Source organism: Xenorhabdus bharatensis (assembly GCF_037996705.1).
In the GTDB taxonomy this organism is placed as follows: domain Bacteria; phylum Pseudomonadota; class Gammaproteobacteria; order Enterobacterales; family Enterobacteriaceae; genus Xenorhabdus; species Xenorhabdus bharatensis.
On record NZ_JBBMXG010000002.1, the window covers coordinates 227,261 to 281,900 of the forward strand.

The 54,640-nt window shown below is 47.0% G+C and carries 65 protein-coding genes and 3 pseudogenes (2 of these 68 cut by a window edge); 38 read left to right on the plus strand and 30 right to left on the minus strand.

All coding sequences use genetic code 11. The features are described from left to right. The 4 genes from AAC855_RS02870 to AAC855_RS02885 all read left to right on the plus strand — a co-directional run. Positions 1-784, plus strand: the 3' portion of a protein-coding gene (locus tag AAC855_RS02870) for a DUF2829 domain-containing protein (protein WP_340608117.1). 41 nt of this gene lie to the left of the window's left edge; only the last 784 of its 825 coding nucleotides appear in the window; the start codon falls outside the window, past its left edge; it ends in the stop codon at positions 782-784. A 256-nt stretch (positions 785-1,040) separates the two neighbouring features. Then, on the plus strand, positions 1,041-1,373 hold the full coding sequence (locus AAC855_RS02875) for a phage holin, lambda family (protein ID WP_340608118.1): 333 nt from the start codon (positions 1,041-1,043) through the stop codon (positions 1,371-1,373). Beyond that, complete coding sequence (locus AAC855_RS02880) at positions 1,357-1,791, plus strand: lysozyme (protein ID WP_340608119.1); 435 nt, start codon at positions 1,357-1,359, stop codon at positions 1,789-1,791. Before AAC855_RS02875 ends, AAC855_RS02880 begins: the two co-directional genes overlap by 17 nt. Next, on the plus strand, positions 1,788-2,237 hold the full coding sequence (locus AAC855_RS02885; protein WP_340608120.1) for a lysis protein: 450 nt from the start codon (positions 1,788-1,790) through the stop codon (positions 2,235-2,237). The genes AAC855_RS02880 and AAC855_RS02885 overlap by 4 nt, the downstream gene beginning before the upstream one ends. Before the next feature lie 60 nt (positions 2,238-2,297). Here AAC855_RS02885 and AAC855_RS02890 read toward each other — a convergent pair whose 3' ends face one another. Further along, complete coding sequence (locus tag AAC855_RS02890; protein ID WP_340608121.1) at positions 2,298-2,864, minus strand: hypothetical protein; 567 nt, start codon at positions 2,862-2,864, stop codon at positions 2,298-2,300. Between the two features lie 309 nt (positions 2,865-3,173). After that, positions 3,174-3,467 carry a hypothetical protein gene (locus AAC855_RS02895; RefSeq protein WP_340608122.1) on the minus strand — a complete coding sequence of 98 codons (294 nt, stop codon included), beginning with the start codon at positions 3,465-3,467 and terminating at the stop codon, positions 3,174-3,176. Between the two features lie 98 nt (positions 3,468-3,565). Between AAC855_RS02895 and AAC855_RS02900 the strand changes: the two genes are divergently transcribed. The 22 genes and pseudogenes from AAC855_RS02900 to AAC855_RS03000 all read left to right on the plus strand — a co-directional run bounded on the left by AAC855_RS02900 (position 3,566) and on the right by AAC855_RS03000 (position 18,938). Further along, positions 3,566-3,922: an HNH endonuclease gene (locus tag AAC855_RS02900; RefSeq protein WP_340608123.1), complete on the plus strand. Its 357-nt coding sequence runs from the start codon at positions 3,566-3,568 to the stop codon at positions 3,920-3,922. A 168-nt stretch (positions 3,923-4,090) separates the two neighbouring features. Then, positions 4,091-4,585, plus strand: a complete 495-nt coding sequence (locus AAC855_RS02905; protein ID WP_340608266.1) for a phage terminase small subunit P27 family — start codon at positions 4,091-4,093, stop codon at positions 4,583-4,585. After that, positions 4,582-6,312, plus strand: coding sequence for a terminase large subunit (locus AAC855_RS02910; protein WP_340608124.1), 1,731 nt, complete (start codon positions 4,582-4,584; stop codon positions 6,310-6,312). The genes AAC855_RS02905 and AAC855_RS02910 overlap by 4 nt, the downstream gene beginning before the upstream one ends. A 9-nt stretch (positions 6,313-6,321) precedes the next feature. Next, entirely contained in the window at positions 6,322-6,498 is a 177-nt protein-coding gene (locus tag AAC855_RS02915; RefSeq protein WP_340608125.1) for a hypothetical protein, read from the plus strand. After that, positions 6,498-7,730 (plus strand): phage portal protein, encoded by a 1,233-nt coding sequence (locus AAC855_RS02920; RefSeq protein ID WP_340608126.1) that lies wholly within the window; start codon positions 6,498-6,500, stop codon positions 7,728-7,730. Before AAC855_RS02915 ends, AAC855_RS02920 begins: the two co-directional genes overlap by 1 nt. Then, the gene (locus tag AAC855_RS02925; RefSeq protein WP_340608267.1) at positions 7,708-8,358 is read left to right on the plus strand and encodes an HK97 family phage prohead protease; all 651 of its coding nucleotides are present in this window, start codon (positions 7,708-7,710) and stop codon (positions 8,356-8,358) included. The genes AAC855_RS02920 and AAC855_RS02925 overlap by 23 nt, the downstream gene beginning before the upstream one ends. Positions 8,359-8,370: 12 nt before the next feature. After that, positions 8,371-9,582, plus strand: coding sequence for a phage major capsid protein (locus AAC855_RS02930; protein ID WP_340608127.1), 1,212 nt, complete (start codon positions 8,371-8,373; stop codon positions 9,580-9,582). A 15-nt stretch (positions 9,583-9,597) separates the two neighbouring features. After that, a complete protein-coding gene (locus tag AAC855_RS02935) occupies positions 9,598-9,900 on the plus strand; it encodes a head-tail connector protein (protein ID WP_340608128.1) in 303 nt (100 codons plus the stop codon). A gap of 10 nt (positions 9,901-9,910) precedes the next feature. Continuing rightward, on the plus strand, positions 9,911-10,231 hold the full coding sequence (locus AAC855_RS02940; protein WP_422824346.1) for a phage head closure protein: 321 nt from the start codon (positions 9,911-9,913) through the stop codon (positions 10,229-10,231). Further along, positions 10,215-10,616, plus strand: a complete 402-nt coding sequence (locus tag AAC855_RS02945; RefSeq protein ID WP_422824342.1) for a hypothetical protein — start codon at positions 10,215-10,217, stop codon at positions 10,614-10,616. The genes AAC855_RS02940 and AAC855_RS02945 overlap by 17 nt, the downstream gene beginning before the upstream one ends. Continuing rightward, positions 10,609-11,013 (plus strand): HK97-gp10 family putative phage morphogenesis protein, encoded by a 405-nt coding sequence (locus tag AAC855_RS02950; protein WP_340608269.1) that lies wholly within the window; start codon positions 10,609-10,611, stop codon positions 11,011-11,013. The genes AAC855_RS02945 and AAC855_RS02950 overlap by 8 nt, the downstream gene beginning before the upstream one ends. A gap of 17 nt (positions 11,014-11,030) precedes the next feature. Next, entirely contained in the window at positions 11,031-11,492 is a 462-nt protein-coding gene (locus AAC855_RS02955) for a phage tail protein (RefSeq protein ID WP_340608130.1), read from the plus strand. Further along, positions 11,489-11,836 (plus strand): phage tail protein, encoded by a 348-nt coding sequence (locus AAC855_RS02960; protein ID WP_340608131.1) that lies wholly within the window; start codon positions 11,489-11,491, stop codon positions 11,834-11,836. The genes AAC855_RS02955 and AAC855_RS02960 overlap by 4 nt, the downstream gene beginning before the upstream one ends. Before the next feature lie 77 nt (positions 11,837-11,913). Then, entirely contained in the window at positions 11,914-12,060 is a 147-nt protein-coding gene (locus tag AAC855_RS02965) for a hypothetical protein (protein WP_340608132.1), read from the plus strand. Between the two features lie 3 nt (positions 12,061-12,063). Continuing rightward, positions 12,064-14,385 carry a phage tail tape measure protein gene (locus AAC855_RS02970; protein ID WP_340608133.1) on the plus strand — a complete coding sequence of 774 codons (2,322 nt, stop codon included), beginning with the start codon at positions 12,064-12,066 and terminating at the stop codon, positions 14,383-14,385. After that, a pseudogene (locus AAC855_RS02975) lies at positions 14,355-14,468 on the plus strand (phage minor tail protein L); the annotation flags it as partial. The gene AAC855_RS02970 and the pseudogene AAC855_RS02975, both read left to right, overlap by 31 nt. Before the next feature lie 2 nt (positions 14,469-14,470). Beyond that, the gene (locus AAC855_RS02980; RefSeq protein ID WP_340608134.1) at positions 14,471-15,193 is read left to right on the plus strand and encodes a C40 family peptidase; all 723 of its coding nucleotides are present in this window, start codon (positions 14,471-14,473) and stop codon (positions 15,191-15,193) included. Positions 15,194-15,241: 48 nt separating this feature from the next. After that, positions 15,242-15,655, plus strand: a complete 414-nt coding sequence (locus tag AAC855_RS02985) for a hypothetical protein (protein ID WP_340608135.1) — start codon at positions 15,242-15,244, stop codon at positions 15,653-15,655. A 56-nt stretch (positions 15,656-15,711) separates the two neighbouring features. Then, complete coding sequence (locus AAC855_RS02990) at positions 15,712-16,287, plus strand: tail assembly protein (RefSeq protein WP_340608136.1); 576 nt, start codon at positions 15,712-15,714, stop codon at positions 16,285-16,287. A 17-nt stretch (positions 16,288-16,304) separates the two neighbouring features. Next, positions 16,305-16,691, plus strand: coding sequence for a hypothetical protein (locus AAC855_RS02995; protein WP_340608137.1), 387 nt, complete (start codon positions 16,305-16,307; stop codon positions 16,689-16,691). 12 nt (positions 16,692-16,703) lie between these two features. Beyond that, a pseudogene (gene gpJ, locus AAC855_RS21550) lies at positions 16,704-16,937 on the plus strand (TipJ family phage tail tip protein); the annotation flags it as partial. A gap of 102 nt (positions 16,938-17,039) precedes the next feature. After that, entirely contained in the window at positions 17,040-18,938 is a 1,899-nt protein-coding gene (locus AAC855_RS03000; RefSeq protein WP_422824347.1) for a TipJ family phage tail tip protein, read from the plus strand. Positions 18,939-18,966: 28 nt separating this feature from the next. On the opposite strand, the gene AAC855_RS03005 is transcribed toward AAC855_RS03000, so the two are convergent. Together AAC855_RS03005 and AAC855_RS03010 are read right to left on the minus strand one after the other, a co-directional pair. After that, positions 18,967-19,392 carry a type II toxin-antitoxin system VapC family toxin gene (locus tag AAC855_RS03005; RefSeq protein ID WP_340608270.1) on the minus strand — a complete coding sequence of 142 codons (426 nt, stop codon included), beginning with the start codon at positions 19,390-19,392 and terminating at the stop codon, positions 18,967-18,969. Continuing rightward, a complete protein-coding gene (locus AAC855_RS03010; protein WP_099111885.1) occupies positions 19,392-19,646 on the minus strand; it encodes a type II toxin-antitoxin system Phd/YefM family antitoxin in 255 nt (84 codons plus the stop codon). Before AAC855_RS03010 ends, AAC855_RS03005 begins: the two co-directional genes overlap by 1 nt. Before the next feature lie 344 nt (positions 19,647-19,990). Between AAC855_RS03010 and AAC855_RS03015 the strand changes: the two genes are divergently transcribed. The 4 genes from AAC855_RS03015 to AAC855_RS03030 all read left to right on the plus strand — a co-directional run bounded on the left by AAC855_RS03015 (position 19,991) and on the right by AAC855_RS03030 (position 21,476). After that, positions 19,991-20,320 carry a SymE family type I addiction module toxin gene (locus AAC855_RS03015; protein ID WP_340608139.1) on the plus strand — a complete coding sequence of 110 codons (330 nt, stop codon included), beginning with the start codon at positions 19,991-19,993 and terminating at the stop codon, positions 20,318-20,320. Positions 20,321-20,460: 140 nt separating this feature from the next. Continuing rightward, positions 20,461-20,817, plus strand: coding sequence for a hypothetical protein (locus AAC855_RS03020; RefSeq protein WP_340608140.1), 357 nt, complete (start codon positions 20,461-20,463; stop codon positions 20,815-20,817). An 83-nt stretch (positions 20,818-20,900) separates the two neighbouring features. Continuing rightward, on the plus strand, positions 20,901-21,152 hold the full coding sequence (locus tag AAC855_RS03025; RefSeq protein ID WP_340608141.1) for a type II toxin-antitoxin system RelE/ParE family toxin: 252 nt from the start codon (positions 20,901-20,903) through the stop codon (positions 21,150-21,152). A gap of 39 nt (positions 21,153-21,191) precedes the next feature. Next, positions 21,192-21,476 carry an addiction module antidote protein gene (locus AAC855_RS03030; protein WP_340608142.1) on the plus strand — a complete coding sequence of 95 codons (285 nt, stop codon included), beginning with the start codon at positions 21,192-21,194 and terminating at the stop codon, positions 21,474-21,476. A 115-nt stretch (positions 21,477-21,591) separates the two neighbouring features. Here the strand turns inward: AAC855_RS03030 and AAC855_RS03035 are convergent, their stop codons facing one another. The 14 genes and pseudogenes from AAC855_RS03035 to AAC855_RS03100 all read right to left on the minus strand — a co-directional run bounded on the left by AAC855_RS03035 (position 21,592) and on the right by AAC855_RS03100 (position 35,740). Further along, entirely contained in the window at positions 21,592-21,975 is a 384-nt protein-coding gene (locus AAC855_RS03035) for a transposase (RefSeq protein WP_340608143.1), read from the minus strand. Between the two features lie 137 nt (positions 21,976-22,112). After that, complete coding sequence (locus AAC855_RS03040; RefSeq protein WP_099111878.1) at positions 22,113-22,340, minus strand: hypothetical protein; 228 nt, start codon at positions 22,338-22,340, stop codon at positions 22,113-22,115. A gap of 1 nt (position 22,341) precedes the next feature. Next, entirely contained in the window at positions 22,342-22,668 is a 327-nt protein-coding gene (locus AAC855_RS03045; RefSeq protein WP_340608144.1) for a hypothetical protein, read from the minus strand. 144 nt (positions 22,669-22,812) lie between these two features. Next, on the minus strand, positions 22,813-23,295 hold the full coding sequence (locus AAC855_RS03050; protein ID WP_340608145.1) for a hypothetical protein: 483 nt from the start codon (positions 23,293-23,295) through the stop codon (positions 22,813-22,815). A gap of 149 nt (positions 23,296-23,444) precedes the next feature. Next, a complete protein-coding gene (locus AAC855_RS03055; RefSeq protein WP_340608146.1) occupies positions 23,445-23,915 on the minus strand; it encodes an RHS repeat domain-containing protein in 471 nt (156 codons plus the stop codon). A 94-nt stretch (positions 23,916-24,009) separates the two neighbouring features. After that, positions 24,010-24,282, minus strand: a complete 273-nt coding sequence (locus AAC855_RS21555) for a DUF6966 domain-containing protein (RefSeq protein WP_422824348.1) — start codon at positions 24,280-24,282, stop codon at positions 24,010-24,012. A gap of 447 nt (positions 24,283-24,729) precedes the next feature. Beyond that, positions 24,730-24,890, minus strand: a pseudogene (locus AAC855_RS21560) (RHS repeat-associated core domain-containing protein); the annotation flags it as partial. Positions 24,891-24,924: 34 nt separating this feature from the next. Beyond that, a complete protein-coding gene (locus AAC855_RS03070; RefSeq protein ID WP_340608148.1) occupies positions 24,925-25,263 on the minus strand; it encodes a hypothetical protein in 339 nt (112 codons plus the stop codon). Positions 25,264-25,279: 16 nt separating this feature from the next. Beyond that, complete coding sequence (locus AAC855_RS03075; RefSeq protein WP_340608149.1) at positions 25,280-25,543, minus strand: hypothetical protein; 264 nt, start codon at positions 25,541-25,543, stop codon at positions 25,280-25,282. Between the two features lie 15 nt (positions 25,544-25,558). Further along, the gene (locus AAC855_RS03080) at positions 25,559-30,157 is read right to left on the minus strand and encodes an RHS repeat-associated core domain-containing protein (protein WP_340608150.1); all 4,599 of its coding nucleotides are present in this window, start codon (positions 30,155-30,157) and stop codon (positions 25,559-25,561) included. A 10-nt stretch (positions 30,158-30,167) separates the two neighbouring features. Beyond that, positions 30,168-30,524: a DUF4150 domain-containing protein gene (locus tag AAC855_RS03085; protein WP_340608151.1), complete on the minus strand. Its 357-nt coding sequence runs from the start codon at positions 30,522-30,524 to the stop codon at positions 30,168-30,170. Then, positions 30,517-31,734, minus strand: coding sequence for a DUF2169 family type VI secretion system accessory protein (locus tag AAC855_RS03090; protein ID WP_340608152.1), 1,218 nt, complete (start codon positions 31,732-31,734; stop codon positions 30,517-30,519). Before AAC855_RS03090 ends, AAC855_RS03085 begins: the two co-directional genes overlap by 8 nt. A gap of 15 nt (positions 31,735-31,749) precedes the next feature. Further along, positions 31,750-33,918 carry a type VI secretion system Vgr family protein gene (locus AAC855_RS03095; protein WP_340608153.1) on the minus strand — a complete coding sequence of 723 codons (2,169 nt, stop codon included), beginning with the start codon at positions 33,916-33,918 and terminating at the stop codon, positions 31,750-31,752. Between the two features lie 649 nt (positions 33,919-34,567). Next, positions 34,568-35,740 carry a benzoate/H(+) symporter BenE family transporter gene (locus AAC855_RS03100; RefSeq protein WP_340608154.1) on the minus strand — a complete coding sequence of 391 codons (1,173 nt, stop codon included), beginning with the start codon at positions 35,738-35,740 and terminating at the stop codon, positions 34,568-34,570. 95 nt (positions 35,741-35,835) lie between these two features. Between AAC855_RS03100 and AAC855_RS03105 the strand changes: the two genes are divergently transcribed. After that, the gene (locus AAC855_RS03105; protein ID WP_340608155.1) at positions 35,836-36,393 is read left to right on the plus strand and encodes a helix-turn-helix domain-containing protein; all 558 of its coding nucleotides are present in this window, start codon (positions 35,836-35,838) and stop codon (positions 36,391-36,393) included. Between the two features lie 41 nt (positions 36,394-36,434). Here AAC855_RS03105 and AAC855_RS03110 read toward each other — a convergent pair whose 3' ends face one another. Further along, positions 36,435-36,866 (minus strand): hypothetical protein, encoded by a 432-nt coding sequence (locus tag AAC855_RS03110; protein ID WP_340608156.1) that lies wholly within the window; start codon positions 36,864-36,866, stop codon positions 36,435-36,437. Positions 36,867-37,437: 571 nt separating this feature from the next. On the opposite strand from AAC855_RS03110, the gene budA reads away from it, so the two are divergent. After that, positions 37,438-38,145 (plus strand): acetolactate decarboxylase, encoded by a 708-nt coding sequence (gene budA / locus AAC855_RS03115; protein WP_340608157.1) that lies wholly within the window; start codon positions 37,438-37,440, stop codon positions 38,143-38,145. Between the two features lie 60 nt (positions 38,146-38,205). Here the strand turns inward: budA and AAC855_RS03120 are convergent, their stop codons facing one another. Together AAC855_RS03120 and soxR are read right to left on the minus strand one after the other, a co-directional pair. Continuing rightward, a complete protein-coding gene (locus tag AAC855_RS03120) occupies positions 38,206-39,201 on the minus strand; it encodes an MBL fold metallo-hydrolase (RefSeq protein WP_340608158.1) in 996 nt (331 codons plus the stop codon). A 210-nt stretch (positions 39,202-39,411) separates the two neighbouring features. Continuing rightward, on the minus strand, positions 39,412-39,879 hold the full coding sequence (gene soxR / locus AAC855_RS03125) for a redox-sensitive transcriptional activator SoxR (RefSeq protein ID WP_340608159.1): 468 nt from the start codon (positions 39,877-39,879) through the stop codon (positions 39,412-39,414). 213 nt (positions 39,880-40,092) lie between these two features. Here soxR and ygfZ point away from each other — a divergent pair, with 213 nt between their 5' ends. Next, entirely contained in the window at positions 40,093-41,061 is a 969-nt protein-coding gene (gene ygfZ, locus AAC855_RS03130; RefSeq protein WP_340608160.1) for a tRNA-modifying protein YgfZ, read from the plus strand. A gap of 26 nt (positions 41,062-41,087) precedes the next feature. Here the strand turns inward: ygfZ and cbl are convergent, their stop codons facing one another. Then, a complete protein-coding gene (cbl, locus tag AAC855_RS03135; RefSeq protein WP_340608271.1) occupies positions 41,088-42,047 on the minus strand; it encodes an HTH-type transcriptional regulator Cbl in 960 nt (319 codons plus the stop codon). Positions 42,048-42,322: 275 nt separating this feature from the next. Here cbl and ssuC point away from each other — a divergent pair, with 275 nt between their 5' ends. The 3 genes from ssuC (at position 42,323) to ssuD (ending at position 45,243) form a co-directional block, all read left to right on the plus strand. After that, positions 42,323-43,132, plus strand: coding sequence for an aliphatic sulfonate ABC transporter permease SsuC (ssuC, locus tag AAC855_RS03140; RefSeq protein WP_099109981.1), 810 nt, complete (start codon positions 42,323-42,325; stop codon positions 43,130-43,132). Further along, on the plus strand, positions 43,129-43,944 hold the full coding sequence (ssuB, locus tag AAC855_RS03145) for an aliphatic sulfonates ABC transporter ATP-binding protein (protein WP_340608161.1): 816 nt from the start codon (positions 43,129-43,131) through the stop codon (positions 43,942-43,944). The genes ssuC and ssuB overlap by 4 nt, the downstream gene beginning before the upstream one ends. A gap of 102 nt (positions 43,945-44,046) precedes the next feature. Beyond that, the gene (ssuD, locus tag AAC855_RS03150; protein WP_340608162.1) at positions 44,047-45,243 is read left to right on the plus strand and encodes an FMNH2-dependent alkanesulfonate monooxygenase; all 1,197 of its coding nucleotides are present in this window, start codon (positions 44,047-44,049) and stop codon (positions 45,241-45,243) included. A 260-nt stretch (positions 45,244-45,503) separates the two neighbouring features. Here ssuD and AAC855_RS03155 read toward each other — a convergent pair whose 3' ends face one another. From AAC855_RS03155 to pcnB, 5 genes are all read right to left on the minus strand, one after another. Continuing rightward, a complete protein-coding gene (locus AAC855_RS03155; RefSeq protein ID WP_340608163.1) occupies positions 45,504-46,460 on the minus strand; it encodes a sulfonate ABC transporter substrate-binding protein in 957 nt (318 codons plus the stop codon). Positions 46,461-46,668: 208 nt separating this feature from the next. Beyond that, positions 46,669-47,526, minus strand: coding sequence for a pantoate--beta-alanine ligase (gene panC / locus AAC855_RS03160; RefSeq protein ID WP_340608164.1), 858 nt, complete (start codon positions 47,524-47,526; stop codon positions 46,669-46,671). A 104-nt stretch (positions 47,527-47,630) separates the two neighbouring features. Then, complete coding sequence (gene panB, locus AAC855_RS03165) at positions 47,631-48,422, minus strand: 3-methyl-2-oxobutanoate hydroxymethyltransferase (RefSeq protein ID WP_340608165.1); 792 nt, start codon at positions 48,420-48,422, stop codon at positions 47,631-47,633. A gap of 280 nt (positions 48,423-48,702) precedes the next feature. Continuing rightward, the gene (gene folK, locus AAC855_RS03170; protein WP_340608166.1) at positions 48,703-49,185 is read right to left on the minus strand and encodes a 2-amino-4-hydroxy-6-hydroxymethyldihydropteridine diphosphokinase; all 483 of its coding nucleotides are present in this window, start codon (positions 49,183-49,185) and stop codon (positions 48,703-48,705) included. Between the two features lies 1 nt (position 49,186). Beyond that, positions 49,187-50,545: a polynucleotide adenylyltransferase PcnB gene (gene pcnB, locus AAC855_RS03175; protein WP_340608167.1), complete on the minus strand. Its 1,359-nt coding sequence runs from the start codon at positions 50,543-50,545 to the stop codon at positions 49,187-49,189. Between the two features lie 91 nt (positions 50,546-50,636). Between pcnB and AAC855_RS03180 the strand changes: the two genes are divergently transcribed. After that, positions 50,637-50,759, plus strand: coding sequence for a hypothetical protein (locus tag AAC855_RS03180; RefSeq protein WP_340608168.1), 123 nt, complete (start codon positions 50,637-50,639; stop codon positions 50,757-50,759). Positions 50,760-50,836: 77 nt separating this feature from the next. Here AAC855_RS03180 and gluQRS read toward each other — a convergent pair whose 3' ends face one another. The 3 genes from gluQRS to sfsA form a co-directional block, all read right to left on the minus strand. Next, complete coding sequence (gene gluQRS, locus AAC855_RS03185; RefSeq protein WP_340608169.1) at positions 50,837-51,739, minus strand: tRNA glutamyl-Q(34) synthetase GluQRS; 903 nt, start codon at positions 51,737-51,739, stop codon at positions 50,837-50,839. 195 nt (positions 51,740-51,934) lie between these two features. Next, on the minus strand, positions 51,935-52,390 hold the full coding sequence (dksA, locus tag AAC855_RS03190; RefSeq protein WP_099122427.1) for an RNA polymerase-binding protein DksA: 456 nt from the start codon (positions 52,388-52,390) through the stop codon (positions 51,935-51,937). Between the two features lie 196 nt (positions 52,391-52,586). Then, entirely contained in the window at positions 52,587-53,297 is a 711-nt protein-coding gene (gene sfsA, locus AAC855_RS03195) for a DNA/RNA nuclease SfsA (RefSeq protein ID WP_340608170.1), read from the minus strand. 100 nt (positions 53,298-53,397) lie between these two features. Here sfsA and hrpB point away from each other — a divergent pair, with 100 nt between their 5' ends. Then, positions 53,398-54,640 carry the beginning of an ATP-dependent helicase HrpB gene (gene hrpB, locus AAC855_RS03200; protein WP_340608171.1) on the plus strand. The gene runs 1,268 nt beyond the window's last position, so the window shows 1,243 of its 2,511 coding nt (coding positions 1-1,243); the start codon lies at positions 53,398-53,400; the stop codon falls past the right edge of the window.

The window sequence follows — 54,640 nt, forward strand, 5'->3', positions numbered from 1 at the left end:
TCCAAAACAATATCACTGTGATTGTTTTATTGCACCGGTGGGTTCTTTTTCTTGGGCTTTGATTCAATTAAAACTACGCAAGCGCGTTACCCGTTCTGTTTGGGTGAATTGCCAAGGAAATAATGAGATGTATCTAGCTATCACTCCACGTGTAAATAATTTAGCCGTGGAAAAAGATAGCGCTTATGCCGTTGATGGAGTTGCTGTTGGGACTAAATATGATTATTTGACTCACATTGATCTGCGCAATGAACACGGTAATTTTGTACCGTGGCAGCCAACGCAGGAAGATATGATGGCGTGTGATTGGGTACTGGTGGAAGATAAGGCAAAGCCTGAATCTGAGTCAGATGATATGTTAGTTTTCGATCTTAACTCAGCCTTTGACAAAAAATCTGGGTATTATGGATATTTGAGTGAAAATAGAGTAGGTGATATGTATGACAAATCCATGGGGGTTCTAACAATTATCAAAAATAAAACAGATATTAAAAATTCTTTAATATTCCATTCTGATAAATCTATAGGTTATATTCATTTTTCTGTGTCTTTTGATAAATCTAACTCTCAAAAAGTGGCAGAGTTATTTAAGAAGGATCTTTATATTAAAGTGAACAATACAACCTATGATCTTGGGGTTGGATCCCCATGGGATAATGAGAAAACAGATACCAATTACGGATTTTTATATAGTTTTGATAAAACCAAAAAAGATAGGGAAAAATTAAGCGAAATATTAATGAAAACGGGTGAAACTAAGCGTTTCTACTGTAACTGGTATTAATTCAAACTGATGCACTTTAAATTCAAGACTATGCTTCATCCGGTATGGTTTTTTCATTTTTGCCATCACAATTTCTACCAGAATTTCAATATATCCTATTGCAGTTAGTATTTTATAACATGCTGTTGAACAGTTCTGGTATGCACGGAACAGTCTGCCTGAGTTATATCAGGCAACTTTATTCTATTAACTGTAACTCACAGGGGGAACCTATTTCCCCCAAGGGTATCAATTGCTCTAATGGTGGAATATAAAGATGAAAGAAAATCCTGATATTTGGGCACACCTTGGTGACTGGCTTGTTTCAATAAAAGAACAAGGTATCGGTGCAACTCTCGCCGGGGCAATGGCATTTCTCCGAGGTCGCTATAACGGTATCGGTTGGTTAAAAGTCTCTATCGATGCTTTTATATGTGCCATGTTTGCTTGGTTCATTCGTGATGTATTAAATCTGTTTGGTCTGAATCCTGACTTAGCTTATATCGGCAGTGTGGTGATGGGTTACTTGGGGACAGACTTTATCGGTCAATTGTTGCGTAAGGTGGCAGAGAAAAGAGCAGGAGTATCTTCTGATGGAAATCAGCAATAAAGGCCTTGAGTGCATCAAACAGTATGAAGGCCTGAAACTGAAAGCCTACCCTGACCCTGCAACCGGAGGTATTCTGTGGACCATTGGTTACGGTCATACAAAAGGGGTTAAAAAAGGGGATGTGATTACAGAACAGCAGGCCGAAGCATTTCTGCATGATGATCTCCAACCTATATACACCACCTTAAGAAGATTGGTTAAAGTTCCTTTGAGCCAAAGCCAATTCGATGCTCTATGCTCGTTTATCTTCAATTGTGGTAGCGGTAACTTTTCGGGTTCCACTTTATTGAAGAAACTCAATCAAGGTGATTATTCAGGTGCAGCAGTAGAGTTCTCCCGCTGGAATAAAGCGGCAGGCAAGGTTATGCGTGGGCTGGATAATCGTCGGAAATCTGAACGCCAGATGTTTTTATCATGAAGCTCAATTTCACCTCCGGCATTGTTATTGCGTTGATTATTGCTTCAGTTGCAGCCTTATTATACCGCTCTGGGTATAAGAAACAGATTGGTATTAATAATGACCAGATAGCTGAAATTCAGCAACTGACTGACACCATTAGCTACCAGAACACACATATTGACATGCTGCATGAATTGGACACCAAACATTCTCAGGAACTTGCCAATGCCAAGACTGAAATCGACACTCTTCGGGCTGATGTTGCCGCTGGCCGTCGCAAGTTGCGCATCCAAGCCAGCTGTTCTTTGTCAGAAACCACTGCCTCCGGCAGCATGGGCACTCCAACCTCCGTCGAACTCACTGGAGAAACTGGATCAACTGTTCTCGATATCCGAGAAAGCATCATCAACGACCGGGCAAAATTAAGCTATTTGCAGGAATATGTGAGGAATCAATGTCGATGAAATATGGTATTAATCCAGTGATGCACTCCAGAGGAAAATGATTCTGAGATTGCGGATACATTAAGAATCAGAGGCAATAAAACTTCCATCTCGGAGCGATAGAGAGAAGTCTCGCCAACCCCCCGGCGGATCCCATTCACCAGAGCCATAAATTATGTTATCCCTAATATCGTTTATTATTACTCCATCAATGGCGCATCTTGGGGACTTCCAAATAATTCCCGTATGAATATTAACAAAGAATGTATAAGCGAATGATGTAACAAGAAAGTTATTACTGAGTGCTGTAGAATGGACGTCAGGAACTGAATATAAATGCCCTGCATAATCGTTTAGAAATAGACTCACCGTACAATTAGTTTTTATGTCGAATAAATGGACATGTCGACCATGTAATATGGCAACTTTTTGCTCACCGATTAAGATTTCCTTAAAACATTGTTCAAACAGAAAGCCGTCTTTATCGACTTCTGTATAAACATTGAGAATCAGAGAGAGTTGATCCTCTTTGTAAATAGCGACTTTCTCACACAGCGTGTGATTATTTGTAAACTGATTGATATCAATATGTGGGATAGATTCGTCAAACTTGCTGTTAATGTTGCAAAACTCTGCACGATATACCATAGATACACTCTGTAGTTAGCGATAAAAAAATCATTGATTAATACCGCTTTTTGTTATTTATTCTGTCTTTCAGACATCGCAAAATTTCAGGAGAATATAGGATTGCTATCAACACAAAAAAGAACAAGATGAATTTAATCTCAAGTCCACCCACAAGGATAGCTAATATGAGAAACGTAGACACCATCGCTCTAATTTCAGTAAAAAACCCTTTTATTATTCTGATGAATACGAGTTTAATCCATTGGCAAAACATAAACAGCATCCTTGTTCGTTGTGGTAATCCGATATAAATGAGGATTTGAACCATCAGGCATCGTGGGTATTTTGCCGTTCCGCTTCTTTGGCGATGGCAGAAATCCATTTTCTGTAGTGAAAAAACCAAATGATAACGCCTGCAAACATACCGAAGAAAAGAGAAAAAAGGTACATACGCCCGCGAGATTCCAGTAAGGCTAGAAGCGAATATTCTCCTCGATATATTCTTTCAAATACATCGCTCAGGAGATAATCACCAAGTATCAATATCACCGGGAGGGCCAAGCCTAAGTATATAGTTAGCTGTGAAAGTGCAATGAGTTGAACCTTAGTCTCTTTTTTCATCCTGAATTGTCTCCTTAATAGTTGAGAGCTAATAGTACCAGTAATCTCATCAACTTATCCGTTACTCAAGTATCTTTTTGCTATATGGAGGTCAGAACATGCCACCACGCATCCCCCGAGCTTGTCGCAAGTCAGGTTGCCCCAAGACCACCACCGATCGCAGCGGCTACTGCACTGACCATCTCCACACGGGCTGGCAATATCACCAACAAGGCAAGAGCCGACATGCCCGTGGCTACGGCAGTCAATGGAATAAGCGAAAGACGCGGGTCAAACAGCGGGATAACTTTCTGTGCCAGCACTGCTTGCGGCAGGGGCGAGTGGTCACCGGCTCCACGGTTGACCATATCCAACCCAAAGCCCACGGTGGCACTGAGGCGTTAAGCAACCTGCAATTGTTATGTGAAGCCTGCCATCGGCAGAAAACCGCGATCGAGCGATTACGAAGAGATTAATTTCTGATTGTAACCATTGCTCATGCCATCGTGATAGGGGGAGGGCGGGTCAAATCGCTGCCCCTCTCGCCCACAAGGACCGCCACCGTGGGTCTTTTTTTATCCCCGCGAAAAATGAAATTTAAATCACGCGTTTTTCACTGTTTTTAAGTACGGGAGGTGCTGTGTATGGCCGGAACGGCGGGCAAGTCAGGTCGTCGCCCCAAGCCGACGGCACGCAAGGCACTGGCCGGCAATCCGGGAAAACGCAAGCTGAACCGGGATGAACCGACGTTTACCCCGTTGACGAGCGTTTCACCGCCGGATTGGTTTGCCGAAGGTGAAATGTCGCTGGCCGGGGTGATGTGGGCGCTGACCAGCAAGGAATTATGCGCACAGGGATTACTGTGTGTCACGGATCTTGTGGTACTGGAACGCTGGTGTGTGGCTTACCAGTTCTGGCGCAATGCTGTGATGAATATTGCCCGGCAGGGCAATACCGTGATCGGTGCAACCGGCGGGCCAATTAAAAACCCGGAGCTGACTGCCAAAAAAGAACAACAGTCTGAAATGGATACGACGGGTTCGATGTTGGGACTCGATCCGAGCAGCCGTCAGCGTCTGATGGGGGCGGCAGGTCAGGCTAAAACGGACAATCCGTTTATGAGGATGATTGCATCATGAGCCGTAAATCTTACCTGAATGTCAATGCGGCGAACCAATATGCCCGTGATGTGGTGCGCGGCAAAATTGACGTAAGTCGTTACGTCAGAGAGGCCTGTCAGCGGCATCTGGATAATCTGAATCAGGAAAAGAGCACGCTATTCAAATATCGGTTCGATAAAGCGCTGGCCGAACGTGCCGCGAAATTTATCCAGCTCCTGCCGCACACCAAGGGTGAATGGGCGTTTAAGCGGATGCTGATCACACTGGAGCCGTGGCAGTTATTTATTGTCTGCTCAGCCTTTGGCTGGGTGCATAAAGGCAGCCGGTTACGCCGCTTTCGGGAAGTGTATACCGAAATTCCCCGTAAAAATGGCAAATCCGCCATTTCAGCCGGCGTTGCCCTCTATTGCTTTACCTGTGATGACGAATTCGGCGCGGAGGTTTATTCCGGCGCGACCACGGAGAAACAGGCGTGGGAAGTGTTCCGTCCCGCGAGATTGATGTGCAAGCGCACGCCCTTGCTGATTGAGGCATTCGGCATTGAAGTGAATGCTTCCAATATGAATCGTCCGGCAGACGGAGCCCGGTTTGAGCCGCTGATCGGCAATCCCGGGGATGGGCAGTCACCCAGTTGTGCGATTGTGGATGAGTACCACGAGCATGATACCGATGATCTCTACACCACTATGCTCACAGGAATGGGCGCACGGCGACAGCCGCTGATGTGGGCGATCACCACGGCAGGTTATAACATTGAAGGCCCGTGTTATGACAAGCGGCGCGAGGTGATCGAAATGCTGTCCGGCAATGTGCCCAACGAGGAATTGTTCGGCATGATCTATACCGTGGACGAGGGGGATGACTGGACCTCACCGGACGTATTGCGCAAGGCCAATCCGAATATGGGGGTCTCAGTCTATGCTGATTTTCTGCTGAGCCAGCAACAACGCGCTCTGAATAACCCGCGTTTAGCCAGCGTATTCAAGACCAAACACCTGAATATCTGGGTATCGGCCCGTGAGGCTTATTTTAATAGTGTGAGCTGGAAACAGTGTGAAGACACCTCACTGACACTGGATCAATTCGAGGGTCAGCCTTGTTTTCTGGCCTTTGACCTCGCCCGCAAGCTGGATATGAACAGTATGGCGCGGCTTTTTTCGCGTGAGATTGACGGCAAACAGCATTTCTACAGTATTGCGCCACGGTTCTGGGTGCCGTATGACACGGTTTACCGTGTGGAGCAGAACGAAAATCGGCGCAGTGCTGAGCGTTTTCAGAAATGGGTGGAAATGGATCTGCTGACCGTGACGGAAGGTGCCGAAGTGGATTACCGCTACATTCTTGAAGAAGCCAAGCTCGCTTGTCACCTGAACCCGGTTAATGAGGCACCGATTGATCCCTTCGGGGCCACCGGCTTATCTCACGCACTGGCAGACGAGGGTATTAATCCCATCATCGTTACCCAGAATTTCACGCATATGAGCGATCCGATGAAAGCGCTGGAGGCGGCTATCCAGTCCGGTCGTTTTCATCATGACGGTCACCCGATTATGTCATGGTGTATCGGTAATGTGGTCGGGAAAACGATGGGCGGTAATGATGATATTGTGCGCCCGATTAAAGAGCAGAAAGACAGCAAAATTGATGGCGCAGTGGCGCTGATGATGGCGATGGGGCGAGCGATTTTGCACGCAGCCCCCAGTCTCTCCGATCATTTGATCTCCCACGGTGTTCGCTCACTCTGAGATTTTTCCATGAAATTACTAATCATTGCTGCCCCGCTGGTCGGTCTGGCCGGCGGCGCTCTGCTGTCTTACGGCGCATGGCGGCTGTTGCCGGCTGCGGGATTGATGGTGGCAGGTGTGTTATGCCTTGGCTGGTCGTATGGGGTCTCACGCATGTTGAGCCAGAAACCCGATAAGGAGATCTGATGTTTTTCCCCGGCTTATTTCGCAAATCCGCCGATGCCATGACTGCCCGTGACTTAAGTGAACTGATCGGCCTGTCCTATGATACCTACAGCGGACGGCGGGTCAGTCCACAGTTAGCGATGCAACTCACTGCCGTGTTCAGTTGTGTGCGGGTGCTGTCGGAATCGGTCGGCATGCTGCCCTGCTCGGTGTATGAGCAATTAGAACGCGGCAACCGGCGTGCCGTTAAAGAGCGGCTGCATCAACTGCTATCGATCAAGCCCAATCATTATATGACACCGCAGGAGTTCTGGGAGTTGCTCATTGCCTGCCTGTGCCTGCGCGGTAACTTCTATGCTTACAAAGTGAAGGCGCTCGGGGAAGTGGTGGAGTTACTGCCTCTCGATCCAGGCAGTGTCACGGCAAAACTCAACAAAGATTGGCAGCCGGACTATCAGGTGACCTTCCCGAGCGGTGAAAACCGGACGCTGACACAGGATGAACTCTGGCATGTGCGCATTTTTACACTGGATGGTCTGACCGGGTTAAGCCCGATTACTTACGCCCGGCAAGCGATAGGGCTGGGACTGGCCACCGAAGAACACGGTTCTCGATTGTTTGGCAACGGGGCCGTGACCAGCGGTGTCCTGCAAACGGATCAAGCCTTGAAAGAGGAAGCCTATCAGCGTCTGAAAATGGATTTTGAAGCCCGTCATCAGGGGCTGGTCAACGCCCATAAGCCGATGATCCTGGAGATGGGGCTGAAATGGCATCAAATCAGTTTATCGGCAGAAGATGCACAGTTTCTGGAAACCCGTAAGTTTCAGTTGGAGGAAATCTGCCGCATTTTCCGGGTGCCGTTGCATATGGTGCAGAACACTGATCGCGCTACCTTTAACAACATTGAAAATCTGGGGATCGGGTTTATTAATTACTCGCTGGTGCCGTACCTCACCCGCATTGAACAACGTATTAATGCCGGACTGGTCAAAACTGCTAAACAGGGGCGGTTCTATGCCAAGTTTAACACGGGAGCTTTACTGCGTGGCGATATGAAATCCCGCTTTGAAGCCTATGCCACCGGTATTAACTGGGGGATTTATGCCCCGAACGAATGCCGGGCGCTGGAAGAACTGAATCCTCGCGAGGGCGGTGATATTTATCTCACACCGATGAACATGACCACGCAACCTGAACCAGCGCCGAAAAAAGAGGAAGAAAATCATGCCAATGATCACCCAACAACGACTTGATATGCCGCTGAAAATCAAATCGGTCAACGATGCCGGCGAATTTGAGGGCTACGGCTCTGTGTTCGGCCTCAAAGACAGCGTTGATGATATTGTCTTACCCGGTGCGTTCGCCAATACGCTGAAACAATGGGGTGAAAAAGGCAGTCTGCCTGCCTTGCTCTGGCAGCACCGGATGGATGAACCCATCGGGATTTATACCGACATGAAAGAAGACGAGACTGGGCTGTATCTCAAAGGGCGATTGTTGATCGAAGCTGATCCGCTGGCAAAACGGGCGTATGCCCACATGAAAGCTGGATCACTTTCTGGTTTGTCGATCGGTTACACCCTGAAAGACGGAGAATATGACCGAACAAAGCAGGCTTTTTTATTGAAAGATCTCGATTTATGGGAAGTCAGTCTGGTGACTTTTCCCGCTAACGAGGATGCGCGGGTGAGCAATGTGAAATCCGCCTTGGCCCGGGGTGATATCCCCAATCCCAGTTGTATTGAACGGGTTCTGCGCGATGTTGGACTCTCCCGCGCTCAGGCTAAGGCCTTTATGGCGGAGGGATACGGCGCATTGTCTTTGCCTGATGCTGAGACTGCCTTGGCATTAACGGCCCTGAAATCATTACATTTTAACTAACCGGAGTGTTTGATGGCGATTGAAGTCAAAGAGGTACAACAGGTTGCGCAAGAAATTCAGCAGCGTTTCGATGAATTCAGGCAGAAGAACGATCAGCGCATTGAGGCCATCGAAGCCCAGAAAGGGAAGTTGTCCGAGCAGGTGGATACGCTGAATGGCAAACTGTCTGAGCTGGATACCCTGAAAACCGCGCTGGAAGAGGAGCTGGCGGGGCTGAAACGTCCGGCAGGCGGTAGCAATACGCCCGCAGTGAGTGAGCATAAAGCGGCATTTGCTCAGTTTCTCCGTAAGGGCAAGGAAGAGGGGCTGGCCGCGCTGGAGCAAAAAGCCATGCAGACCACGGTCGATCCTGAAGGCGGCTATGCCGTGCCGGAGGAATTGGATCGCAATATTATCAGCGCGTTGAAAGACGAAGTGGTGATGCGTGCTGAGTGTCACGTAGTCTCCGTAGGCAGCCCGAACTTCAAGCGGTTGGTGAATCAGGGCGGCACGAACAGTGGCTGGGTGGGCGAAACCGATGAGCGCCCGGAAACGCAAACACCGAAGCTGATGCCCATCGAGCCGACATGGGGCGAAATTTACGGCAACCCTGCCGCGACCCAGACCATGCTGGATGATGCCTTTTTCGATGTGGACACCTTTATTTCTTCTGAACTCACACAAGAGTTTGCTGAGCAGGAGGAGCGTGCGTTTACCCACGGTGACGGCAAAAATAAACCGAAAGGCTTATTAGCTTACGGCAGTGATGCGCAGGAAGACAAAGCTCGCAAATGGGGCACGTTGCAGCATCGGTTGCTGAAAAAGCCGACCGAGATCACCGCCGACGACATACTGCAGCTGATCTATACGCTGCGTAAACCGTATCGCACCGGCGCAAAGTTCATGATGAACAACAACCTGCTGTTTCAGGTACGCACCCTGAAAGACAGTCAGGGCAACTACCTGTGGCAGCCGGGCCTGCAAGTGGGGCAACCTTCCGCCTTGCTCGGCTACGGTATTGCCGAGAATGAGCAGTTCGCCGATTTGGGGGCAGGTGCCGTGCCAATGGCGTTCGGGAACTTCAAACGCTGCTATACCATTTTGGATCGTCTTGGGGTACGTATATTGCGCGATCCCTACACGCACAAGCCGTTTATTCACTTTTATACCACCAAACGGGTGGGTGCGCTGCTGGTGGACAGTAACGCCGTGAAATTGCTGAAAGTGGCAGAAGGTAAGGCGTAATTATCAGGAGTTCATATGCCATTCCCCACGCTTGACCTGCTTCGGCAACAGTGTCGACTCGACAGTGATAACCCCGCCGACGATGATTTACTAAACACCTATTCCCGTGCCGCCATCAAACGGGCAGAAAGCTACCTGAACCGTCGCCTGTATGAGAGCGCGGTACCGGAGGATGATCCCGATGGCTTGCTCGTGACCGATGATGTGGCACTGGCGATTATGTTGACCGTGGGATTCTGGTATGACAGCCGGGACGGCCAGTCATTGCCGCTGGGCTTTCAGGTTTTGCTGGAACCCTATCGTTTTATTCCGTTATAGGAGAATCACGATGAAAGCAGGAGAACTGCGTCATCGCATCCGGTTACTTCGTCCGGTTATCCATCGAGACGAACTGGGTGCAGAAATGTTCAGCCACAGCACTGTCGCCACTGTCTGGGCAAAAGTCGAGGCCGTGTCTAACCGAAAGATCCGCACAGCCGATCAACAACAGGTGATCGAGGTCCAGCAATTTACCGTCAGGCCCCGGCGTGATATCCAGCCGGGTTGGCTGATTGAACATCAGGATCGGCGGTTCACGGTATGCACTGTTGACCGTAATCGTGTCGACCGCACGATAATGACCACGGAGGCCGATGTCCGTCATGATTGAACCTGCACTGAAAGCCGATTTAGAACGGATAACGGGCCTGCCGGTTTATCCGCTGATCTTGCCTTCGACAGTATTAGAGGGTGTGACCTACCAGCGTATCAGCGATCCCCGATTTACTCTTGGGCTGGTGTCCTCACCGTTAATCGAAGCGCGCTTCCAAATCAGTATTATGGTGCTGAATGATTACACCCAGGCCCTGCGACTGGAAGCGAAAATCCGTTCAGCATGGGAATCCGTCCAGCATGGCTTGCTCGGTGGTTATCCGGTGCAAACCATTTCACGCGGGATTTTGCAGCAGGAGGCGGAAGAGCTGACTGAAAATCGCAAGCGTTACCGGATCACCCGTGATTTTATCATTGCCTATACGGAGGTCACAGATGATTAGTGCCAGCGTGTCCGGCCTCGAGGCATTAGGGCGCAAATTGCAGGAACTGGAGGTTGATCTTCAGACTAAAGTTCTGCGTCAAGCCGGTAAAACGGCGATGGAAATCGTGCAGGAAGACATGCAGGCTCATGCGGGGTATGACTCCAAGAGTAAAGAGCCACATCTGCGGGACAATATCAAAACCCGCTCCACGAAATCGAAGAAATACCCGGGCGGGGTGATGATTACCGTCGGCCCCACCAAAGCTCACCGGATGAAAGCCTTAGCACAGGAAATGGGCACGATCAAACAGGTGCCGAGTCCCTTTATCCGTCCGGCGCTGGACTACAACAAGACCGCTGTCATTAAGGTGCTGGCGCGAGAAATCCGTGATGCACTGGACGGTTATAACTCATAAGACTGGAGTAAAACATCATGGCAACCTCCCCCGAATACGCTGTTCTGCCGGTAGGTACGGTCGTCAAGTTCGGCAAACCCGGCGATAGCGTGGCACAGATGAAACCCCTCATCAACTGTAAAGCCTTGGGTGCAACCGGGCTGACCGGCAGTTTTGTCGACTGTACCACCCTGATGGATACCAATAAGCAGTTTATCTCCGATATGCCGGAAGGGCCGGAAAAATCCCTGGGTTTTATCGATGATCCGGCGAACGAGGATTTTGTCTCTTTCCTGAACGCGGCTGAAAAGCGCGAAACCGTGCAGTTTTACATCGCCCTGCCGAATAAACGGACTGCCACGATGGTGCTGGCGCTTTCCTGCTGGGAAATGAATGACATTAACGCGCCGGCGAGTGAAGTGATCCAGATCACCGTCAAAGGCAAACAAAACAACCTCGTTTGGAGTATCGCAGACAGCAAAACAGGAGTTAACCCATGAAAGCACTGAAAGCGGCTTTACTCACTCCGCGTCCGCAGATTAAAGCGGTGGAATTGTTCGGTACGCAAATCAATCTGCGTCGGATGACGGCACTGGAACTGCTGGAGCTGGAAGAAAAAGCGGAAAAGCTGAGTGAAGCGGGAGACGGGCGCGGGGCTTCCCGTCTGAATATCCAGATGGTGTTGGATTGTCTGGTGGATGATAAGGGCAAACCCCTTCCCGCTGACTTCCTGCCCACCGCAGAGGAATTGATGATCGTCCATGATAACGCCATCCTGATTGAAGCCATCCAGACCGTGAAGCGTCACTCCATCGGCACACTGGAGGACGCCGAAAAAAACTAACTGACTCGTCGTGGCTGCATTTTGCCTTCACGTTAGCGGAACAGCTCGGCGAAATCGATCCCTATCGCATCCTGTCTTTGCCTGCCTCAACACTTAACGAGTGGCAGGCGTACTACCGACTGAAAAACCGCCAACAGTCCGGCAATCTCTCTGCCGGCCCAGTCTCCGTTCCTCGGGATACGGTGCAGGTACAGTGTGATGCGGTGATGAAATTATTAGGTTAATCCATGGCTAATTTATCGACACTGACGGTCGGCTTGCTGGTGAATGCCACTGCGTTTAAATCTCGGATTAGGGATGCCTATCGTTATGCCGGGCGGGAGTCTGAGCGCTTTACGGTTCAGGCGGGTTCGGATGCCAAAAAACTGGAAAAAACCTACCGTTCACTGGCATCGCACATCAAATCGGTGTCCGGGCAACTGGCATTACTGGCCGGCACCGGTTTTTCACTGAACACGATGATTTTCCATACCCGTCAATACGGGCAGGCATTGTCTGACTTGTCCGCCATTACCGGTGCAACGGGTGAACAGTTAAAAAAACTGGATGAAAACGCCCAACGGATCGAGCGTACCACCGAGTTCGGGGCGACCGGCATTGCGCAGGCCCTGAAACTCATGGCCTCAGCCAAACCGGAGCTGCTCAAGAACACTGAGCAACTCACCCAAGCCACTGAGAAGGCAGTCATACTGGCGCAGGCGTCTGGCATTGATCTGCCTGATGCCACCCGAGCACTGGCGTTATCACTCAACCAGTTTGGTGCCAGTGCCGCCCAGGCTGACCGTTTTATTAACGTACTGGCAGCCGGTGCGAAATACGGTGCTTCCGAAATTAACGAAACCGCGCAGGCCATTAAACAGGGTGGCACCCTAGCCGCTCAGGCCGGGATCAGCGTTGAAGAACTGGGCGCTGCCATTCAGATACTGGCAGAGCGAGGTATCAAAGGCGGCGAGGCAGGTATTGCCCTGCGTAATGTGATACTGGCGCTGGAGCGTTCCACCGACAAGAAACTGAAACCTTCCGTGGTGGGTTTATCGTCGGCACTGGAATCTTTAACGGGCAAGAACCTCTCTACAGCGCAGGCGGTAAAGTTATTCGGACGGGCCAATGTCAGTGCCGCGTCGAACTTAGTCACCGGGCGGGAAAAACTGGACGCATTGACCCAAGCCCTGACCGGAACACAGGTCGCCTATGAACAGGCCAGTGCACGCGCTAATAACCTGAGTGCTGATCTGGAGGTGCTGACGAGTGCTTTTGAAGGCATAGCGTTGAAAATCGGGCAGAGTGCCGATGGCCCATTGCGTACCGGAGTACAGGGGGCAACCCACGCAATTAATGCGCTGTCCGAGAATGTTAATCTGGTGGCTAGCGTAGCATTGCATACGCTAATCCCCGTGATAGCAACAAAGCTGACCGCGGGATTACGTGAAAATATGACGGCATGGCGGGCCACCGAAAAAGCGGCTCGTGATATGGCCAAACAGCAGACAGAAACGGCAAAACGTACTCTTGAACAGGCCAATGCCACGCTACGTTCAACGGAAGCGCAGGGCAGGCACATTCAGTATCTGGAAAGAACCAACCGCTTGCATGGACTCTCCGTCAATTATGCGAAAGAAAAAAGCACCCTGATCCGACAGGAAACGGAAGCCCTCAAATTACAAACACAGGCCACCGGACAACTTGAAGCGGCTAACCGCCGGCTGTCGTATGCCTATCGGGCATTATCTGTCGCGGGGGGCGCTGCCCGTGGCGCACTTGCCCTGATGGGTGGACCATTTGGTGCCGCAATGTTGGCAGGTTCTGCTCTGTACGGGTTATATAACGCCAGCGTCCAAGCCAGAGAGGGGTTGCGGCACTTAAAGGAGGAATCCGTTGAAACGGTGGCTGAACTGCAACGGCTTTCCAAAATTAAGGTGGCGGTCGAGCTGGATAAGACTGACGATGATCTTAACAATCTGAAAGCAGAACTCAGGCAGATTGATAGCCAACTGGAACGGTATTCTCAAATCAGAATCAAGCTCTTAGAAAATCGTCAAAAAGGATTCCTGCGTTTTTTTTATGAAGATCCGAAAGCAGTTGAAAAGCAAGGCCGGGTATTACTCAGTCGGCGAGAAGATATCCTCAAAGGGATAGAAAAGAAAACCGCCAGAAAGAAAAACCTACAGACAACCTCGGTCGCGGGGATTTTTGACCAGCCACCGTCTGAGCCGCCAAAACCGGAGAAGAACGGCCCGGGTAATCCGTGGACAGGTAAGGATCTCATCAAAGCAGAGCAACAAGGCAAACAATCCCTTCACCGTTATCAGCAGTTACGCAAGGACATTGAGCAGACCCACGCCACCAGCTTGGATCGTATCCGATTCAGCGAGAAAGCAATGCGGGATAAAATCCATGAAGTCGGCAAATCGGGTATCGCTTCGGACAGTGAGCTGCAACGCTTAACCCTCCTCAATGCCGAAAATCACCAAAAACAGCGGCGGGAACTGGCAGAAAAATATTCCCCGGTAGCGGCATTGATCCGGCCTCGGATGCCTGTGGAGGGTTAATGAGTGACTGTAAAAAACGTTTTGGAGATACAGCGCAATTGCCCTTTGGCGGGTTTCCCGGCTCGGCCTTGCTGAGGCGCTAACCATGACGATACTGAGAAAAGCGACCATCCGTGCCATGATGGCACATGCCCAAGCAGCCTACCCGAATGAGTGTTGCGGGGTAATTATTCAACAGCACCGCCGACAGCATTATCTTCCCTGTCGCAATTCCGCCTCGTCACCCACTGAACAGTTTTGTATTCACCCGGAGGATTACGCGGCTGCTGAAGACCAAGGCACGGTTGTTGCCATTGTTCACAGTCACCCCGATGTGACGACACAGCCGAGCCCGTTGGATATCGCCCAGTATGATCTGTCAAAACTCCCGTGGGTGATTGTTTCATGGCCGGGAGGGGATATCCGTACCCTGATGCCTCTGGCAGGCATTAAGCCATTGATAGGGCGTCCGTTTGTGCACGGGTTCTGGGATTGTTATGCCATCGTGCGTGATTGGTACAAACTGGAACGTACGCTTGAACTCCCTGATTTTGAACGTACCGATGGCTGGTGGACTCGGGGCGAAAATCTGTATATGAAACAGTATGCCGCCGCTGGATTTGTCGCCTGTCGCGGTGAATTGCAGGCAGGGGATGTGATCATTATGCAGGTACAGGCGAATGAACCCAACCATGCCGGTGTTTATCTAGGTGAAGGCCTGATGTTGCACCACCTGTACGGGCAGCTCAGTAAGCGGGAACCCTATCATGGCTACTGGCAGGAACGCACAATAATCGTATTGAGGTATAAAAGTTTTATGATTAATTAGTCTATTATGGATAATCTCAAGATGTTTTAATTACAAGGATTGATTAGTATGAAAAAAATAGCTGTAGTGGCAATGATTTTTAATCTCGTAGGCTGCGCAACCACTCCAATTTCCAATGAAGCAGCAAAACTAGTGCCAGAAAAGCAGATAATACAGCATGATTTATTGGTCAAAAAAGAAGGAACAGGCAAGGTTATAATCAAAAGAGATTCAGGTCTTTTAGGAAGCCCCTGTTCATCCCGAATTTATGTTGATGGGAAAGAAATTGCCCGCCTAGAACCAAAACAGAAAATAGAAATATATCCCGAGATAGGTAGTCATATTTTTAGCGCACAACCAGAAGGGATATGTATTGGTGGTATGAGCGAGCAGGAAGGTAAAGTTACAGAAGGTAGGACTTTGATATATCGGATCGGATATGGTTCAAGTGGTGATTACGGTATTTATCCAACTGCTTTTTAATGAAATAGAGCACCATTTGTCACCCGCTTCGGCGGGTTTTTTATTGGAGTAACTGCATGAATACCCTAAGAACTATTCGATTATACGGTGTGCTCGGTACCCACTTCGGTCGGGTACATAATCTGGCTGTCTCTACCCCGCAGGAAGCGATCCGGGCATTATCCGTGCGGATGAAAGGATTTGAACGCTTTCTGCTGATTGCCAAAGCGCAGGGGCTGACCTTTGCCGTGTTTAACGGAAAACGCAATATCAGCCGGGAAGAGCTGATGTTTTCCGGGCAGGACGATATCCGCATTGCGCCCATCATTATCGGCAGTAAAAATGCCGGTGTCTTTCAGACTATTCTGGGCGCGGTCATGGTGGTGGCCGGCGCGTTCTTGTGGGCAACCCCGTTTGGTGCGCCGATGGTCATGTCCGGGGTGGGCATGATGTTGGGTGGCGTGGTGCAGATGCTCTCACCGATGCCGGGCGGACTGGCCCGGCGCGAAGATCCCGATAACAAGCCCTCCTATGCGTTCGGGGGACCGGTGAATACGGTTGCGCAGGGCAATCCCGTGCCCATTGGTTACGGCAGACGCCGTATCGGCGGTGCCATCATTTCAGCGGGTATCTATGCTGAAGACCAACAATAACGCGCTGAGGATGAAGTATGGAAAAGCAACTTATTCAGGGTAATAAAGGCGGCAGACAGCAGCCGCGCACGCCGGTGGAAGCGCCGGACTCCCTGCAATCCACGGCCTATACCAAGATCCTTCTTGCCCTCGGTGAAGGTGAATTTGCGGGAGAACTGAATGGTCAGCGGATTTTTCTGGATAACACACCTCTTGTTGGTGCTGACGGCAAACCTAATTTTGAAGGCGTTAAATGGGAATTTCGTCCCGGCACGCCCCATCAGGCGTATATCCCCGGGATGCCGGCGATTGAAAATGCCCGAACGGTGAGTGCTGAACTGGTCAATTCGTGGGTCACGACGGTCACCAATACCCAATTGTCAGCGGTTCGCCTGCGGTTATCGTGGCCCCAGTTGCAGAGGTAAAAGGATAACGGGGACACGGTGGGCTATCGCATTGACTATGCCATTGATCTTGCCACTGATGGCGGCGCTTTCAAGGAAATCCTGAAAACGGCTGTAGACGGCAAAACCACCACCAAATACGAACGTTCCCACCGGGTGGATTTACCCGCTGCTTATTCGGGCTGGCAGGTGCGCCTTCGGCGGCTGACACCCAAACAGAACAGTAACCGGATCGCGGATGCCATGATGGTGGAAGCTATTACTGAGGTGATTGATGCCAAATTAAGCTACCCAGAAACGGCCCTGTTATTTGTTCAGTTTGATGCCAAACAGTTCCGCAATATCCCGCAAATCACCTGTGAACCGAAGATGCGTATCATCCGTGTGCCCGCCAATTATCATCCGGATAGCCGCCGCTATTATGGTAGTTGGGACGGTACTTTCAAATGGGCATGGAGCGACAATCCGGCCTGGGTGCTGTATGACCTGATGATCAATGACCGGTTCAGTATCGGCACCCGGGTGAAAGCGGAAAACCTGACGCTGGCAAAATGGGATCTGTACACCATCGCGCAATATTGTGATAAGACGGTATCGGATGGTGAAGGTGGCGAAGAGCCCCGTTTTACCTGCAATGTGTATATTCAGTCACAGGAAGATGCCTGGGCGGTGTTGCGTGACATTGCGGGGATTTTCCGGGGGATGACGTTCTGGGCCAATAACAACATGAACGTGCTGGCGGATATGCCCCGTGACAGGGATTATCTCTTTACGGGGGCCAATGTACGTGACGGTAAATTCACCTATGCCAGTGCCAGCGAGAAAACTCATTATTCTACGGCGATGGTGAGCTGGTCTGATCCGAAGAATGGCTATCAGGATGCGATCGAACCGGTGTTTGAGCATCGCCTGATACGTCGCTATGGTATCCGGCAGGCCGATATTACCGCTATCGGTTGTACCCGCCAGAGTGAAGCTATCCGGCGTGGAAAATGGATACTGTATACCAACGAACACGACCGGACCGTCACTTTCACTGTTGGACTGGAGGGGCATATTCCTCTGCCGGGTTACCTTATCGGCATATCGGATAATCTGCTGTCAGGAGCCGGCAAAAGTGGGCGTATTCAGGCTGTGCCGAGACGATATATGCTCACGTTGGATCGGGTGCCATCAGCAAACGTGGGGGACTGGTTGGTCGTCAACCTGCCTTCCGGTAAAACAGGAAAGGATCTCATTACCGCGATCAACGGACAGGACGTTTCCGTGAGTAGCGGTGGCTATGCTTATTCAGATCTCCCGGAGGCGGGGGCCGTCTGGTCCATTGAATCCAGCTATAGCGTGGAACACCCTTTCCGAGTGATGGGTATCAAAGCAGGGGAAGACGGTGTCTCGTTTGAGATTACGGCAGTTGAGCATAACCCAGACAAGTATGCGCTTATCGACAGGAACACCCGTATTGACGAACGCCCCGTGGCTACTCTTCCACCCCGTGTTCAGCCGGCCCCGAAAAATATCCGCATCGACAGTGATTATTCGATTAATCAGGGCATTATCACCACCACGTTGCAAATCACATGGGATGCCGCCGACAGTGCCGTGGCCTATGACGTCGAATGGCGTAAAGACAATGGCAACTGGATAACGGCACCCCAGACAACCGCCCGGCGTCTTGAGGTACCGAACGTCGATGAAGGACGCTATCAGGCGCGAGTCAGGGCGATGAATGCCGCGGCAATCTCCAGTCTTTGGACGACCACACGGGATACCCTGCTGGAAAGACACACAAGGCCGCCATCGGAACCGCAGTTTCTCCAAACCACGCCGCTACTTTTTGGTATTCGGTTGGATTGGGCTTTTGTCAAGTCAACAAATGTCCTGCTGAAAACGGAAATTTGCTACAACAAAAGTGGAGAAGAGGATGACACGTTGCAGTTCGCTGATATTGCCTATCTGCAGCGCACCTACACGTTGCAAGGGCTGGCAGCGGGGGAGAAATTTTACTTTCGGGCACGGCTGGTGGATAAATCAGGTCATGCTTCAGCGTGGACGTCGCTGGTCAGTGGTCACGCCTCCACCGATACCCGCTGGATAGTGGAGGCCAGTCGGGCTCATTTTCTGGATGCAAAAACCGGTCGGCGCTTACAGGAACAACTTGCTGAACAGGCCAGAGTCGATGCGCGTTACAAGCAATCGGCTGCGGAAAATGCGCAGGCCATTGAGAAATTGCATAACATGCTGAAAGATCTTCAGCAACGCACACGATAATCCGCTAACAAATAGTTTCTGGCCACCATTATAGACTCGATTCCCACGGATTGAGGATTGTTACTCCTGAGGCTTGAAAATCGGCTACATTACGCGTGACTATCGTCATACCATGCACAAGTGCTGTTGCTGCAATCAGCGCATCACGCTCGCTGCATCTGTCTGGTACGTGCAATCGGGCGCAGCGTTGTGCTACGGCGGTATCGACAGGCAAGGTTCGCTCAAAGAACTCCGGTAAGACATGTTGTTCCAGCCACGCCCGCAGTATAGCCCCCTGTGTGGCATCCTTACGCTCAATCAATAAAATGCCAAGTTCTAATTCCATGATGGTGATGGCGGAGACAAAGAGATCGGTGGCATCAACTTTTTCAGCCCATGCCGCTACGTTAGGATCAGCCTTCCCAGCCCGAATTTTGCGTAGCTCGGACACGACATTGGTATCAAGTACATACATCATGAGAAATCAGCCGGACGAGTGCCGATAGTCACGGGCTGGGGTTCAAACTCAATGTCTGCAACGCCCGGCATCGCCAGCGAATCGGCAATGTTGCGATGCTGCTTTGTCAGCAGACGGTATTCTTCGATGCTCAACAGCACATGCGCAGGCTTGCCGCGATCGGTGATGAATACCGGGCCGTTTTTGGTTGCTTTCTTCGCACGGGTCACATCCTGATTCAGCTCCCGGCTGGAGAGAGTGGTGATAGTCATGGTGTACCTCCTGCTTAAATTAGCTATATAGGTACATTACTACATTATGAATAATCGTGCAAAGTTTGTTCGCTTTTTCATTTTCCCAAATGGCGGCGGGTAATACGGTTGTTGGTTTTACCACTCTTTGATGCTCGGTATGAGGCAGCTATTCCGAGCCGATAGTCAATAAACATGGAATACATTCTCTGTCGTTATTTTGCGAGCCGCTTTGCAAAGGTCATTTTTGTCAGTGGCATGTTATCTGGGCGGGGAATAGAGTGGCGGTGAAAATTTCGACGCGGCTTTACCGTGCTACCAACACGATAAAACCGCTAACCACAACAACTAAGGACCTAGTTATTATGGCTGATACGCATTCTACTGCAGGCATCTGCATTTACAAAATTTCCCAACCGGAACGTTATCAGAAAGTGGTTTACCGCCCCAATGGGGTGAACCGTACGATCCCTGCCATCAATTTAAGCGGAAAATGGCTGCTGGAAGCCGGGTTTTCCATCAATGATCCGTTAAAAATCAGAGTAATGCCCGGTTGTCTGATCATCACAGCCCAAAATTTTCATGAACTGTGGCATTGCTTAAAAAGCCTGAATGAAGGCGAATGGGATGATATCGCCGTGGCACACTGTCTACGGCAATTCCCCGGAAAATTAAATAAAAAGCTGCCGAAATAAACGCATAATACTATGTTTTATCAACTAAAACATAGTATTGAACGCGACTGCGTAAGCTGTGCTTTGCACTTAAAATGGCAAAAATTTTCTTTTGCGAAGCCGCTCGCATTTTATTTTATGAATCAACAAAGAAGGAATCTATGGAGCTTAGATTTTCTACTGAAAACGCTGAAAAACCGGAATGTGTATTAAGTGGTGATGATATGCAGCAGATGGGATTTACGCCCAATACTTTGTTTCATATCCAGCAATATCACAACGGATTGATATTGACATTGGCGAAGCCGGACGATGATCCGGCAACCCTGTTCCACGCTGTGGAAAATGATCCGAAGCAGGGCATTGATTGGGTGCGTGATAGTGGAGAACTGTATCTGGCGGGCGACTGGTTAACGGAAACCGGTTTGCTGGATAAGTCTGTTCAAATTGCTTTCGGTTACGGCAAAATTATGTTGATGACCGAATCTGACCTGCCTGAGTCGTATAAAACATTTTAATTGCTGATAATATTGGTGTGTTAACTGTGGTTAACACATCGTGTTGTTTATATACAATAATAATATTCACTTTAGAGGTGAGCATGATAACCATTGAAAGGACTCAAGATTTTGAAAAATGGTTAAAATCCTTAAAAGACAGGATAGCCAAAGCCAAGATCTTAATCCGAGTTGAAAGAATGGAAGAGGGCAATTTTGGTGATGTTGAACCTGTGGGAGGTGGAGTTTCGGAACTCAGAATACATTACGAGCAAGGCTATCGTGTCTACTTTGCTAATAAAAATAATAAAATCATATTATTGCTCTGTGGCGGAGATAAAAGCAGGCAGATATAAAGAAAGCAAAACAACTCGCGAAAGAATGGGGATTTTAAAATGAAAACAGCGCCAAAAAAATTCGATGTTGTGGAGTTTTTAGAAATCGAAGAAGATATTCAGGCATACTTAAATGCCGCAATCGAAGAAAACGACACAAAATATTTATTTAAAGCGTTAGGTAACATTGCCAGAATAAAAAATATTAGCCAACTTTCTAAAGAATCAGGAATAAGCCGAGAAGGGATATATAAGGCGTTATCCGGCGAAGGTAATCCATCGTTTAATACCGTATATAAAATATCAAAAGTACTGGGGTTGAAACTGCATTTCACCGGGATTTAATCAACCTTCTCTTTAACATGAATAAGCGCTGTGCTGAAAGAAAAATAGTACCTTTACTGTCTCTATTGATAAATTACATCGTAATGATGTAATTTATCTTTTTGCACAAAGTCATTCAATAAACAAACTGCGAAGTGTGGTTATTATTTTCTTCCTTAATCAACTCTTTCATAATTGAACAGAAACTGAGGTTATCGGGGACATAAACTATGCTATTATATTCATCAGGTTTCAACTCCATTGAAAACATGTCCTGACCATTTTCCAATAATCGGAGTTTATCCATTTTTTCAAATTGGGAAAAAAGAAGATTATCTGCTGTTTTGATGATCATTTTCTCCACATAGGATTTTCCGTTGGCTGGGCCCTGATAATACATTTCACGTATCGGTTTATATTCTTCGGGTAAATTATCACTCGATGGACTCAATAAATAGCTACGCATTTCTTCTCTTTTTTTTATCATTTTGTCATAAACATATTGATATACCGTTATCATATTTTTCCTTTTTGGTTGCTGACGTGAGTGAGAATGTTAATGCTATGCCATGCTATCGCATTACACGGGATGTCACAGCATAACAATGTGCCGGAAGATCACGGGGATCTTTCCGGCTTCAAGGCATTTAACTGTTACTAAGGACCATAAAAATGCATTAAGGTATCAAGAACATCCCAATCTTTTTTGGTTAATTCCCTTTTTTCCATATTGTCATATCTGGCACGTATTCCCTTCATTGGAATACCATATTCGTGGTTTCTTGCTGAATTCATCAAGTCATTAATATCACTTTCATGTATTAATGTCCTTTTGAGTAACTGATGAAGCATTTCTTCTGCATCTTCTCGTTTTGGCATTTCCATATTATTTGTCCGGTAAAATTTTAATTGAATCAAAATGAATAGTTCGCCAGTCAGCATGTAACTGCCTTGCTCCACCGGCACCATGTTCTGGGTAAGCAGTTGCAAATGGTTCTAATTTAGTCTTAATTTCATCCCCCTTCCAGTAAGGAACACGAACTTGTGGGACACCTTTTTCATATAATTGTAATGTATCGAAAGTACCTCTAAGCCGTGCGTCACTCCATTCTGGAGCTATTTGAAAACCGTCTCTTGCAGCGCTACCAGTAGGATACTTGTCTTCTCTTTTTTTTATCATCTTGTCATAAACATATTGATATACCGTTATCATGTTATTCCTTTTTTATTGTTGGTTAATTCAGTTCTATGGCGGTGACCAAAATTAAGGTATCACATAAGAATAATAAAGCCGGAAGACCACGGGGATCTTTCCAGCATATTTAATTCAATTATTATGCTAAATAATTAATAAATTTCATATATGATTCCTTTTACAGTAATCTTTCCATGCTTTCTCGTTTTCAAAATTAGAGCGATAGTTACACACTATTACACCTGAATAATTCCATGGATCATATGATGCGTCAATATGCATGTTTTCACGCCTAATTGGTAATTTAGTTCCTGTTTCTTCGTAGAACCATTTTTTAAGGTTATTTGTGACTTTTCCTTTTGGGTTATTTTGTTTGCCATTAATTAGTTTCTCAGGAGCTAAGTGCCATGAACACAATAGTGATTTTTCATTTATTGGAACTGTGAATGTCACTATCAAGAATAGTCTTCCATATTTATTTTTTGGTTTATCAAGAAGTAATCTATAAGAAACAGTTTCATTATTGAAATTTTTTATCCATTCCTCCCAGTTATAGGTGGAATTTATAATATTTCTCTTAGTGCTTTTATCAGTAAGAGAAATATTATTTTCAATTATAATTTCATTGTTTATACATGTAATCATGGGTTTTAACGTCCTAATTCAAAAGGAGCACCAGTCTGGGCAGCATAATCCCCACTATCGACAAATTTTCCATCTAACATTCTGCCTCCATAACGGTCAATTTTTTTCCCGGTTGTAAAGTAGTCGGTGTTATATGTGCAAACCCGCCATTAGGAGGCCATGACCCCGGTGGCATCATTTTTTTCCAATGCTGGCCAGTCTTTCTTCTGCAAGAGTTCATAGGCTTTTCGGGCTTCTGCTTCCGTAGAAAACATCCCTTTTGAGCGATTTTGGAAAACTTTAAATGAATTTGCTTCTGCTATGAGTTTTGAAGTACCGGACAATCCCAGAGGATCGATCCTGTTCGTGGGATTATGCACATATCCATAAGGATTCACCCCGCCTAGTAGCCCTATAGGATCAGGCGAGATATATTGCCCAGTCTCGTTACTGTAATATCTAAAGCGATTATAGCAACGCCCTGATTCCTCATCGAAATATTGGCCCATGAATCGAAAATTACACTGAACATGATGATCAGCATGATGAGATGGTACGCTACCCCGATTTTCAGCTTTTCCCCAAGTGGTCAGATGCTGACCCCAAATCATCTCGCCTTGCTCATCCAGTAGTTCCCGCACAGTGCCCTGATGGTCGTTGTTTCCCAGTCGTCAGCGGTCAAATGAAAAAAGCTAGAAGATCATGGATCTTTCCGGCTTTTTATACCTAACTTATTCATTTATATGGTGAGCATAATTTATATAACTCTTTTCTTAACTCATCTAGTTTATTATTTTCATGTGCTAATGGTTTACCATCTTTACTCAGCACTAGATCATTCAATGAGCCCATACCACCAAAAAGTGCTTTTATATCAATAATAGTGTTATCAGATTCTATATTTATTCGATAGAGTAATTCATCAATATAGCGGGCCCAACTAGTTTCCATATTTTGATCTAATAGAGTTGACATTTCGCTTAGAACTTTTTCTATTTTCTGTATCATTTTAACATCCCTTTTTCTAATATTTTCATACCCTTCACATCCCAAGGTGCTGTTATGACTATTTGTTCTGTACCGCCGAGATAGAAACCTTTTTGAACCCACATAGACTTTTGTACCCTTGGGAACAGTGAATTTATATACGGTATCTAATGGTGATTCGCCACCATTTGGCCACTTCGGTAAAACAGCTTTGTCTATCCTTGTTTGAATAACACTTTGTGGCTTATCTAGGCTAAAGAATCGTCCAAATTCATTAGTTGAAACTCCCGCCCGATATATCTCGGTGTCACGGCTTAATATGACTTCCTTATACCTCCCGCCTGCAAAAGTTTCAGCTAGTCCATCATCTAATGGTCCAGGGTTAACCGCAGAATAGTGTCCTGTAACTTCACCTAGATCATCGCTAGGACGTTTAGTTTTAACATCACCTTTGTTACCAACTCCACCTGCCAGACCAAACGGATCTACCCATCCAGTGGGATTATGCACATACCCGTACGGATTAAAGCCGCCCAGCAGTCCTATGGGGTCTGGCGAGATATACTGTGCCTCTCAGGATTATAGTACCGAAAGCGGTTGTAATATAACCCACTTTCCTCATTCTCAAACTAGCCCATAAATGGGCATCATTTCCGAGGTAGTCTAAATAATGCCGCGAAAACAAAACGTTATTACACCGTGGAATACGGGCCGCAAAACGATAAGACCAGCGCCTCGCCTGCGATACACCTTAAAGGGCAGTAGCTTAAATAGGTCAGGTTTGATATTGGCGGCACACTTGCGGTCAAAATCATGGATGGTCGCTTGGTGCTGATCCCCGATAGCGACAACCCCCGCGCTATCCGGTAACAATAGGAACGCCAGCAAGACCAGCTCAGTGAAATTAAGCTGAGAATGCGGGAACTGATTGGCGACTACAACAGCAACTAAGGGCAGGGATTGAGTGGCTCTTAAAAAAGAACAAAGCCGGAAGATCCCCATGATCTTCCGGTTTAAACTATTTTTTCAAAAACTCATCAATATTTTTTTCAACGTAATCAAGATAGTTGAGCATAGGATTCATATAATCACTATACATTTCAACATACATCCTTGCTGAACCGCGTATTTCATTACGTAATAATTCATTTTTGATAATTTTTTCTTTTGTTCTTGCAAATAAATTTATCATTCCTTTTAGTTGATTTTTATTGTTTTTTTTCTCATCCTCCATCCATTCGATAGCTTTATCTATTTCTGATATTAGTTTTTCTTTATCCATACTTAAACTGGCCTCTCAATCTACAAACCTGACATCTTTTACCCAACTCATAGGATAGTTCATAGGTAAGACTACTTGATCAGCCCCTCCTTCTAATTTGGTGCCAGATAGGGTGAATTGTTCTTTAACCTTACCGACTTGTAATTTAGTACCTGCAGGCACAACTATTGTAGATTCATACTGCCTTGTATTTTTCCATTCAGGTAGAAGAGCGGTATCTATTTTGGCTTGAATTCTGTTTTTTGCAGGTGAAGTAGTTACAAACCCGCCATCAATTTTGGCATTACCACCAAAAGTACGGTAAAGAACAACATTTTCTGTAGTAACCACTGTTTTATATTCATCATCTTTAAATGATTTAACCATCCAATCTGGTAATGAGTCTTTTTCAACCTCACGATATGATTTACTTGAAAATGCTTTTGCGCCCAGATCCCCTTTATTTCCGATCCCACCCGTCAGACCATAAGGATCGACCCAGCCCACCGGATTATGCACATACCCATATGGATTCAAGCCCCCTGCCAGTCCTATCGGGTCGGGTGAAATATACTGTCCGGTCTCCGGTGAATAATACCTAAATCGGTTGTAGTATAACCCGCTTTCCTCATCCTCATATTGCCCCATGAACCGTAGATTACAGTTTACATGATAATCTGGGTTATTGGAGGCGATAACCTGAAAGCGATCTACTTGCCCCCACGTTCTCAGCCGCTGTGCCCATATGAGTTGGCCTTCTTCATTGAGCATCTCGCGCGGTGTGCCCTGATGGTCACTGACGATATAGTGGAGCTTGCCGTGTTCAAAACGTGCTGACGGCGTTAATGAACCGGGTTCGTAGAGCCAGCGGATACGCTGCTCTTCTGCTGGTGTACCATTGGAATAAATCGGTGTTTCTTCGAGCAGTTGGTCACCGCTCCATAGGTAATCCTGCCCTATGATGGCATCGGCCCTTGGCACTAAATCCGGTTTACCGGCCAGCCACAACTGTAAATTGGCGGCAGTCAGCTTACCATCATGTACTTTCAGCTTGCGAATTCTTCGACCAAACGCATCATAGCGATAATGCCAGCGTGAACCGTCCGGAGTTTCACAGTGGGTGAGCTGGTTTTGCGTATCCCAGCGATAGCGCCAGATTTGTGGACGGAAGCCATCGCGCTGTTCGGTTTTTTCCACCAGACGACCATTGTCATCATAGCGATAACGAATATCTCCTTGTTGCACTACGCGCCCGGCTTGCTGGCGCTGGTTGATTTGTGCCACCGCCCCCCGAGCATCAGTCGGCAGGTGCTGGCTCAGGTTGCCGTTGGCATCATAGCTGAATTGCTCTTCATGCGGACGCGCGCCCTCGAACAGAGTATGCAGTATTTGGTCGTTACTATTGTAACGATAGCGGGTTTGTCCCCAGCGGCTGTCATCAATCACCCGCACATTATGGGCACGGTCGTATTGCCAGCTCCGGTTGACCGCGGTGGCTTGTGGCGGGAAGTGGGGGTCGTTTTGTGCCAGCGTTTCCCGGAAAAATTGCGTGGCCTGTCCTGCCGATTGATGTGCCAGCAGGCCGGTTGCGGTATAGCGGCTGGCGAGGATAAACCCGTTGGCACTTTCGCGCACCGTTTCCCGCCCCAGTGCATCATGCTGGAAGGTCAGTGGTGCATGCTGGTTAAGCTGAAAGTGATTCAGACTTCCCGACAGGTTATAACCGAAATGCAGGGTATTGCCATCCACACTTTCGCTGACCGGACGCCCGGTCAGGCTATCCCACTCACGGGTAATTTCCCGCCCGTTGATGCGTTCGCAGGTTGGCAGGCCGGTGGTTTTGTCATACTCATACTCGACGACAGCATCGGCGTTAGTGGCTTTCACCAATTGATACCGTTTGTTGTATTCATAAGTTGTGGTGGCTGTAAGCACTAACTTGCCATCTTCCGGTTGCCAACTTTCCTGTTTTATCAGTGAACCGGCGGCAGAGTAATACCAGCGGAGTTGTTGACCATCGGGATATTGTGCCTGAATGCGGCGGCCCAGTTTATCGTACTGATAATCGAGGGTGCGTCCGGTAAAATCGGTTTCGCGGATAATCTGCCCGGCGGCATCCCGCTCATAGCGATAGGTTTCACCGGTGGAGGCGGTGACAGAATTCAACCGGGTCAGGCGGTCATAACCAAAGCGTAATACCGTGCCATCGGGGCGGGTCACTTGCTTGAGCAGGTCAAACGCGCCATAAGTGTAGCGCGTGGTACGGCCTTCACCGTCAGTTACTGCCACCACACGCCGTTCACTGTCATAGGCCAGTTGCTGTGTGGTACCATCAGGCAGTTCAACTTCAGTCAGGCTACCGTTAAGGCTGGCATGGTCATCGCTATAGCGGTAGTGGGTCTGTTGTTTAAGGGCATCGGTGAGTTGACGCAGGCGGCCCAGTTCGTCCAGTTGCAGGCCGGTGGTCTGACTGTCCGGCGTCATCACTGCGGCCAGCCGCTGTTGTTCGTCGTAGGCGTAATGCCATTGGCGACCATCCGGCAGCAGGCGCTGGCGTAGTTCACCGTGGAGACCGTATTGGTATTCTTCTTTGTGCCCCAACGGATTGGTCAGTGCGGTCAGGTTGCCTTGCTCATCATAGTGAAATTGCCAGCGTTCTCCCGTTGGCAGGACACTTTCACTAAGCTGCCCGTGTTCATCATAACCGTAAGCAAAAATTTCACCTGTCGGCAGCTTCATTTCTGTCAGCGCACCATCAGGGTTGTAATCGAATGTGGTGATAGCCCCTGATGGATCGGCTTCCCAGACTATCTGACTATGATGCCACTGGCGGCGGGTGATACGGCCTAATGGATCGACTTCACGCAGAACCAGCCCGTTGTTATCGTAATGGTAGTGGGTTTCACCGCCTTCACCGTCCTGATAGGTGGTGATACGGGCGTTATCGTCATAGTGGAAGCGATCGCACCAATAACCGCTGGAAGAAGTTGTGCTGAGGACTCGTCCTTGTTCATCATAAGTCAGGCTTAAATCGGTCTGGTCGGTATCGTGCCAACGAATCATCCGCCCCCGTGCGTCATATTCATGCCACAGGTGGTTGTGTTGGAATGCTTCGCATTCACTCAGGTAGCCTTGTGGGTCATAGTGACAAGTAACCAGCCTTTGTTGCTTTTGCTGCTCAAGGTAATCCACGGTCTGGAGCTGTTGCCCCTGATAACTCAGTATCAGCCGAAAGCCATCGGTGCGCGTAACTTCTGTCAGTTGCGATTGTTTATCGTAAACAAACTGGATCGTGTTTTGACGGCGATCGGTGATCGCTGACAGTTTGCGAATATTCCCAGCTGCGTGATTAAAATGATAAGTGAGTTGGGACTGGTGATCAGTCAGTCGCAGTTCGCCATTTAACTCACCGGTTAACACGTAATGCGGAATATGCTGGTTACGGGCGAGCACCGTGTTATCGGGTGTGCTGAAATCGTAGATTACCCCGTCGGCATTGGTGAAGTTCACCTGACCATCGGCCAGTTTCAACTGACGTGACCACTCATCCGCCCATTTCGGGCCAAACAAGCCACTGTACTTAGCGGTGGAACGATAGGTGCGGGTCAGGGTGATCGGCAATAATCCGGGGATAACAATGACCGGCCAGACTTGCAGAAAGTCACCGGTGGCCATATCGACAGGGTCACCTTCTGTTTTAGCTTTGTCGCTACTTTGCCCTTCTTTGTTGTTTGACCTGTTGTCAACAGTATCCGTCTCTGTTTTCTTGGGAGTTTCAGGCACATCGTGGGCTTCCTGAGATTTGCCTTTAATTTTGGCTCCTTTTTTGGCTACTGCCTTTGCAAGTCCAAGAATACCGGTTGCTAAAGAAAGCCCTTCATAGATTAAGGCACCACCTTTTTCAGCATCACTTTTCATCTCAAACTTGATTACATCGTTATTGACCATCGCCATTGCTTTTTTCTGAAGTTCAGATGCACCAATTCCTTTAGGCGCGATACCTGTATATTCCAATACTTTTTCGGTAGCTACGGCGGGAGCTGTCAAAGAACGCATCATCTCCTTACCCATGAATTCAGCCATTTCAGGAACGGTATTCCAGAGCGCTTTTCCTGCCCCGATAGCAGCTTCTCCCGGTTTATCCCAAGCTGCATTCAACTTTTCTTTGGCTTCCTCTCCCCACTTTTGCACATCTTCCTTGGTCTCATCCCACCATTCTCCCGCCTTGTCCAAAAATCCTTTTTCTTGTTCAGTTTCCGGTGTGACGGCCGCATTCGCTTCATGTGGCGGATTTGCCCCCTGTGGTGCCTGCCCGACGATTTTACCTACCGTGTTACCCGTACCGCTCGGGCTGTCATCGCGGACTTTGGTTGGCAAAGATTCGTTAGGTTCAGGAGGAGGTAACTTCCATTCTTCCAACGGAAATTCACCACTTTTGAATTTATCAACAGCATCCTGCACAACCTGCTTGAATCCATCAGGGGTCCATACTGAATTTTCCCCTCCGACTTCGCTGTGAGGGAACAGGTCTTCCGCATATTTGAGAGCCATTTCGGCTCTTTCTTGCGTGTGGATGGTAAAGTTTTCACAAAATTGTTTGGCACCATATCCTGTAATTTCAATTCTGACTGTCATTGCGTTTTCCTTATGCTCCATTCATCCAGAATTCATCTCCATGGCGCAGTACCAGCTTGTTACCTGCTCGGACAGTTTGGGTATGTGCTTTTGGATGGCATTTCCCCCCGACAGTGCCACTTTTGATGCCATTCGCCACTCCCGGCTGGTCACCGAGTGTGGTGGGTACAAAACTGCGGGCAAATACCACCACCGGCATGCCATTAGCCCGCACGGTTTTTTCCGGTGCCGAACTGTCCGCCAGTTTTGCCACCACCGGGTAGGGAATGGGGGGAGTGGCAGGTCCTATCGGGGTTTTGCATACGTCCGGCAGCATACCGATAATCATCCAGGTGCCCGCAGTACGGGCGATATAGTTATCAGCCATCTTTTTTCTCCTTTTCCTGTGGAGCCAGTTTGAGCAAGGGGGCATCCGGGTTAATTTCAAACCGGGCTTCGGCGACCCGCACGGGCAAGGAGGCTTTGAAGCTCAGGCGGCAGGTCAGATGCAGTGTTCTGGCCTCGCTGTCGATAATGAGCGTATCGAGGCGCATCGGCACGGGTAACAGCACGCCGTTGTGCATGCGCAACAAAATGAACGGACGATGTCCCGGCAGGTTGACATGTAGGTCACTGTGGGGCGTCAGGCCACTTAGCGTGAGGGCAATATCCGTGTCCGGCCAGTCAATCTGCTGGTCAGCTGGTGCACCGTTCCAGTAACCGAAGTCAAAATCCTTTGGCAGATAGGGATGGCGATGCTCCAGCCAGTCGGCATCGTAAGTGCCAGCAAGTTGACGGCGAGGTAGCCACGGGCGACCGATAAATCCCATGCCTTGTGGCTGGCAGGCGGGCGTATCAGGCGGTAACGTGCCAGCCAGTTGCGCGGTAAAATGCTCAGCAGTAAAAGGGGCATCTGACCGGATGATGCGTGGAGCAGGGTAGCGGATGAGCTTTTTGGCACTGGCGTACCACGGGGTGATAAATCCTGAGCCCAGCGGATTAGTTTCACAAACCGCATGAGCAATCGGGGCATTTTCCCCGTCCGGATGCTGCTGGCGCTGTTCGGGTGTCAGGCGGTCACGTTCGTTAAGCCGTTGGCTCGCTTTGTCGTCTGCCTGAATTTTGCACTCGCCTCCGAAAGCGTAGCGATAATCCAGCGGCAGTGTGGTAAAGGTTTTTGGCTCCGTCAGTTGCCAGTGGCCGCTGGCATCACAGATAAACTCCCGTTCACCAGTGATGGTCAGGGTTTTGTCGAGCAGGGAATGACCCTGCTGGGTTTTGACCTGTAACCGGACGGGAAATTCGCTACAGGGACGGTTATCCGGCGCGTAGGCGGTGCCATTAACAATCACATCGCAGCGTGGCTTGAAGGGTGCAAGGTCGCTTTCCTGCAATACCTGCGAGGCATTCATCTGCCCGCGATATTCATCCTGTAAACACAACGGCGGCGCAGGCAGCAGTTCAGCAACGTATTCCCCCTGTCCGGCGGGCATCAGCTGGTAGCCGATTTTCATGACCGCCACGTGATGCTCGGTATCGTCGACATCGAACATTTGATAGTTCATCACCGCGAAAGGGGTGAGGTTACGAAATTCCATCTCAGTCTGTCCTTGTTAGTTCAGGTCGATGTCTTTACCGGTGATTTGTACCGGGCCACTGGCCTCAAATTTGAATTCACTGCCCTGTATGGTGATTTTGCCTGAGCTGTCCATCCGCAGGACGCTGGCACCGCATTTCAGCTCAATCACATCACCGGCATTGATGGACAGGGTATTACCGACTGCAATGGATTTATGGCTGCCGACCTGCTCAGTCTGGCTGGCCCCGACGGTGGTATTCATGCTGGTGCCGACAGTCAGGGCGTAGACCATGCCGATAGTTTCCGTGCTGGTCATTTTCACCATTTCATTTTTGTGCTCATTCACCTTGATGGTCTGGTTTTTCTCCACGGTTTCGCTGTGGTTCGCCAGTACATGGGTATCGCGGTTATTGAGCACTTTGGTGTTCATGTCTTTCTGTGCGTGCAAATCCAGCCGTTCACTGCCCTTAGCATCTTCAAACAGCAGTTCGTTATAGCCTTGCCCCTTGTGGGTTTTGGAGCGGAATGCCATCTGGGTTTTGCTGCCCGGTAAGCTCCCCGGCGGGATATTGCTGGCATGGTAAGTACGCCCGGTCACTATCGGTTGGTCGGGGTCACCGTGCAGGAAATCCACCACGACTTCCTGTCCGATACGCGGAATAGCGAGCATACCCCAGCCCTGACCGGCCCACGGCTGACTGACCCGTATCCAGCAGGAGCTTTGGTCATCGCTCTTGCCGTATCTGTCCCACGGGAATTGCAGACGCACGCGCCCGTACTGGTCACAGAAGATTTCTTCCCCTGCTGGGCCTACCACTTTGGCGATTTGTGGGCCATCAATCACGGGCTTAGGCCGCGGAGCCGGACGCCAGTTCTGGTTCTGGCGGATGAAGGTGAAGTGGCTGTTCAGTGTTGTGCCGGAGCCTGAGCTGACGGTTTCCAGTGCCTGCGGCTGACTGCCACTGTGGCTGGCGGAGACGGTCTGCCATGACTGATTCAGGTCTAAGCGCGGATGATTATCAAGAATGAACAGCTTGCCCGGTTGCAGAGCGATGGCATTGCCGCTGCCTTGCCCGGTCTCCGCGTCGCTGCGCAGTGCCTCCAAGCGGTAGCGGGTAAAATCCTTGCCATGAGCCTCATCTTTGAAGCGACCCGGGTAGTCGTAGTGCTCGTAGTACAGCTGTTGCAGGTTCTCATCCCGCATCTGCTGCTGAAATTCTGCGGGCCATGCCGGGTTTTTGAAGGTGTAATCCTTCAGCTGTACCTGCGCCGGGCGAACTTGCGCGCTGCTGGTCAGGCTACTGACTGCTGGTTCACCCAATGTGCTGACTTCACCGGGCTGATAGGGCAGGCGTATGCCCGGTGGTACAGAGCCACAGTCATCGGCGAACACCAGTGTGTTACGTCCGTTACTGCATTCGAAGAAGTAGAAAATGCCTTCTTCTGCTGTCAGCCGTTGCAGGAAATCGAAGTCACTTTCCTGATATTGGACACAGAATTCGCGCTCTGGGTGCGGGTGGCGCAGGTTGAATACCACGTCGCGGATACTGTGCTCTTTGAGGATGGTCGTGATAATGTTGGCGATGTTGAGCTGTTGGAAGATGCGCGAGTTCTGCCGTAAGGTGGTGCGCCACAGGTCAGGGCGGATGCTCATCCGGTAGGTGGTCTGGTGTAGGCCGGTGTTGCCCTGTTCAAAGCGGGTGACGATGCCGGTGATGCTGCGCTGTTCGATACCGTTTTGCAGAATGGTCAGTGTTGCTGTGCGGTCAAGCACCAGCGGGAAACTGATGGCGGGAATGGCGCTCGCCAGCCCCACTTCTAATGCAAAGGGATGCGAGAAGTGTTCGTTCAGGCTGAAGTCGGTGACGACAAAGGTCTGTGCCGGCAATCCGCCTGCCGTCAGGGTAAACAACAGGCCACTGGGGTCGGCACCACCCAGTAATCCCAATACCTGACCGGCTTGTTGTAACAGCTTGCCTGCCGTTGAGTTACTCATGGCAGCTTGAGCTGCCATCCCGGCTTTTTGTCCCGCGCCACCGGCGAAGCCGCCACCATTGATGAGGCTACCGGTACTGGCAGCAGTACTCCCGCCTGTACCTGCCAACAAACCTTTGGCCTGTTTCGCCATTTGCGCAGTTTGCTGTCCTTGTCCTAACAGCGCTTTTCCTTTCTTTAATGTTGTGGCGTGTTTTTTCACTGACATCTATTCTGTCTCCCTGAGATGATGGAATGTTATGCAATAGGCTATCCCGCCTGATAACAACGCAGGGCATAACATTCGGGCACAAGAGTTAAATTTAACTCAAATTGTCTTTGATAAATTCGTCAATTAAGGATGTAATCCGTTGTTTTTCTATAAATTGAAGGGATGCTGTTATCCAAATATATCGGCGGAACTGTGATAAAAAATGGAAGGCAATAATAAATACTGGATGGGTAAAGGCCAAATTAAATCAAGTGGAATAAAAAACGACATCCGACAGTGACAGTGTAAAAAATTAAAATGATTGCTGTTGAAAAATAATATCTTTAGATAGCGGATATGATTAGTGCATTGAACCGATTGATATCCATAAGGAAAAGGTGTTCACATTTGTAATGTGATGATATTATTGTAAAAAATAATATGGTGGTTTTGATAGAAGCATGATCATTTGTATTTCATGAGATAGATCACAAAAGAGCGGGTTTTAAAAATAAGAGCTGGAATTACATAATAAGATCCAGCTCTCCATTAAAAATAAAAGTTAATATTTAAGTGAGATCATACCTAAATGTAAATAACCAAATTAATATCTGGAATATTTAGTAATATGAAGACTAAGTTATTCAGATTGCAATGTCACTTTACCTCAGGGTCTTTTTTTAAATATCAGGTGCGTAATAATCCCGCCAACCAGTCCCCAGAATGCTGAACTGATACCTAATAAATTTGCGCCTGATGCTGTTATTAAAAAGCAGATAATTGCAGCATCTCTTGCGCTTTCATCTTTTATTGCTTGATTCAGGCTGTTGGTAAAAGTACTTAATAGGGCTAATCCAGCCAGAATTTTTATTAATGAAGTTGGAAAACCACTGAATAGATAGAAAATGACTCCCCCAAAAATCCCGGCCAGTAAATAAACAAATCCTGCGCTGATAGCGGCAATATATCGCTTATCTGGATCGGGGTGGACGTCATCTCCCATACAGATAGCGGCTGTAATAGCAGCAATACAGATACTAAATCCTCCGAAAGGAGCCAGTATAATTGTGACTAATGATGTCCAGATAAGTAATTGAGAAGTGCGGGGGGGATATCCCGCAGCTTGTAGGATCGCAATTCCCGGTGCATTTTGTGATGCCATTGTGACGATAAAAAATGGAATACCTACGCCAATCAGTGTCGTGATGTTGAATTTTGGTATGACAAATTCAGGCATAGAAAACAGGATGTCTTTGCCCGATAAGTTTAAATCTCCATTGAAAATACAGATAATTAATCCCACCGTAAGCGTTGAGATTATTGCGTATAATGGAAAATAGCGGCGGAAGATGACGTAAATAAGCAGCATGATGCCACATAGCCAAAAGTTGGATTGCAGCACTGAAAAAGCATCCAAACCGAAACGGAGTAATATTCCGGCAAGCATTGCGGCTGCGATGGAATGCGGAATGTAGTTCATCAGCTTGGCAAATAACCCGGTGATACCGCATATCAGCATTAATGCTGATGCAAAGATAAAAATGCCAATGGCTTCATTGACTGAAGTGTGTGGGAAATGTGTTGCCAGAAGTGCAATTCCCGGTGTTGACCAAGCCGTTAGAATGGGGGTGCGGTAATAAAGTGATAATCCAATGGTTGTGATCCCCATTCCAACGCCAAGCATCCCTAACCAGGCACCAATTTGTGATGGTTCAACACCGATGGTTGTCACTGCTTGGAGAATGATTGCAACTGAACTAGCATAACCAACTAATACTGCAACAAAACCTGTGACGAGTGTTGCTGGGGAGAGATCCCTAAAAAATGATTGCTTAGGCATATGATGTCACCTATCGGATGTTATAGCAGACGGTGGTGAGAATATCATCGTCCGTTATAGCATTCAATCATGTATTTATCTTTGAGAAGGCACCAATGAGTGATATCACATCTAAAATTGCCGAGACGTTTAAGTCATTAAGAGCTTCAAGAGGAGTGAGTCTCAGTCAGGCTGCTAAGCTGACTGGCGTTAGTAAAGCCATGCTTGGGCAAATTGAACGAGGCCAGTCAAGCCCGACAGTGTCCACATTGTGGAAAATTGCAACCGGTTTTAATGTTGCATTTTCGACTTTTTTGGAGGGAACAGAGCCACAGCCCGCATTGCATCGGTTTAATGAATTACCGAGTTTTGAACAAAACAATTCAGGTATGAGTGTAAAACCGCTCATTCATTTTGATGATGAATTTTTCATCGATTTATTCAAAATAGAGTTAGCACCAGGCGCATCAAGTGAATCTACTCCGCATGAGTCCGGTGTCGTAGAGCATGTTATTGTGCTTAATGGAGAGTTAGATCTGCGTATTAATGATGAATGGCATAAAGTTTCATCCGGTGAATCTATGCGTTTTGCTGCTGATTGCAGGCATGCTTACGCGAATTCAGGTGATGAGGTTGTGGTTATCCATAATCTTATTCATTACCCTCGTAAGTAACCGGAATGAATATGGCGATTTAAATCGCCATATTTTGACACTTATTTGGCGTCTGATAGTGCGTTGGATGCGGGTAGTGTCACATTGGCTGCTTTTGGATGCAGTGTGTACATACCGCCATTGAAAGGATCAACGGCCAGCCAGCCAATTAAGCCACCAAAGATGAAGTTCCCACCGATATACCACCCATTCGCTTTAGCGACTAATGGCAGTGTAACAGATTGAAAATTTTCTTTTGTGAAGGTAATTTGATATTTCTTACCACCAAAATAGCGACCGTTTGATTTTGCCAGCATGACACTTTGTGGGGTATTTCCATGTGCAATTTCCTGACCCGTTTCATCTTTGATTGAAAACTCTGCGCCAGAAGGCTGGCTATTAACTTGGACAAGCTGAGTCTTCTCACCAACGATAGTCGCACAACCGCTGCAAAGCATGACAGCGGATAGTAATAATACACAAATTTTATTCATGAATAATCCGTAAAATAAAAACAAAAATTAAATATATGGCTGATAATACTAATAATATAAGAGGATATGCAATAGTTTTAATCTATTTATAGGATGAATATAAAACTCAGTTTAATCGTGTTAGGTTTTTACTTAAAATGTAATTTAAAAAATAACTTAATAAAAAATTATAACTTTTTATCTATTTGTTGTTTTTTGAATCTGTTTATTTAAATGTCTGGTGGTGATTTTATTAGTTAAAATTAAAGATAAATTAATCTATTTTCAGGTTAATGTATCAATGAGTGATGTCACGTAAGATTAAAACAACATGTTATGTTATCCGTATTTAGATTGATTAAATACAATTGCTAAAATATTAAGGTAAAATAAACTAAGTTGTTTTATTTATGATTTTTCATTTGGAGTTAAATAATTCAATAGGAAATATAATTGTCTTGACAATGACTTGGTGCTAAGGATATTACTCTATGACATGACAATGTTCTAAAGTTATTATTTGATCTATCTAAGATATATCTAATATAACCAATAGATTTTAAATTGCTGATAATAGCAAGGGAGAGGCCATATGAAGAGCCTGATTATAAATCAGTATTCCACCATGCATGCTTTGATGTCAGGAGTATTTGATGGAATGTTTGCAATAGCAGAAATCAGTCAAGGCGGCTCATTTGGTATTGGTTGCTCACATGCACTCGCAGGTGAAATGATCGCACTGGATGATACCTTTTTTGAAATTCAGGGAGCAGGTAATGTACGTCGGTTTAGTGAGTATGACCAGCTTCCTTTCGCTCAGTTGACATACTTTAACCCCAGTGAGCAGTTTCCCGTTTCAGATATCAGCAAAAAAGATCTTTACTCAGAACTGTCGGCTCAGGTAAATATTGATAATATTTTTGCTGCTGTAAAAATTGAAGGAACATTTAAAAAAGTCTGGTTACGCCGGACTAATTATCAGAAAAAGCCCTATAAAACCTTTATTGAGGCGATTGTCGAACAATCAGAAGAGACATTACACAATGTCTCTGGTGCATTAGTCGGTTTTTGGACGCCTGATATTTTTCACGGCATTTCTGTTGCAGGGTTTCATCTTCATTTTATTGATGATGAACGAAAAAATGGTGGTCATGTATTTGACTTTGAACTGAAAAATGGTTTGTTAAGTTATGAGCCAAAACAGAATATAAAAATTCATCTGCCAGAGAATAGTGAATATATTAATGCTGATCTCACTGTTGATGATTTGGGTGATGCTATCAGAAAAGCAGAAGGATGATTAAAAATTTATTATTTATTAATGGAGGAAAAGATCGAAACCTTTTCCTCCACTATATTGTTAATTACTCACTTTCAGCGTGGTCGTATATTCAACAGGAACCCAGTCATATTTTTGTTGATTCTGACGAAGATAACCTATTCCGGGGAAGGGTAAATGAGCGGCACCAATTAGCCATTTTTCATCTGACGCTTTTTTAAAGATCGATTTACGTGCTTCAACAGCTTTATTGTTATCTATATCAAATTCAATCGAAACTTCCGGGTGTTCTAACTGTACTGCGTAAAAATGTATCATATCTCCCAAAATCAGCATGTTGTTTTTACCTGAGTTCAGCAGGTATGAAGTATGCCCGGGGGTATGACCAGAAGTTGATATTGCTTTGATGCCGGGAATAATGTTCTCTCCACTTTGAAAAGTACGTAGTGCTTTTTTAGCAACATACGGCTCGATAGCATTCAGCGTTTGAGTGATGAATGAACGATTTATGTCAGAAGCTGCAGCGATGGTTTCTGGTGCTTGCCAAAAGTTTTTTTCTTCCTCAGAAATATATAGGGTTGCATTAGGGAATATGATTTCACCATTTGGGGTGGTGATGCCACAAGCGTGATCCGGGTGCATGTGTGTCAGTAATATTGCTTTAACCGATTCTGGCTGATAACCAGCGGCACGGATATTATTCACAATATTTCCCGCAGTAGGGCCAAAGCAATTGCTGCTACCCGCATCAATCAATACCAAACCTTCTTTGGTATTGATAAGGTAGGCTGTGATCGCTGTTTGAATACCTTCTTTATTTTCAATCTGGAACATTCGCGTAATCAGACTTTTGATATTGTTGATATCAAGTCCTTTTAATAAAGACGGAGAAAGATCAACATACCCATCATAAACCGCTGTCACCATTACATCGCCGAGCATATGGTGATAATAACCGGGCACCTGATTGACAGGTTGCTCAGCAGGTTTGGCCAATGCGGTGGGGATAGCTGTTGTTATGAGACCTGTTAGTGCTAATGCCATTGCGAGATATGATTTTTTGAAAATGTTTTTCATTATGTGCTCCGAAGAAATTTAACGGAATAAAATGGTATTAATTTATGTAACTTTAAAATTATTTCAAATAGGTATAGTAGGGATAGAAAATTAGCTAATAATAAATTAATGGCAGAGGATGATGTAAAATAAATAACATGGGGTTATTTAGTCAAAAATATATCTTCCATTATTAAAAAAGATCATTTTTTCGATAAGTTATTTTTTACGTCAGTCATATTCTTGTTCAAACATTCTTGCTCCTGTTCCCGTTTTTCCCAGAATATCATTTGGGTTTCGTAACGGGCATTCTGTCAGGGAAAGGCATCCACAGCCAATGCAACTATCCAGATAGTCACGTAGATGGGTTAATTTTGTAATACGTTGTTCCAACGTATCCCGCCATTGTGAGGAAAGTATGCGCCATTGTTCGGCTGTCAGTTTACTGTTAGGAGGGAATTGACTAAGTACTTTCTGTATTTCTTTTAAGGGGATGCCAGTGCTTTGTGCGACTTTGATAATTGCGATATAACGTAGTACAACAGCGGGAAAGCGGCGCTGATTTCCTGAATTACGTGAACTTTTTATTAAACCTTTCGATTCATAAAAATGCAGTGTTGATATTGCCACGCCACTACGTTTTGCTACTTCTCCAACCGTTAATGCCCTATTAATATCAATATGTTTCTTTTTTTCCATTTCTATTGACCTCAGGTTAACTAGAGGTTTTATAGTGATCTTTGATTTTTTTGTCAAATTTAAAAAGGTTGTATTGCCATTCTATATTTTGAAAAGGGGGGGGTTATTTTAATTTCATCTGTGCTTATCAGAATTATTGGTTTTTTCCTTCAATACATCACTATTATTGAAAAATAATAGATATAAACAGAATATTTATCGACAGGAGCCATTATGGTCAGAAAAATTATACCTAAGTCATCTTTCCTTCCTCCATTGCCTTCAGCCAGGCTTCCATTGACACTTATTTCTCTTAATGATTGGGGTCTGGTTACTGTTACGGGCATTGATAGCCAGAAATATCTTCAGGGACAACTGACAGCGGATATCAATATTCTGGCTGAAAACCAGCATGTACTGACAGCTCACTGTGATGCCAAAGGAAAAATGTGGAGTAGTCTGAGGTTATTTCATCGTGATGAAGGATATGCCTATATTGAACGCCGGAGTGTAATTGAAATACAACTGACTGAATTAAAGAAATATGCAGTGTTCTCTAAAGTTGTGGTGGCTGAGGAAACGGAAAGTTTGTTATTAGGCGTTGCGGGTGAAAATTGCCGGGCTGCATTGGCAGCATTTTTCCCTGTTTTGCCGGATGTGAAGAATTCAGTTATTCAGCACGGTACTACTACGTTACTTTATTTTTCATCGCCGCAGGAGCGATTTTTATTAATCACAGATACTGTGATGGCAGCAGAGTTAATGGAACAATTTCCGGCGCAGATAAGTGATAGTGAACAGTGGCTGGCATTAGATATAGAAGCCGGTTTTCCAGTGATTGAGGCTGCTGTCAGCGCTCAGCTTGTTCCTCAGGCTGCTAATCTCCACAATATTGAAGGCGGCATTAGTTTTGAAAAAGGAATGTACATGGGGCTGGCGACGATTGCCCGCACTAAATACCGTGGTGTTCACAAACGGGCAATGTATTGGTTGGCAGGTGATTCCAGTTATCTTCCGGCGGTCGGAAGCGAATTAGAATGGCAGTTGGGTTCTCGCTGGCGCAAAACCGGAATGATCCTCTCTTCCCTCAGATTGGCAGATGGCACTGTTTGGATTCAGGCAGTACTGGGTAGTGAGATGGAGGCTGGCAGTATATTTCGTTTGCCGGGAGATGATGGTTTTTTTCTTACCCTTAAAAATTAGCTGATTTTTAAGGGTATTCGAATATTTCAAATTTCAAAATCAAGCCAGGTCGGAATATTTTTATTACCTGCAACGACGCTGTTTTTAATTTTATCCAGTGATAAATCAGGGTTACACAGTAGCATGAATTCCCACAGATAATCACGTTGTAACTGGCCATGTTTAACGGCCATCCAGACCGTATTGGGGGAGAAAAGATGGCGGGCTTTGAGTGTGACTAGATCTGGATCGAGGTTATGCTGGCTGGCCGTTTCAGCAACTATTCCGATTCCCAGCCCCAGTTTTACGTAGGTTTTGACGACGTCAGAGTCCTGTGCGCTGAGGACGATATCCGGGTTGAGCCGCGCATTGTGAAATGCTTTATCAATCTGAGAACGCCAGGCAATACCATATCGGTAAGTGACTAATGGGTAAGTTGCCAGTTGTTCCAATGTAATATCAGGGTTCCAGACCAGTTCATGTTCCGCAGGAACCAGTAAAGAGTGATGCCAGTCAAACCAGGGAAATGCAGTAATATTGCTATTCTGAGTCAGCATTTCTGATGCAATACCAATATCTGCCTCACCGTTAAGTAACATTTTCATGATTTCTGCGGGCGAACCCTGATTAAGTACCAGCCGGATCCCCGGGTAGATTTCACGGAATACTTTTATCACTCGGGGAAGACTATAGCAGGCTTGGGTATGGGTAGTGGCAATGGTCAGCACTCCCTGATGCTGCCCGGTAAAGTGTTCAGCTAACCGTTGAGCCTTGTCAGCATCATTAAGTATGCGGCGCGCAATGGTCAGCATCTCTTTACCCGGCTCTGTCAGCCCGAGGAACCGCTTACCATGACGAATGAATAACTCCACACCTAATTCTTCTTCCAACTCACGAATATGACGGCTAATGCCTGATTGTGATGTATAGAGCACTTTTGCCACTTCTGTCAGGTTAAAATGGCAGCGTTCTGCTTCACGGATAATTCTTAGTTGTTGGAAGTTCATTGCACCGAGGTTGTCAGAAAAAGATTTCATCAATATAGAAATATATTCTCTGGCTAGTAAATAATTTAATTATCAAAGTTATTCTTTTAAGTAATAAATAAATTGTTAATCATGAACCAATCGTAATATACCTGCCGCGCATTACACACTGTAGGCTGCGTTCTATTGCCACTTTTTAGATTTACAAAGTAAAAATATTTATTTCTCTTCATTCGCTTCGAGATTTAAAAATGAAATAACTGATTCTAATCCTGGCTGCATTAAGTGGGGTTTCTATGCGTATTTTCTTTTTAGGTGGTCACCGGACATCGTTATCTAAGTCTCGTTTCCTGCCTTGGTTGCTACCGGGATTACTTATTGTGTGCTGGCAAGTTGCTGGTTATGAAGGCTGGCTATCGGATCGTATTCTGCCTCCCCCTGAAAAGGTACTGCAAGCAGGATGGACGTTACTGCAAAACGGCGAACTCTGGAGCAATCTTTATATCAGTACTTGGCGTGCATTGAGTGGGTTTGCTATTGGTGGCACCTGTGGGCTGGCATTGGGGGTGATAACGGGCTTGTCAAAAACCGGGGAACGCTTGCTGGATAGCACGGTTCAGATGTTACGTAATGTTCCGCATTTAGCACTGATCCCACTGGTTATTTTGTGGTTTGGTATTGATGAGCGGGCCAAAATATTTTTAGTTTCTCTGGGGACTTTCTTCCCTATCTACCTGAATACATCTCATGGGATCCGCCATCTTGATCGGGGATTAATTGAGATGGCGCGTAACTATGGACTCAATGGCTGGCGTCTGTTCTGGCAGGTTATTTTGCCGGGAGCAATGCCTTCGATCCTCGTTGGTGTCCGTTTTTCACTCGGCTTAATGTGGCTGACCCTGATTGTTGCTGAAACTATTTCTGCTGATGCGGGCATTGGTTATCTGGCGATGAATGCCCGGGAGTTTTTGCAGACCGATATTGTGGTATTGGCGATTATTCTGTATGCGCTGCTGGGTAAATTGGCTGATATGGTGGCATACGGGCTGGAAGTCTGGTTACTGCGTTGGCATCCGTCATGGCAGACAGGAGGAAGAAACTCATGAAGCATCTGTCGTTAGTTCAGCAAGGGCTAAGCCTGACTCTGGAGGATGTCCGCAAACAGTTTGGTGAGCGTGAAATCCTTAAATCCCTCAATTTATCCATTCAGAAAGGCCAGTTTGTGGCTATTGTCGGACGTAGTGGCTGTGGCAAAAGCACGTTACTACGCTTGCTGGCGGGGCTGGAATCTGTTTCCGCAGGTAGTCTGAGTGCTGATGGTGACCCGCTGAGTGCATCTGAGAGTGAAGTACGAATGATGTTTCAGGATGCGCGTCTGCTTCCCTGGAAAAAGGTGATTGATAACGTCGGGTTGGGCCTTAGCGGTAATTGGAAATCGGAAGCGCTGGCCGTACTGGAAGCGGTCGGTCTGGCTGACAGAGCGAATGACTGGCCTTCAGCATTGTCAGGAGGACAAAAACAGCGTGTGGCATTGGCTCGCGCGTTGATTCACCGCCCCCGTTTATTGTTACTTGATGAGCCGTTTGGCGCACTGGATGCTCTGACCCGTCTGGAAATGCAGCAGTTGTTAACGCGACTTTGGCAGCAATATGGGTTTACCGTCATCTTAGTGACGCATGATGTTCATGAAGCCGTTCTGATCGCAGATCGGATCTTGCTGATAGAGCAGGGGGAGATCGGTTTGGATCTGGCGATCCCGCTTGGACGCCCCAGAACAATTACGATGCCAACGTTATCAGCGTTAGAAGCTCAGGTTCTTGAAGCGATTATGGCACCGGGTGAGCAGGGAAAGCATGATCGCCATTCGGATTGGCAGCATTCTGGTAAAACAGGTGACGCTGAAAGTGCTGCCCGATAATCAGGCATCGCAATCATTACGAGTAATCATATAAAAGAAAAATAAATACAAATCTATCCGCGACACTATCTATTCTCGACACTATCTATCAAGGAAAACACAATGACAGTTTATGGCAATAGTGACATTAATCTCTTCTGGTTCTTACCTACCCACGGTGAGGGGCGCTATCTAGGTACTGCCAAAGGTGGGCGCGCTGTTGATCTTCCTTACCTGCAACAAATTGCGCTGGCTGTGGATAGCCTTGGTTATCACGGTGTTCTGATCCCAACCGGAAGAGGCTGTGAAGATCCGTGGCTGGTGGCTTCTGCTTTGGTACCTGTCACCCGTAATCTGCGTTTTCTGGTTGCAGTGCGTCCGGGATTACAGCCACCTTCACTCGCTGCAAGAATGACGGCCACGCTGGACAGGCTTTCTGAAGGGCGGGTTCTTATTAATGTCGTGACCGGTGGTGATCCGGTGGAAAATAAAGGTGATGGTATTTTCCTTAGCCATGCTGACCGTTATCAGCTGACCCGTGAGTTTCTTGATATTTATTCCCGTATGCTGGCGGGTGAAAAAGTAGATTATCAGGGGAAACATTTACAGGTAGAAGGGGCAGAATTATTGTTTCCGCCTATCCAGAAAAATGGCCCTCCACTCTATTTTGGCGGTTCTTCTGAAGATGCTCTTGATGTGGCTGCACAGCAGGTTGATACCTATCTGACTTGGGGAGAGCCGCCTGAGCTGGTTGCGCAGAAGCTACAGCAAGTTCGTGAGCGTGCAGAGCAGCAGGGCCGGACTCTGGAATACGGTATCCGTCTGCATGTTATTGTCCGTGAGACAGAAGAGGAAGCATGGGCTGCGGCTGATCGCCTGATTGCTCATTTGGATGATGAGACTATCGCTCAGGCTCAGAAAATTTTTTCCCGGATGGATTCTGCCGGACAGGCGCGGATGAATTCACTGCATCAGGGTTCAAGGGATAATTTACGCATTGCGCCGAACTTATGGGCTGGTGTTGGTCTGGTTCGTGGTGGTGCCGGAACGGCACTAGTCGGAAGCCCTGAACAGGTAGCTGAACGGATCCGCGAATATCAGGCATTGGGGATCAGTAATTTTATCTTCTCCGGCTACCCTCACCTTGAAGAAGCGCATCGGTTTGCTGAATTGGTCATGCCATTGTTGAAAACAGATTCAGTACAGGCAAACAAGGCAAATTCAACGCTCCGTTCTGCCAAAGCAGGCGCTTTTGGTGAAAGCATTGGAGGCGCTGAACGTCCAGTGACAGAGGAACCTCAGAAAGAATATGCTGAATAAAAGTGTTAGATCGTGGAGAAGCAAGATTATCAAGCATGAAGACTGAAAGGGATCATTCAGGCTGCCGTTGCCGCTCCCTGAGTAGGGAGCATTGGCAAACGTAAAAATGGGTTTATCAAGCGATGTGGTTGTGGATCCGTCGCACTGAATATTTGTAGCATTGGATATGCGTAGCAATGGAATGGATAGTCATGATGAGCATATCAGGTCTGTAGGGGTTATCCGTCAGGGATGACTTAAAACCCCAATCAGACAGTCAATTATGGTGTATTGACCGGAATATTATCTAAAGACCAGCTTGCACTACGAACATTTATTTTTACAGGCAATAACCTGAGACGGGTAAACGTATCAGCAAGAACCTGCTGCTGGTTAAAAACAGTCGGTGTCATACGCTCAGCACCATAAGTAAAGCGTGCAAGCGTCCGTTGCCAGATAGCTTTATCAAGTTTCGTATTGGTGGCGAGAATGGTCGCAGCTTCGTCAGGATGTTGATTTGCCCAGTCACTGAGAACAACTAATTCCTGAATGATTTTTTCCGCTGTTTGTGGATAGGTATCAACAAATTTACGGCTGGCAAGATAGAAAGTGTAATGAGGTACCAGCCCTTCACCATTAGTTATCTGGCGTGCTCCGGTATTGATTTCGACTTCGGACAGGAAAGGATCCCAGATAGCCCAGGCATCAATGGCTCCTCGCTGGAAAGCGGCACGGGCATCAGCAGGGGGGAGATAAACCGGCTTTATATCCTTATAGCTCAATCCGGCTTTTTCCAGCGCAGCGGCAAGTAGATAGTGCACATCAGACCCCTTGTTTAGCGCCACGCGTTTGCCCTTCAGATCCTGAATAGTTTTAATGTCTGAGCCTTTCGGAACCACAATGGCTTCGGTTTTCGGGTGAGCAGGGGCGTAGGCGAGATAAACCAAATCGGCTCTTGCTGCCTGAGCAAAAACAGGGGGAACATCACCGGTTGATGCCAAATCGATACTACCCACATTAAGCCCTTCAAGCATTTGTGGCCCGGCAGGAAATTCGACCCAACGCACCTTGATACCTTCTTTTTCTAATGCCTCATCCAGAGTGCCACGGGATTTTAGCAACGTAAAAATAGTTGATTTTTGATAACCAATAGTCATCTGCTGAGGTTGTGTCGCCAGTGCATGGCCAGAGAGAGTGAGTAGTAACAGTAAACTGCCAAAGCGTAATTTGTGTGCCATGCTTGATTTTCCTTGTTAACCGAATGCATTGATAGAGACGGGGATAACGGTATAGAAAGAAAAGATAACAAAGCTGGTTTATGAATATTAAATAATAAAATTGCGTTTACTAGTGCTGATTTTGGATAACGGCCAATCAGACAGCGGTTTGCATATGAGGATGTGGATCGTGTCGGGGTGACTACTGACACACATCCTCGAAGCGAAATCAATCGGTTAAATCAACCTGTTGATTATCAATCAAGCGTGTTTTGCCTAACCATGCTGCCATCAGGATCACGGCTTTTTTACTTTGCGGGGTCAAGGGTTCCAGATTTTCTGCATCACGGATAAACAGCTCATCCGGTATAAAACCGGCTTCATTCAGATCCGTAGAGACCATCTCCAGCAATTGATCAATATTCCGCTCGCCACTTTTCAGTTTTTCGGCGGCGCGCTGCATAATCTGGTTTAATTCCGGCGCTATTTTTTTCTCTTTCGGAGAGAGAAGGCTGTTGCGTGAGCTTAAGGCTAAGCCTTTTTTATCACGGACGATAGGCACAGAAACCAGAGTGATGTCATAAGCCATATCCGTGATCATTTTGCGGATAATTTGTAACTGCTGAAAATCTTTTTCACCGAAATAGGCCAGATCCGGTTGAGTCAGGTTGAACAGTTTGCTGACAACCGTGGTAACTCCCCGGAAATGCCCCGGGCGGCTGGCACCTTCAAGCATATGAGAAAGTTCAGGGACTTCAACAAAAGTCGGGCTGCCATTCAAGCCATGCGGATATATCTCATTGGCATTAGGAGCAAACACGATATCGACATTACGACGGCTCAGTTTTTCGCAATCTTCCTGTAGGGTACGCGGATAATTGACTAAATCATCTTCACGATCAAATTGCATCGGATTAACAAAAATACTCACAATTACCACATCAGCCTGAGCCTTGGCGGTATCAACCAGAGCCATGTGACCATCATGCAGATTACCCATTGTAGGGACAAAGGCAATTCGTTTTCCTGCCTGACGCCAACGGCGAATTTCACGGCGTAAAATGGGGATTGTTTCTATGATCAGCATTGCTCTACTCCTTTAATTAGCAGTCATAATCAGCAATCATGCTGGGTTATACTCGTTGTTTTTCTGAAAACGTCGTGTTTTTCTGGAAATCTAGCGGGTATAAATCAGTTGAATGAATGTGCTTGGTCAGGGTACGTGCCATTTTCGACCTGTTCGATGTACAGGCTGATGGCATCTCGTATGTTGCCGGTTTCTTTAAGGAAATCCTTAGCAAATTTGGGTGGTTTGGCGGTAATGCCTAAAGCATCATGCATCACGAGGATCTGACCATCTGTATGGTTACCCGCACCAATGCCAATCACCGGAATTTCCAGCGCTTCGGTAATTTTCCGGCCCAATTCTGTTGGTACACACTCCAGTACTAATAGCTGCATACCTGCTTTTTCCAAAGCGATAGCATCGTCGAGCAGTTGCTGCGCTGCCGCTTCATCACGCCCCTGAACTTTATAACCTCCCAGCACATTAACCGCTTGTGGAGTCAGGCCCAGATGCCCGCAAACAGGAACAGAGCGCTCAGTCAGCATTTTTACTGTTTCACACAACCAGCTTCCGCCTTCAATCTTGACCATATTGGCACCTGAACGCATTAACTCAGCCGCATTATTGCAGCTTTGCTCCGGTGTGGCGTAGCTCATGAAAGGCATATCGGCGATGAGAAAAGTATGGGGAGCGCCGGTGCGGACGTTTTTGGTGTGGTAGGCAATATCTTCAACAGTAACCGGCAAGGTGGAATCAAACCCCTGAACGGTCATGCCGAGTGAATCACCAATAAGTATGACATTGATGCCCTGTGCAGCAAAAAGGTGAGCGAAGCTGGCATCATAGGCGGTAATTGTTGCGAACTTACGTTTCTCTTTTTTTAACTGGCTAAGGTGAGCCAGAGATGTGGGTTTCATTGTTATCTCCTGAATATTCATACCCGTTGTTGGGTATAGAGCCTCGTCCATTCGGGTATCCAAACTGATACCCGCTGGAACAGGTTCTGATTATCCAGAAATAGGCCATGATTGTATGAGATATTGTGTTACTTTTCCTTCATATACCCGTCGTCTTTCATGTTGTCTCTTTGTTGGCTGCGTTCATTCACCCCGGTCACATAGTTATCTATGCTCCCGGGGATTCATTTCCTTGCCGCCGCGATACAACTTGAAATCCATTGGGTACAAAACTGCTGTGTTACAACCAAAACGTCAGGCCATTTTCTGGAACATGTTTTAATCGTTCTGCTAATGTTTCTTTATCAGGAAACACAAGATCCGGGGCTATTTCTGCCAGCGGATAAAGCATAAATTCACGCTGTTTTAAACCGTAGTGGGGAATGGTCAGGCGTTCAGTATTAATAATGTGATCACCGAACAGCATAATATCTAAATCAAGCGTTCTTGGCCCCCAACGTTCATCTTTACGGACACGCCCTTGTGCCAGTTCTATTGCCTGAGTGTGATCAAGCAATATTTCCGGTTGTAAGTTTGTCTCTAATGCAACAACCAGATTGAGGTAATCAGGCTGATCCTGTGGCCCCATCGGTTTCGTCCGATAAAATGAGGAGTGTTTAATAAACGTTGTCTCAGGGATCGATTTAAGTGCAGCAAGTGCATTATTAACTTGCTGCAAGGGGGAGGCCAGATTACTGCCGATGGCGATATAAACCCGGGTCATACTAGTTGTTGTTCCTGTTATGACGAAGGTGATTGCCACGGCGGTGACGAGTTCTGCGGCGAACAGGTTCGCTGCCAAGCTCGGAGATCATGCCCCGCTGCTGTGATGCGGTTGATTGCTGGAATTCTGTCCACCAATGTACCAGTTCTTTCAGCTCATGGCGTGGCTCAATGCTGGCGCGTAGTTCCAATAAATCGTAGGCTGCCCGGAATTTCGGGTGCTCCATTAATTTATTTGCCCGTTTACCCTGACGGCGCGGCAGGCGAAGCTGCAACAGCCAGATATCACGCATTGTTGTGGTATGGCGCTTCGGAATGGCGATAGAACGACACTGCTCATCAAGAATATCATTCATGGCCAGAGCGAAAGCATCGTAATACTGTAAGCCCCCTTCCTGAGTCAGCTTCTCGGCATGTTCAATCAGTGGATACCACAGTATTGCCGCAAATAAGAACGCCGGGTTGACCCGTTTGTCATTCTGGAGGCGGTAATCGGTATTTTTTAATACCTGTTCCAGCAATTTTTCCATCGGCGAATCACCGGATTGGGTGAAGCCGCGCTGGATTAACGGGAAGAGTGGTTCAAACAACTGGTATTCACACAGTAGTTTATATGTGCTGAAACCGTGCCCTGATTGCAGAAGTTTCAGGGACTCTTCGAACAAACGTGCTGACGGAATATCCCGTAACAGAAATGCCAGACGAGGGATTGGTTCAGCCGTGTTCTTTTCGATGGTCATGTTAAGCTTGCTGGCGAAACGGACTGCACGCAACATCCGCACAGGATCTTCCCGATAGCGTGTTTCCGGATCACCAATCAGGCGTATGATCCCTTTTTCCAGATCAGCCATTCCACCGACATAATCCCGTAATGCGAAATCTTCAATCCCGTAATAAAGGCTATTAATTGTAAAATCGCGGCGTGCAGCATCTTCTTCCACAGAACCGAAGATATTGTCCCGCAAGAGCATGCCGCTCTGCGCTTTATGTGACTGATTACGGTCATTGCTTTCAACTTGTTCATGCGGCCCACGGAAGGTGGCAACTTCAATCACATCCGGCCCGAACATAATGTGAGCGAGACGGAAGCGACGACCAACAAGACGGCAATTACGGAATAATTTGCGAACCTGTTCAGGGGTAGCATTGGTCGCGATATCAAAATCTTTGGGTTTTTTATGCAACAGTAAATCACGTACACCGCCGCCGACTAAATAAGCCTCAAAACCCGATTTATTCAGGCGATATAAAACCTTCAATGCATTATCACTGATATCTTTACGTGAAATAGAATGCTGTTCCCGTGGAATAACGGTAATTGGGGAATCAGAAGGTTTTGCCTTTCCAGACTTATTCTTCATTTTGATGTTTTCAGCATTTGATGAAGATGTGCGATTCACTCTGCGGCGTTTAGGCAGAGTGCTGCTCTTTTTGTGAGCAGGATGGTCAGATATGGTGACTGGCCTTTCACTGGCTGCCTGTGTCTCGCGTTTTATCTTGGTTTCGCGGATCAGCAAATTACGGCAGAAAGTTGCTACTCGGTTAAAAATGGTACACCTCGATAGTGACGGATAAAATTAAAACAAAAACAGCCGCTAATCATAACTTACTGGGCATTCTTTGAGAATGCTTGCAGTACCAATAGAAACACTTTATTTAAATTGTCCATTGATGATGTCCTGAGGCGGAACATAATTTAGATTCCAGCCAGCAATTGCCTGCTTTAGCAGTTGTTCCGTGGTGATATCCTGCCAACCAGCAATTGTTGGCTGGTTTAAAAATGATAACGCTTTCACCAGCAATGGACGTGGATCATCAAGAGGGATCGGTTTTGCATGATTTTGTTTGGAAAGTTTATTTCCCTCTTCATTTAATACAAGAGGCAAATGTACATAATCCGGTGTTGTAAAATTCAGATACCGATATAAGGATATTTGGCGAACCGTAGGTTCAATCAAATCTGCTCCCCTGACAATTTCAGTGATGCCTTGATAGTTATCATCAATAACAACGACAAGATTATAGGCGAATAATCCATCTTTGCGATGAATAATGAAGTCCTCTTCAGCCATTCTCATCGGTACGGTGACATTACCTTGTAATTTGTCGTAAAAATCATACACCGGGTGATCCTGTTTCAGCCGAATAGCGGCATTATGGGCTGGCAGTTGTAGATACTGGCAGTGAGCATCATAAAATCCACCCAGCTGATGAATGCGCTGGCGGGTACAGGTACAGTAATAACTGTTTCCCTGTTGTTGCAACTGAGCCAGTATCGCCCGATAAGCCTCATGGCGTTGGGACTGGTACAGCACTTCTCCGTCCCAGTGAAGCCCGTAGTGTTCTAAGGCCCGCAGTATTCTATCCGCTGAACCGGGAATTTCCCGTGGCGGATCAATATCATCAATACGCATCAGCCACTTACCGTGGTGAGCACGGGCCTGTAAATAGCTACCCAGAGCTGTCACCAAAGAGCCAAAGTGGAGATCGCCAGACGGGGATGGTGCGAAACGCCCGATATATAATGAGGAGTGTTCGGATTCAGATTGAGTCATATAAAAATCAATTTTAGGGAGCATACCCAATAGATTTCGAGTTACATCGCTGCGGTAAGGGAACTATCCCCGGGAATATAGATAACCGTCTGTTGATAAAAACGGTGACTGGGGTAGCGAACGTAGCCGACAAAGAGGCAATTCGAAAGATGAAGGGTATATACGGCGCTTTTCAGCGCCGTACTCACCTATCCATTAGCCAGCCATTTGCTTTTCGCGAATTTCAGCTAACGTTTTACAGTCAATACATAAATCAGCTGTAGGACGCGCTTCCAAACGACGGATGCCGATTTCAACTCCACAGGATTCACAGAAGCCAAAATCATCATCTTCGACTTTTTTCAGCGTTTTTTCGATCTTTTTGATCAACTTACGTTCACGATCCCGATTACGTAATTCAAGACTGAATTCTTCTTCTTGCGCTGCACGGTCAACCGGATCAGGGAAGTTAGCTGCCTCATCTTGCATATGAGATACAGTACGGTCTACTTCATCCCTGAGTTGATTGCGCCATGCTTCCAGAATGAGCTTGAAATGCGTTAACTGGGCATCGTTCATGTATTCTTCGCCTGGCTTCTCTTGGTAAGGTTCTACCCCAGCGATGGCGAGAATGCTCAAGGACGAGGTTTTACGTTTTTGCCCTTCTTGCATAATGCTTCTCCTTACACACGCACTATCAAACGAGCCCCCTGACAGTAGGGGGAAAAAAATAGGCCGCTATAAATAGCAGATGACTGCGAGGTTGGCAATTATTCCTACCATTAGTTTTGCAATGGTGTGAAGGCAGCCGTGTTTACTGCCTAAATATGCTGCAAAACTCACCTCGTCAGCATGATCTGTTTACAAATCATCCCATTGATACAAAAGGCAATTTGTGACTTAGAACCATCCTGTTTTCTGTCATGCTGGCCCCGTAACAGATTACTTCGACCCCTAAATTGCATGCTTGTTCCAAAAGAAAAGCATAATCGTGGTCAATATGTTTTGCTGCCATAACGTGATTAATGCCGGAATGTAGCACGGCAAAGCACAGTACAGCCCGCTGTCCCTGTTGTGCTATCAATGATAGTTCACGTAAATGTTTTTGCCCACGAATTGTCACAGCATCAGGAAAATAACCCTTATTTCCCTGTAACAGGGTCACTGATTTCACTTCAATATAGCAGTTAACTTTTTGTTTTGACTCTAACAATAAATCTATCCGGCTTTTCTCTTTTCCATAACCCACTTCGCGGCTGATTTTTTCATAACCGGATAATTCTGAAATGAGATCTTTTTCAATGGCCTGAAAAACCAGATCGTTGGCTCTGAGGGTATTGACACAAATCCAGTGCCCGTTTTGAGTCTGTGTCAGCTCCCAGCTATTAGGGTATTTACGTTTCGGATTATCAGAAGTGGAATACCAAACGGTATCACCCGGTGTTGCGCACCCGGTCATTGCTCCGGTATTGGCACAGTGTATGGTCAGCGTTTCACCTTCCGGAGTCAGAACATCGGCCAGAAAACGTTTATAACGGCGAATTAATGTAGCGTGCTTTAGCGGTGGTGAAAATTCCATAAACTTTTCTTTATACCTCAATTGACAGTTTCATCATGACGTAACCTGCACGGGAGCCACATGAACTAAAATTAAACGAAAACTGAAATTAAAGTCGCTAATGCTACAATGGCCCCCATTGAAAGTTAATCGTTATGGTGAACCTTTGTTATTACCCATTTATGACGTTGTGGACTCAGTCATAGCTCAGCTGGAAACCTCAAAACAGGTATTACTGCATGCCCCGACCGGCGCCGGAAAATCAACCGGACTACCGCTGGCCATTCTCAACACGTCACGGTTTAGTGGGCGGATCATCATGCTGGAACCCCGGCGTATTGCGGCACGCAGTGTTGCAGAGCGTCTGGCAGAACAATTGAATGAGCCTGTCGGCAAAACGGTGGGTTACCGGATGCGTCTGGAAACAAAAGTCAGTGCTCATACACGCCTTGAAGTGGTCACAGAAGGTATCCTGAACCGGATGTTGCAGCAGGATCCTGAATTGAGTGATGTCTCTCTCGTTATACTTGATGAATTCCACGAACGGAGTTTACAGGCCGATCTGGCTTTAGCGCTGTTATTAGATGTGCAGGAAGGTTTACGCGATGATTTGCGCATTCTGGTGATGTCTGCAACGTTGGATAATCAACGCCTTTCTTCTTTATTACCGGAAGCACCGGTTGTGGTCTCAGAAGGGCGCAGTTATCCGGTAACGAGAAGTTACCATTCCCTGCCTGCTCACCTGCCTTTTGAACAATCAGTGGCTTCAACCGTATTACGTTTGTTGCAGCAGGAGTCGGGGTCATTACTGCTGTTCTTACCCGGAGTGAGGGAAATTCAGCGGGTGCAGACTTACTTAGAAGAAAAAGTTGATGGTGATACGTTATTGTGTCCGCTATATGGTGCTTTATCACTGACAGAACAGCGTAGGGCGATAATGCCTGCTCCGATCGGAAAACGTAAGGTGGTACTGGCGACCAATATTGCCGAAACCAGCCTGACGATTGAGGGAATTCGTCTGGTGGTGGACAGTGGTCTGGAACGTACCAGCCGGTTTGAACCCCGAACAGGATTAACCCGCCTGATCACCCAGCGTATCAGTCAGGCATCAATGGTGCAGCGGGCGGGGCGAGCAGGCAGGCTGGAAGCGGGTGTCTGCTGGCATTTATTCAGTCAGGAACAGGCCGAACGGGCAGCAGAACACAGCGAACCTGAGATTCTGCATGCCGATTTGAGTAGCCTGCTGCTTTCGCTATTACAGTGGGGATGCCGTGACAGTACTCAACTACGCTGGCTGGATAATCCACCACAGGCTGCACTGGCTGTTGCCCGCACTCTGCTTGTACGGCTGGGAGCACTGGATG

What these genes read in the sequence shown, in the direction of transcription:
- AAC855_RS02875 (WP_340608118.1), top strand. Translation starts at nt 1,041, where the DNA reads ATGAAAGAAAATCCTGATATTTGGGCACACCTTGGTGACTGGCTTGTT.
- AAC855_RS02880 (WP_340608119.1), top strand. Translation starts at nt 1,357, where the DNA reads ATGGAAATCAGCAATAAAGGCCTTGAGTGCATCAAACAGTATGAAGGC.
- AAC855_RS02885 (WP_340608120.1), top strand. Translation starts at nt 1,788, where the DNA reads ATGAAGCTCAATTTCACCTCCGGCATTGTTATTGCGTTGATTATTGCT.
- AAC855_RS02890 (WP_340608121.1), bottom strand. Translation starts at nt 2,864, where the DNA reads ATGGTATATCGTGCAGAGTTTTGCAACATTAACAGCAAGTTTGACGAA.
- AAC855_RS02895 (WP_340608122.1), bottom strand. Translation starts at nt 3,467, where the DNA reads ATGAAAAAAGAGACTAAGGTTCAACTCATTGCACTTTCACAGCTAACT.
- AAC855_RS02900 (WP_340608123.1), top strand. Translation starts at nt 3,566, where the DNA reads ATGCCACCACGCATCCCCCGAGCTTGTCGCAAGTCAGGTTGCCCCAAG.
- AAC855_RS02905 (WP_340608266.1), top strand. Translation starts at nt 4,091, where the DNA reads ATGGCCGGAACGGCGGGCAAGTCAGGTCGTCGCCCCAAGCCGACGGCA.
- AAC855_RS02910 (WP_340608124.1), top strand. Translation starts at nt 4,582, where the DNA reads ATGAGCCGTAAATCTTACCTGAATGTCAATGCGGCGAACCAATATGCC.
- AAC855_RS02915 (WP_340608125.1), top strand. Translation starts at nt 6,322, where the DNA reads ATGAAATTACTAATCATTGCTGCCCCGCTGGTCGGTCTGGCCGGCGGC.
- AAC855_RS02920 (WP_340608126.1), top strand. Translation starts at nt 6,498, where the DNA reads ATGTTTTTCCCCGGCTTATTTCGCAAATCCGCCGATGCCATGACTGCC.
- AAC855_RS02925 (WP_340608267.1), top strand. Translation starts at nt 7,708, where the DNA reads ATGATCACCCAACAACGACTTGATATGCCGCTGAAAATCAAATCGGTC.
- AAC855_RS02930 (WP_340608127.1), top strand. Translation starts at nt 8,371, where the DNA reads ATGGCGATTGAAGTCAAAGAGGTACAACAGGTTGCGCAAGAAATTCAG.
- AAC855_RS02935 (WP_340608128.1), top strand. Translation starts at nt 9,598, where the DNA reads ATGCCATTCCCCACGCTTGACCTGCTTCGGCAACAGTGTCGACTCGAC.
- AAC855_RS02940 (WP_422824346.1), top strand. Translation starts at nt 9,911, where the DNA reads ATGAAAGCAGGAGAACTGCGTCATCGCATCCGGTTACTTCGTCCGGTT.
- AAC855_RS02945 (WP_422824342.1), top strand. Translation starts at nt 10,215, where the DNA reads ATGTCCGTCATGATTGAACCTGCACTGAAAGCCGATTTAGAACGGATA.
- AAC855_RS02950 (WP_340608269.1), top strand. Translation starts at nt 10,609, where the DNA reads ATGATTAGTGCCAGCGTGTCCGGCCTCGAGGCATTAGGGCGCAAATTG.
- AAC855_RS02955 (WP_340608130.1), top strand. Translation starts at nt 11,031, where the DNA reads ATGGCAACCTCCCCCGAATACGCTGTTCTGCCGGTAGGTACGGTCGTC.
- AAC855_RS02960 (WP_340608131.1), top strand. Translation starts at nt 11,489, where the DNA reads ATGAAAGCACTGAAAGCGGCTTTACTCACTCCGCGTCCGCAGATTAAA.
- AAC855_RS02970 (WP_340608133.1), top strand. Translation starts at nt 12,064, where the DNA reads ATGGCTAATTTATCGACACTGACGGTCGGCTTGCTGGTGAATGCCACT.
- AAC855_RS02980 (WP_340608134.1), top strand. Translation starts at nt 14,471, where the DNA reads ATGACGATACTGAGAAAAGCGACCATCCGTGCCATGATGGCACATGCC.
- AAC855_RS02985 (WP_340608135.1), top strand. Translation starts at nt 15,242, where the DNA reads ATGAAAAAAATAGCTGTAGTGGCAATGATTTTTAATCTCGTAGGCTGC.
- AAC855_RS02990 (WP_340608136.1), top strand. Translation starts at nt 15,712, where the DNA reads ATGAATACCCTAAGAACTATTCGATTATACGGTGTGCTCGGTACCCAC.
- AAC855_RS02995 (WP_340608137.1), top strand. Translation starts at nt 16,305, where the DNA reads ATGGAAAAGCAACTTATTCAGGGTAATAAAGGCGGCAGACAGCAGCCG.
- AAC855_RS03000 (WP_422824347.1), top strand. Translation starts at nt 17,040, where the DNA reads ATGCGTATCATCCGTGTGCCCGCCAATTATCATCCGGATAGCCGCCGC.
- AAC855_RS03005 (WP_340608270.1), bottom strand. Translation starts at nt 19,392, where the DNA reads ATGTATGTACTTGATACCAATGTCGTGTCCGAGCTACGCAAAATTCGG.
- AAC855_RS03010 (WP_099111885.1), bottom strand. Translation starts at nt 19,646, where the DNA reads ATGACTATCACCACTCTCTCCAGCCGGGAGCTGAATCAGGATGTGACC.
- AAC855_RS03015 (WP_340608139.1), top strand. Translation starts at nt 19,991, where the DNA reads ATGGCTGATACGCATTCTACTGCAGGCATCTGCATTTACAAAATTTCC.
- AAC855_RS03020 (WP_340608140.1), top strand. Translation starts at nt 20,461, where the DNA reads ATGGAGCTTAGATTTTCTACTGAAAACGCTGAAAAACCGGAATGTGTA.
- AAC855_RS03025 (WP_340608141.1), top strand. Translation starts at nt 20,901, where the DNA reads ATGATAACCATTGAAAGGACTCAAGATTTTGAAAAATGGTTAAAATCC.
- AAC855_RS03030 (WP_340608142.1), top strand. Translation starts at nt 21,192, where the DNA reads ATGAAAACAGCGCCAAAAAAATTCGATGTTGTGGAGTTTTTAGAAATC.
- AAC855_RS03035 (WP_340608143.1), bottom strand. Translation starts at nt 21,975, where the DNA reads ATGATAACGGTATATCAATATGTTTATGACAAAATGATAAAAAAAAGA.
- AAC855_RS03040 (WP_099111878.1), bottom strand. Translation starts at nt 22,340, where the DNA reads ATGGAAATGCCAAAACGAGAAGATGCAGAAGAAATGCTTCATCAGTTA.
- AAC855_RS03045 (WP_340608144.1), bottom strand. Translation starts at nt 22,668, where the DNA reads ATGATAACGGTATATCAATATGTTTATGACAAGATGATAAAAAAAAGA.
- AAC855_RS03050 (WP_340608145.1), bottom strand. Translation starts at nt 23,295, where the DNA reads ATGATTACATGTATAAACAATGAAATTATAATTGAAAATAATATTTCT.
- AAC855_RS21555 (WP_422824348.1), bottom strand. Translation starts at nt 24,282, where the DNA reads ATGATACAGAAAATAGAAAAAGTTCTAAGCGAAATGTCAACTCTATTA.
- AAC855_RS03070 (WP_340608148.1), bottom strand. Translation starts at nt 25,263, where the DNA reads ATGGGGATCTTCCGGCTTTGTTCTTTTTTAAGAGCCACTCAATCCCTG.
- AAC855_RS03075 (WP_340608149.1), bottom strand. Translation starts at nt 25,543, where the DNA reads ATGGATAAAGAAAAACTAATATCAGAAATAGATAAAGCTATCGAATGG.
- AAC855_RS03080 (WP_340608150.1), bottom strand. Translation starts at nt 30,157, where the DNA reads ATGACAGTCAGAATTGAAATTACAGGATATGGTGCCAAACAATTTTGT.
- AAC855_RS03085 (WP_340608151.1), bottom strand. Translation starts at nt 30,524, where the DNA reads ATGGCTGATAACTATATCGCCCGTACTGCGGGCACCTGGATGATTATC.
- AAC855_RS03090 (WP_340608152.1), bottom strand. Translation starts at nt 31,734, where the DNA reads ATGGAATTTCGTAACCTCACCCCTTTCGCGGTGATGAACTATCAAATG.
- AAC855_RS03095 (WP_340608153.1), bottom strand. Translation starts at nt 33,918, where the DNA reads ATGTCAGTGAAAAAACACGCCACAACATTAAAGAAAGGAAAAGCGCTG.
- AAC855_RS03100 (WP_340608154.1), bottom strand. Translation starts at nt 35,740, where the DNA reads ATGCCTAAGCAATCATTTTTTAGGGATCTCTCCCCAGCAACACTCGTC.
- AAC855_RS03105 (WP_340608155.1), top strand. Translation starts at nt 35,836, where the DNA reads ATGAGTGATATCACATCTAAAATTGCCGAGACGTTTAAGTCATTAAGA.
- AAC855_RS03110 (WP_340608156.1), bottom strand. Translation starts at nt 36,866, where the DNA reads ATGAATAAAATTTGTGTATTATTACTATCCGCTGTCATGCTTTGCAGC.
- budA (WP_340608157.1), top strand. Translation starts at nt 37,438, where the DNA reads ATGAAGAGCCTGATTATAAATCAGTATTCCACCATGCATGCTTTGATG.
- AAC855_RS03120 (WP_340608158.1), bottom strand. Translation starts at nt 39,201, where the DNA reads ATGAAAAACATTTTCAAAAAATCATATCTCGCAATGGCATTAGCACTA.
- soxR (WP_340608159.1), bottom strand. Translation starts at nt 39,879, where the DNA reads ATGGAAAAAAAGAAACATATTGATATTAATAGGGCATTAACGGTTGGA.
- ygfZ (WP_340608160.1), top strand. Translation starts at nt 40,093, where the DNA reads ATGGTCAGAAAAATTATACCTAAGTCATCTTTCCTTCCTCCATTGCCT.
- cbl (WP_340608271.1), bottom strand. Translation starts at nt 42,047, where the DNA reads ATGAACTTCCAACAACTAAGAATTATCCGTGAAGCAGAACGCTGCCAT.
- ssuC (WP_099109981.1), top strand. Translation starts at nt 42,323, where the DNA reads ATGCGTATTTTCTTTTTAGGTGGTCACCGGACATCGTTATCTAAGTCT.
- ssuB (WP_340608161.1), top strand. Translation starts at nt 43,129, where the DNA reads ATGAAGCATCTGTCGTTAGTTCAGCAAGGGCTAAGCCTGACTCTGGAG.
- ssuD (WP_340608162.1), top strand. Translation starts at nt 44,047, where the DNA reads ATGACAGTTTATGGCAATAGTGACATTAATCTCTTCTGGTTCTTACCT.
- AAC855_RS03155 (WP_340608163.1), bottom strand. Translation starts at nt 46,460, where the DNA reads ATGGCACACAAATTACGCTTTGGCAGTTTACTGTTACTACTCACTCTC.
- panC (WP_340608164.1), bottom strand. Translation starts at nt 47,526, where the DNA reads ATGCTGATCATAGAAACAATCCCCATTTTACGCCGTGAAATTCGCCGT.
- panB (WP_340608165.1), bottom strand. Translation starts at nt 48,422, where the DNA reads ATGAAACCCACATCTCTGGCTCACCTTAGCCAGTTAAAAAAAGAGAAA.
- folK (WP_340608166.1), bottom strand. Translation starts at nt 49,185, where the DNA reads ATGACCCGGGTTTATATCGCCATCGGCAGTAATCTGGCCTCCCCCTTG.
- pcnB (WP_340608167.1), bottom strand. Translation starts at nt 50,545, where the DNA reads ATGAAGAATAAGTCTGGAAAGGCAAAACCTTCTGATTCCCCAATTACC.
- AAC855_RS03180 (WP_340608168.1), top strand. Translation starts at nt 50,637, where the DNA reads ATGGTGACTGGCCTTTCACTGGCTGCCTGTGTCTCGCGTTTTATCTTG.
- gluQRS (WP_340608169.1), bottom strand. Translation starts at nt 51,739, where the DNA reads ATGACTCAATCTGAATCCGAACACTCCTCATTATATATCGGGCGTTTC.
- dksA (WP_099122427.1), bottom strand. Translation starts at nt 52,390, where the DNA reads ATGCAAGAAGGGCAAAAACGTAAAACCTCGTCCTTGAGCATTCTCGCC.
- sfsA (WP_340608170.1), bottom strand. Translation starts at nt 53,297, where the DNA reads ATGGAATTTTCACCACCGCTAAAGCACGCTACATTAATTCGCCGTTAT.